Origin of the sequence: Novosphingobium tardum (assembly GCF_042652045.1) — a bacterium.
In the GTDB taxonomy this organism is placed as follows: Bacteria; Pseudomonadota; Alphaproteobacteria; order Sphingomonadales; family Sphingomonadaceae; genus Novosphingobium; species Novosphingobium tardum.
Map to the genome: position 1 here is coordinate 113,663 of NZ_JBHSDR010000008.1, position 56,569 is coordinate 170,231.

50 protein-coding genes (2 of these 50 cut by a window edge) are annotated in these 56,569 nt (G+C 63.5%); 23 read left to right on the forward strand and 27 right to left on the reverse strand.

The features are described 5' to 3' along the window. The 3 genes from ACFO0A_RS14550 to ACFO0A_RS14560 all read right to left on the reverse strand — a co-directional run. A protein-coding gene (locus tag ACFO0A_RS14550; RefSeq protein WP_379539811.1) for an aromatic ring-hydroxylating oxygenase subunit alpha crosses the window boundary here: on the reverse strand, positions 1-1,237 show its 5' portion. Its footprint begins 188 nt before the window's first position; only the first 1,237 of its 1,425 coding nucleotides appear in the window; the start codon lies at positions 1,235-1,237; its stop codon lies off the left edge, out of view. 82 nt (positions 1,238-1,319) lie between these two features. Continuing rightward, positions 1,320-1,634, reverse strand: coding sequence for a hypothetical protein (locus tag ACFO0A_RS14555; RefSeq protein WP_379539812.1), 315 nt, complete (start codon positions 1,632-1,634; stop codon positions 1,320-1,322). Continuing rightward, positions 1,631-2,653 carry an NADP-dependent oxidoreductase gene (locus ACFO0A_RS14560; protein ID WP_379539813.1) on the reverse strand — a complete coding sequence of 341 codons (1,023 nt, stop codon included), beginning with the start codon at positions 2,651-2,653 and terminating at the stop codon, positions 1,631-1,633. The genes ACFO0A_RS14555 and ACFO0A_RS14560 overlap by 4 nt, the downstream gene beginning before the upstream one ends. A gap of 96 nt (positions 2,654-2,749) precedes the next feature. Here ACFO0A_RS14560 and ACFO0A_RS14565 point away from each other — a divergent pair, with 96 nt between their 5' ends. Continuing rightward, entirely contained in the window at positions 2,750-3,541 is a 792-nt protein-coding gene (locus ACFO0A_RS14565) for a sugar phosphate isomerase/epimerase family protein (protein WP_379539814.1), read from the forward strand. Here ACFO0A_RS14565 and ACFO0A_RS14570 read toward each other — a convergent pair. The 5 genes from ACFO0A_RS14570 to ACFO0A_RS14590 all read right to left on the reverse strand — a co-directional run bounded on the left by ACFO0A_RS14570 (position 3,538) and on the right by ACFO0A_RS14590 (position 8,785). Beyond that, a complete protein-coding gene (locus ACFO0A_RS14570) occupies positions 3,538-4,956 on the reverse strand; it encodes an FAD-dependent oxidoreductase (RefSeq protein ID WP_379539815.1) in 1,419 nt (472 codons plus the stop codon). The two genes, ACFO0A_RS14565 and ACFO0A_RS14570, sit on opposite strands and share 4 nt — an antisense overlap. Before the next feature lie 79 nt (positions 4,957-5,035). After that, the gene (locus ACFO0A_RS14575) at positions 5,036-6,313 is read right to left on the reverse strand and encodes an aromatic ring-hydroxylating oxygenase subunit alpha (RefSeq protein ID WP_379539816.1); all 1,278 of its coding nucleotides are present in this window, start codon (positions 6,311-6,313) and stop codon (positions 5,036-5,038) included. 24 nt (positions 6,314-6,337) lie between these two features. Then, positions 6,338-7,549: an aromatic ring-hydroxylating oxygenase subunit alpha gene (locus ACFO0A_RS14580; RefSeq protein WP_379539818.1), complete on the reverse strand. Its 1,212-nt coding sequence runs from the start codon at positions 7,547-7,549 to the stop codon at positions 6,338-6,340. Positions 7,550-7,642: 93 nt separating this feature from the next. Continuing rightward, the gene (locus ACFO0A_RS14585; protein ID WP_379539819.1) at positions 7,643-8,395 is read right to left on the reverse strand and encodes an SDR family NAD(P)-dependent oxidoreductase; all 753 of its coding nucleotides are present in this window, start codon (positions 8,393-8,395) and stop codon (positions 7,643-7,645) included. A 12-nt stretch (positions 8,396-8,407) separates the two neighbouring features. After that, positions 8,408-8,785: a Rieske (2Fe-2S) protein gene (locus ACFO0A_RS14590; RefSeq protein ID WP_379539821.1), complete on the reverse strand. Its 378-nt coding sequence runs from the start codon at positions 8,783-8,785 to the stop codon at positions 8,408-8,410. A 64-nt stretch (positions 8,786-8,849) separates the two neighbouring features. On the opposite strand from ACFO0A_RS14590, the gene ACFO0A_RS14595 reads away from it, so the two are divergent. Then, entirely contained in the window at positions 8,850-9,683 is an 834-nt protein-coding gene (locus ACFO0A_RS14595) for an enoyl-CoA hydratase-related protein (protein ID WP_379539823.1), read from the forward strand. Here ACFO0A_RS14595 and ACFO0A_RS14600 read toward each other — a convergent pair whose 3' ends face one another. After that, positions 9,684-11,714: a TonB-dependent receptor gene (locus ACFO0A_RS14600; RefSeq protein WP_379539824.1), complete on the reverse strand. Its 2,031-nt coding sequence runs from the start codon at positions 11,712-11,714 to the stop codon at positions 9,684-9,686. It abuts the gene before it with no gap. A 274-nt stretch (positions 11,715-11,988) separates the two neighbouring features. Between ACFO0A_RS14600 and ACFO0A_RS14605 the strand changes: the two genes are divergently transcribed. From ACFO0A_RS14605 to ACFO0A_RS14615, 3 genes are all read left to right on the forward strand, one after another. Next, positions 11,989-13,479 carry an ATPase domain-containing protein gene (locus ACFO0A_RS14605; protein ID WP_379539825.1) on the forward strand — a complete coding sequence of 497 codons (1,491 nt, stop codon included), beginning with the start codon at positions 11,989-11,991 and terminating at the stop codon, positions 13,477-13,479. A gap of 68 nt (positions 13,480-13,547) precedes the next feature. Next, complete coding sequence (locus ACFO0A_RS14610; RefSeq protein ID WP_379539827.1) at positions 13,548-15,461, forward strand: ATP-binding protein; 1,914 nt, start codon at positions 13,548-13,550, stop codon at positions 15,459-15,461. Positions 15,462-15,574: 113 nt separating this feature from the next. Continuing rightward, positions 15,575-16,270, forward strand: coding sequence for an acyl-CoA dehydrogenase family protein (locus tag ACFO0A_RS14615; RefSeq protein ID WP_379539829.1), 696 nt, complete (start codon positions 15,575-15,577; stop codon positions 16,268-16,270). A gap of 6 nt (positions 16,271-16,276) precedes the next feature. Here the strand turns inward: ACFO0A_RS14615 and ACFO0A_RS14620 are convergent, their stop codons facing one another. Together ACFO0A_RS14620 and ACFO0A_RS14625 are read right to left on the reverse strand one after the other, a co-directional pair. Then, positions 16,277-17,407 carry an acyl-CoA dehydrogenase family protein gene (locus ACFO0A_RS14620; RefSeq protein ID WP_379539830.1) on the reverse strand — a complete coding sequence of 377 codons (1,131 nt, stop codon included), beginning with the start codon at positions 17,405-17,407 and terminating at the stop codon, positions 16,277-16,279. 60 nt (positions 17,408-17,467) lie between these two features. After that, positions 17,468-18,232, reverse strand: a complete 765-nt coding sequence (locus tag ACFO0A_RS14625; protein ID WP_379539832.1) for a helix-turn-helix transcriptional regulator — start codon at positions 18,230-18,232, stop codon at positions 17,468-17,470. A 202-nt stretch (positions 18,233-18,434) separates the two neighbouring features. Between ACFO0A_RS14625 and ACFO0A_RS14630 the strand changes: the two genes are divergently transcribed. After that, entirely contained in the window at positions 18,435-20,891 is a 2,457-nt protein-coding gene (locus tag ACFO0A_RS14630) for a TonB-dependent receptor (RefSeq protein WP_379539834.1), read from the forward strand. Positions 20,892-21,107: 216 nt separating this feature from the next. Next, the gene (locus ACFO0A_RS14635; protein ID WP_379539836.1) at positions 21,108-21,878 is read left to right on the forward strand and encodes a hypothetical protein; all 771 of its coding nucleotides are present in this window, start codon (positions 21,108-21,110) and stop codon (positions 21,876-21,878) included. Positions 21,879-21,885: 7 nt separating this feature from the next. Here ACFO0A_RS14635 and ACFO0A_RS14640 read toward each other — a convergent pair whose 3' ends face one another. Then, on the reverse strand, positions 21,886-22,764 hold the full coding sequence (locus ACFO0A_RS14640; protein WP_379539837.1) for a caspase family protein: 879 nt from the start codon (positions 22,762-22,764) through the stop codon (positions 21,886-21,888). A 122-nt stretch (positions 22,765-22,886) separates the two neighbouring features. Here ACFO0A_RS14640 and ACFO0A_RS14645 point away from each other — a divergent pair, with 122 nt between their 5' ends. Further along, a complete protein-coding gene (locus tag ACFO0A_RS14645) occupies positions 22,887-23,852 on the forward strand; it encodes a helix-turn-helix domain-containing protein (protein ID WP_379539839.1) in 966 nt (321 codons plus the stop codon). A 44-nt stretch (positions 23,853-23,896) separates the two neighbouring features. Here the strand turns inward: ACFO0A_RS14645 and ACFO0A_RS14650 are convergent, their stop codons facing one another. Continuing rightward, a complete protein-coding gene (locus tag ACFO0A_RS14650; protein ID WP_379539841.1) occupies positions 23,897-25,636 on the reverse strand; it encodes an N-acyl-D-amino-acid deacylase family protein in 1,740 nt (579 codons plus the stop codon). Between the two features lie 100 nt (positions 25,637-25,736). Here ACFO0A_RS14650 and ACFO0A_RS14655 point away from each other — a divergent pair, with 100 nt between their 5' ends. The 8 genes from ACFO0A_RS14655 to ACFO0A_RS14690 all read left to right on the forward strand — a co-directional run bounded on the left by ACFO0A_RS14655 (position 25,737) and on the right by ACFO0A_RS14690 (position 35,680). Then, positions 25,737-26,444 (forward strand): Crp/Fnr family transcriptional regulator, encoded by a 708-nt coding sequence (locus ACFO0A_RS14655; RefSeq protein ID WP_379539843.1) that lies wholly within the window; start codon positions 25,737-25,739, stop codon positions 26,442-26,444. A gap of 29 nt (positions 26,445-26,473) precedes the next feature. Then, positions 26,474-27,118 (forward strand): DUF1326 domain-containing protein, encoded by a 645-nt coding sequence (locus ACFO0A_RS14660; RefSeq protein ID WP_379539845.1) that lies wholly within the window; start codon positions 26,474-26,476, stop codon positions 27,116-27,118. Positions 27,119-27,233: 115 nt separating this feature from the next. Beyond that, the gene (locus ACFO0A_RS14665) at positions 27,234-27,887 is read left to right on the forward strand and encodes a DUF2182 domain-containing protein (RefSeq protein ID WP_379539847.1); all 654 of its coding nucleotides are present in this window, start codon (positions 27,234-27,236) and stop codon (positions 27,885-27,887) included. A 215-nt stretch (positions 27,888-28,102) separates the two neighbouring features. Continuing rightward, positions 28,103-30,502 (forward strand): TonB-dependent receptor, encoded by a 2,400-nt coding sequence (locus tag ACFO0A_RS14670; protein WP_379539848.1) that lies wholly within the window; start codon positions 28,103-28,105, stop codon positions 30,500-30,502. Positions 30,503-30,526: 24 nt separating this feature from the next. Further along, positions 30,527-31,444 carry an oxygenase MpaB family protein gene (locus ACFO0A_RS14675; protein WP_379539849.1) on the forward strand — a complete coding sequence of 306 codons (918 nt, stop codon included), beginning with the start codon at positions 30,527-30,529 and terminating at the stop codon, positions 31,442-31,444. Between the two features lie 120 nt (positions 31,445-31,564). Further along, positions 31,565-32,344 carry an SDR family NAD(P)-dependent oxidoreductase gene (locus ACFO0A_RS14680; RefSeq protein ID WP_379539850.1) on the forward strand — a complete coding sequence of 260 codons (780 nt, stop codon included), beginning with the start codon at positions 31,565-31,567 and terminating at the stop codon, positions 32,342-32,344. A 103-nt stretch (positions 32,345-32,447) separates the two neighbouring features. Continuing rightward, positions 32,448-34,262, forward strand: a complete 1,815-nt coding sequence (locus ACFO0A_RS14685; protein WP_379539851.1) for an acyclic terpene utilization AtuA family protein — start codon at positions 32,448-32,450, stop codon at positions 34,260-34,262. A gap of 182 nt (positions 34,263-34,444) precedes the next feature. Then, positions 34,445-35,680 carry an adenylate/guanylate cyclase domain-containing protein gene (locus ACFO0A_RS14690; protein ID WP_379539853.1) on the forward strand — a complete coding sequence of 412 codons (1,236 nt, stop codon included), beginning with the start codon at positions 34,445-34,447 and terminating at the stop codon, positions 35,678-35,680. A gap of 150 nt (positions 35,681-35,830) precedes the next feature. Here ACFO0A_RS14690 and ACFO0A_RS14695 read toward each other — a convergent pair whose 3' ends face one another. From ACFO0A_RS14695 to ACFO0A_RS14745, 11 genes are all read right to left on the reverse strand, one after another. Beyond that, a complete protein-coding gene (locus ACFO0A_RS14695) occupies positions 35,831-36,295 on the reverse strand; it encodes a hypothetical protein (protein ID WP_379539855.1) in 465 nt (154 codons plus the stop codon). A gap of 196 nt (positions 36,296-36,491) precedes the next feature. Further along, entirely contained in the window at positions 36,492-37,298 is an 807-nt protein-coding gene (locus ACFO0A_RS14700) for a quinoprotein dehydrogenase-associated putative ABC transporter substrate-binding protein (protein ID WP_379539857.1), read from the reverse strand. Beyond that, positions 37,271-38,248 carry a beta-propeller fold lactonase family protein gene (locus ACFO0A_RS14705; RefSeq protein ID WP_379539858.1) on the reverse strand — a complete coding sequence of 326 codons (978 nt, stop codon included), beginning with the start codon at positions 38,246-38,248 and terminating at the stop codon, positions 37,271-37,273. Before ACFO0A_RS14705 ends, ACFO0A_RS14700 begins: the two co-directional genes overlap by 28 nt. Further along, positions 38,245-38,802 carry a c-type cytochrome gene (locus ACFO0A_RS14710; protein ID WP_379539859.1) on the reverse strand — a complete coding sequence of 186 codons (558 nt, stop codon included), beginning with the start codon at positions 38,800-38,802 and terminating at the stop codon, positions 38,245-38,247. Before ACFO0A_RS14710 ends, ACFO0A_RS14705 begins: the two co-directional genes overlap by 4 nt. Next, a complete protein-coding gene (locus tag ACFO0A_RS14715) occupies positions 38,780-40,696 on the reverse strand; it encodes a PQQ-dependent dehydrogenase, methanol/ethanol family (protein WP_379539860.1) in 1,917 nt (638 codons plus the stop codon). The genes ACFO0A_RS14710 and ACFO0A_RS14715 overlap by 23 nt, the downstream gene beginning before the upstream one ends. Further along, positions 40,693-41,025 carry a c-type cytochrome gene (locus ACFO0A_RS14720; protein WP_379539861.1) on the reverse strand — a complete coding sequence of 111 codons (333 nt, stop codon included), beginning with the start codon at positions 41,023-41,025 and terminating at the stop codon, positions 40,693-40,695. The genes ACFO0A_RS14715 and ACFO0A_RS14720 overlap by 4 nt, the downstream gene beginning before the upstream one ends. Further along, the gene (locus ACFO0A_RS14725) at positions 41,022-41,453 is read right to left on the reverse strand and encodes a hypothetical protein (protein WP_379539862.1); all 432 of its coding nucleotides are present in this window, start codon (positions 41,451-41,453) and stop codon (positions 41,022-41,024) included. The genes ACFO0A_RS14720 and ACFO0A_RS14725 overlap by 4 nt, the downstream gene beginning before the upstream one ends. After that, positions 41,450-42,058 (reverse strand): cytochrome c oxidase subunit 3, encoded by a 609-nt coding sequence (locus ACFO0A_RS14730; protein WP_379539864.1) that lies wholly within the window; start codon positions 42,056-42,058, stop codon positions 41,450-41,452. Before ACFO0A_RS14730 ends, ACFO0A_RS14725 begins: the two co-directional genes overlap by 4 nt. Next, positions 42,058-44,019, reverse strand: coding sequence for a cytochrome c oxidase subunit I (locus ACFO0A_RS14735; protein ID WP_379539866.1), 1,962 nt, complete (start codon positions 44,017-44,019; stop codon positions 42,058-42,060). Before ACFO0A_RS14735 ends, ACFO0A_RS14730 begins: the two co-directional genes overlap by 1 nt. Further along, positions 44,016-44,975, reverse strand: a complete 960-nt coding sequence (gene coxB, locus ACFO0A_RS14740; protein WP_379539868.1) for a cytochrome c oxidase subunit II — start codon at positions 44,973-44,975, stop codon at positions 44,016-44,018. Before coxB ends, ACFO0A_RS14735 begins: the two co-directional genes overlap by 4 nt. Next, positions 44,972-45,697: a cytochrome c oxidase assembly protein gene (locus ACFO0A_RS14745; RefSeq protein WP_379539870.1), complete on the reverse strand. Its 726-nt coding sequence runs from the start codon at positions 45,695-45,697 to the stop codon at positions 44,972-44,974. Before ACFO0A_RS14745 ends, coxB begins: the two co-directional genes overlap by 4 nt. Before the next feature lie 247 nt (positions 45,698-45,944). Between ACFO0A_RS14745 and ACFO0A_RS14750 the strand changes: the two genes are divergently transcribed. Together ACFO0A_RS14750 and ACFO0A_RS14755 are read left to right on the forward strand one after the other, a co-directional pair. Then, a complete protein-coding gene (locus ACFO0A_RS14750; protein ID WP_379539871.1) occupies positions 45,945-46,397 on the forward strand; it encodes a hypothetical protein in 453 nt (150 codons plus the stop codon). Continuing rightward, complete coding sequence (locus tag ACFO0A_RS14755) at positions 46,397-46,879, forward strand: DUF421 domain-containing protein (RefSeq protein WP_379539872.1); 483 nt, start codon at positions 46,397-46,399, stop codon at positions 46,877-46,879. Before ACFO0A_RS14750 ends, ACFO0A_RS14755 begins: the two co-directional genes overlap by 1 nt. Positions 46,880-46,895: 16 nt before the next feature. On the opposite strand, the gene ACFO0A_RS14760 is transcribed toward ACFO0A_RS14755, so the two are convergent. Both ACFO0A_RS14760 and ACFO0A_RS14765 read right to left on the reverse strand, forming a co-directional pair. Beyond that, entirely contained in the window at positions 46,896-49,091 is a 2,196-nt protein-coding gene (locus tag ACFO0A_RS14760; protein WP_379539874.1) for a hypothetical protein, read from the reverse strand. Then, on the reverse strand, positions 49,088-49,627 hold the full coding sequence (locus tag ACFO0A_RS14765) for a CinA family protein (RefSeq protein WP_379539875.1): 540 nt from the start codon (positions 49,625-49,627) through the stop codon (positions 49,088-49,090). The genes ACFO0A_RS14760 and ACFO0A_RS14765 overlap by 4 nt, the downstream gene beginning before the upstream one ends. Before the next feature lie 242 nt (positions 49,628-49,869). On the opposite strand from ACFO0A_RS14765, the gene ACFO0A_RS14770 reads away from it, so the two are divergent. Then, complete coding sequence (locus ACFO0A_RS14770; RefSeq protein ID WP_379539876.1) at positions 49,870-50,388, forward strand: hypothetical protein; 519 nt, start codon at positions 49,870-49,872, stop codon at positions 50,386-50,388. Between the two features lie 96 nt (positions 50,389-50,484). Then, positions 50,485-51,318: an SDR family NAD(P)-dependent oxidoreductase gene (locus tag ACFO0A_RS14775; RefSeq protein ID WP_379539878.1), complete on the forward strand. Its 834-nt coding sequence runs from the start codon at positions 50,485-50,487 to the stop codon at positions 51,316-51,318. A 29-nt stretch (positions 51,319-51,347) separates the two neighbouring features. Here the strand turns inward: ACFO0A_RS14775 and ACFO0A_RS14780 are convergent, their stop codons facing one another. Further along, positions 51,348-52,217: an SMP-30/gluconolactonase/LRE family protein gene (locus ACFO0A_RS14780; RefSeq protein WP_379539879.1), complete on the reverse strand. Its 870-nt coding sequence runs from the start codon at positions 52,215-52,217 to the stop codon at positions 51,348-51,350. Between the two features lie 175 nt (positions 52,218-52,392). Here ACFO0A_RS14780 and ACFO0A_RS14785 point away from each other — a divergent pair, with 175 nt between their 5' ends. The 3 genes from ACFO0A_RS14785 to ACFO0A_RS14795 all read left to right on the forward strand — a co-directional run. Next, complete coding sequence (locus ACFO0A_RS14785; RefSeq protein ID WP_379539881.1) at positions 52,393-54,795, forward strand: TonB-dependent receptor; 2,403 nt, start codon at positions 52,393-52,395, stop codon at positions 54,793-54,795. Between the two features lie 45 nt (positions 54,796-54,840). Beyond that, positions 54,841-55,989, forward strand: a complete 1,149-nt coding sequence (locus ACFO0A_RS14790; protein WP_379539883.1) for an acyl-CoA dehydrogenase family protein — start codon at positions 54,841-54,843, stop codon at positions 55,987-55,989. Positions 55,990-56,138: 149 nt separating this feature from the next. Continuing rightward, positions 56,139-56,569 carry the 5' portion of a carboxymuconolactone decarboxylase family protein gene (locus ACFO0A_RS14795; protein ID WP_379539884.1) on the forward strand. 157 nt of this gene lie beyond the right edge of the window, so only the first 431 of its 588 coding nucleotides appear in the window; it begins with the start codon at positions 56,139-56,141; its stop codon lies beyond the right edge, outside the window.

Sequence of the window (56,569 nt, forward strand, 5' to 3'; positions counted from 1 at the left end):
TGCCCGCCTTGGGTCCGTACTCGACCATGCTTTCGTCCACCCCGATCTCGAACACCGGTGCGGGACGCGGGCGATCAGCGTCCTTGGGCGCCCGCTTCAGCAGGTAGATGTCCATGATCGAGGTTGTGTGATCATGGCCATTGGGCCGCCAGCGGTACGTCAACTTCGGCATGAATCCTGCCCAGAAGCTCATGTTCGGGAAGACGTTGTAGAGAAGCGCATCGACCATCTCGGCGTCCGACGCGGCGGAATAGTCGTGTCCGTCCTCGGCGCCCAGCGAGTTCCGGGTCATTTCGGCCATGAACTTGCGCGCGGTCGTGCCTTCCGGAACCGTGAAGTCCTTGGGCGCATTCTTGCCGCCGATCGCCGCACGCGAGCCCACGCCCATCAGGGCCTGGACGATCTCGTTGTCGGTGAAATCGCGGGTGTTGTAGGGGCTGGGCACCATCTGCGCGGAAAACTGGCGCGTAACGTAGTCCGACAAGACGTCGTACTGGCTGTTCACGTCCGCGAGGTAGGGCAGCAGCTGGGGGTGCGTCGTGATCGCGTGATGGCTTTCCATGAAAGCCTCGGCGGCCGCCTTCCAGTTGCACGGCACGATCTTCTGCACGTGGAAGTGGATGTAGCATTCTTCCAGCTCGTAGCGGGCGAAGTGCTCTTTGATCGGGCCAAGCACCTCGTCGAGCGGCTTGGCGCCGCGATCCATGTTGATGAACACGAATCCGGCCCAGGTCCCGGTCAGCGCCTCGGGCAGGGAGACGTCGCGCCCTTCCCATTGCGGGAAGTCCCACGAAATCGGGTTATCCTTGAAGCTGCCGTCGGTGTTCCAAGCGATGCCGTGGTAGGGGCAGCGGAACTCGTTCTTGCAGCCGCCGAGCGTGGCGAGCTTGCGTCCGCGATGCAGGCAGGAGTTGTGAAACGCCCGGATCGAGCCATCCTTCTGACGGGTGACGAGAAGCGAACGGCCCGCTACCTCGTAAACCAAGGTGTCGCCGGGATTGGGGATTTCTTCCTCGCGGCAGGCCATCTGCCAGATACGCGGCCAGAGGTACTTTTCTTCGAGGCGCGCGAATTCCGGCCTGACGTAACGATCGACGTCGACCGGGTCAGTGCCGATATCGGGAACCGGACCTTCGCGAAGGTGCTCGGGAATCGGCCGGCTGTCGCGCTCGAGAATTTCTTCGTAGGTGTCTGCCGGGTGGCGATCCTGACGGATGCTCTTGACCGGAATGTTCATGGCTCTCTCCAGCATTCGCGGGCCAGCCCGCGACGTTCCTCTCAATTAACGAAACTAACACATCCTGCAAACTTGCCAAGGTCTATCGCTGCGGCACCCACGGGGCTTCGACGCCCAGAACGATGGTTTCGCGCTCGATCGTCTCGGCCAGCACGCGCGCCATCTCCGGAAAGCGCTCGTGCCCACGCAAGGCACCGAGGCCGCGCTGGTACGATTCGAGATCGGGCATCGACCAAACGTCGATTGCGGTGTGGAGACGTCCGCTGATCTGCATGATCGCGGTCACGAGGTGCCAGCCGACCCCTTCGACGGTCGCGACGAGGTCCTTCATGACTTCCTCGAACTTGGCGGTATCGCCAGCGCGCAGTTCCAAAGTCGATTGCATGTAGATGGTCATCGTTTGCCTCCTTCGGCACTCATGCGAAGCATTTGCTTGCCCACGTTCGCGCCGGAAAAGAGGCGCATCAGGGTCCGCGGCGCATTCTCGAAGCCTTCCTGGATGTCCTCGCGTGCGATCAGTTTGCCTTGCGAGAGCCATTCGCTCATCCGCCGCCGTGCCTCGTCGAACATCGACTCGTAGTCGTTGAGGATGAAGCCCTGCATCGTCGCCCGTTTGAACACGAGGTTGAAGTAGTTTTCAGGGCCGACAGGCATTCCGCCGGTCTTCGAGCGCGAAATGGCGCCGCAGATCACCACCCGTGCACCGAGCGCGAGGTGGGCGAGCAGCGTATTGAGGATCGTTCCGCCGACATTGTCCCACAGCACGTCGATGCCGTTCGGCAGGTTCGCGGCTACGTCCTCGGCAAATGTGGCCGAACGGTAATCGATCGCGGCATCGACTCCAAAGTCGTCGATCAGCATGCGGCACTTGTCCGCACCGCCGGCCACGCCGATGACCCGGCACCCGGCGAGGCGCGCGATCTGGGCGACGGTTGAACCGACCGCGCCCGCCGCACCGGTGATGACTACGGTATCGCCCGGGAACGGACGTCCGACAACCTTGAGCCCGCAATAGGCAGTAAGCCCTACCGTCCCCAGCGCGCCGAGTTCGTCGGTCGGGCGGGAGGGATTGCTCACCTGCCGGATCGACGATGCGGCAACGGTCGAATATTCCTGCCAGCCGAGTTGCCCGGTGACGACGTCGCCTGCGGCAAATTCTGGCGATCTGCTTTCCACGACCGTGCCGACCGCAGAACCGCGCATCACGTCGCCGATCTCGGTCCGCGCCACATAGCCGCCGATATTCTCCATCCAGCCCTTCATGGCCGGCTCGAACGCCAGGACATCGACCCGGACGAGAACTTCGCCTTCTTCCGGCGGGGTGACGGTCCCTTCCCTCATCGCGAAGTCGTCTTCGCCCACGTCGCGCCCCACCGGGCGCCCTGCTATCGTCCACTGCCGGTTAGTCTGCTGCATTTTGGCTCTCTCCCGTCGCGGCGCTATCAGGCACATAATAGCACGCTATGCAAGAACTGTCTGGACGATAGTTTTGCGGCAGGGCACAGTGCGACGATGAAAGCGCCCACCCTCTCGCTTGCCGCAGGCGTTCTGCCCGACTTCTCGCCCCAGGAAACCGCGCGCGCCGCCGTCGATTCGGGCTTCGACGCGACGGGCGTGTGGGTCGATCTCTCGACCTGGACCGCGCAGACGACAACCGAACTCAAATCCATCCTTGGCGGCTCCGGCATGTCCGCCTTGGACGTCGAGGTCGTGTGGCTGCAGCCGGGTCCAGCCGATTCCGCGCATCTCAAGGTGGTCGATATCGGGTTGGAACTCGGCGCCGCCAACGTGCTGGTCGTCAGCTCGGACCCGGACGACGCGTCAACTGCCGCCAAACTTGCCGCCTTGTGCGAGCATGGCGGCAACGCGATCCGCATTGCCCTCGAGTTCGCGATGTTCACGGAGGTGCGCAGCCTCGCGCAAGCCAGCGCGATCGTCAGCGCGGTCGATCACCCCGCGGCCTCGCTGCTTATCGATCCACTCCACCTGTCGCGCTGCGGCGACACGCCGGCGGGAGTGTCGCAAATCCCGCGCCAGTGGCTCGCCTACGCGCAGTTCTGCGATGTCGGGCCGCTTACCTTCGATCCCGCGAACCGCGATGCGATCATCGTGGAAGCGATCGACGAGCGGTTGATGCCGGGCGATGGGACCTTGCCCCTGAAGGAGTTGCTGGATGCGTTTCCGGCGGGACTACCGCTCTCGCTCGAACTCAGGTCCAAATGGCTCCGCGAGACCTATCCTGCGGCAAACGATCGCGCCGCCGCGCTGCTGGCGGCGACGCGATCCTACTTTGACGCTCTCTAGGCGGCGGCTGCCTCTCGACCAGCGACACGGCCGAAGAACGACCCCGGCCCGAGGCTGAGGCCGCTCGCATATTCCTTGCCATCGCGCGGAATGTGGGCGGCGCAGGCACCTGCCGCATAGAGTCCTGAAATCGGCTTTCCTGCAGCATCCAGCACGCGGCTGTGGCTGTCCGTATCGATGCCGCCGAGCGTGATGTAGTTGTAGATCGACCGATCGAACGAAATGTCGAACGCGGCATAGGGAGCCTTGTCCAGAGGCTTGAGCCATGGCGGCTGCTTGTGGAACTGCGTATCCTCGCCGTTCTGCGCGTCGCGATTGTAGGTCTCCATCGTCCGCTCCAGCGTTCCCGCCGGCATGCCGAGGCCCTGGGCCATTTCGGTCACGGTTTCATAGCCGTCGATCAGCGTATGCTTGGCCGACTCTGCCTCGGGGTACGCGAAGATCTCGCTGTCGACGATCAGATAGGCCTTCTGGTCCGGCTGCTCCATGATGAAGCCAGCGAGCCGCCCGTGATAGCTGTCCTCGGCAACGAAGCGCTCGCCCTTCGAATTGACGACGATGCCCTTTACCAGTCCTTCGGGCGGATAGATCGAGGCGGTGGCGATCACGCCGCTCATCGCCGCAAGCTGGCCGTGGGCATCTTCGACCAGGCCAAGTCCCGCCCCGTCATTGGACGGCACTCCGAGCGGCGACGACGTATCGCTGAGCAGGGGAAGCCACTTGCGAACGAGGTCGGCGTTGTTGGTGAAGCTGCCCGTGGCGACGATCACCCCGCGCCGCGCCGCGATGCGCTGTTCGGCATTGTCGATCCGCGCCACCACGCCGACCACGCGCCCGGTCCCGTCGGTTTCCAGCTTGGTGACGGCCGCATTGTAGACGGTCTCGACGCCTTCGTCCTCGCACCGCGCCAGAAGCGCGCGCATCGCAGAAAGGCCGCCATTGACCTCGTCGCTGCGCGCCTGGTGGCCGCGCGGAACGGGCTTCGCCATGTCCTTGAAAGGCCAAATCTTCTCGTTGCCCGTGGTCAGCAGGCAATCGGCTGTCTGAAGGTACACGGCCTTGCCGGAGAATCCGGTGCGGGTGAAGGGAACGCCCTGCTTCTCGAGCCAGTCGAAATGCTCGCGCGCACCTTCGGCGAAGGTGCGGATCACCTCGTCGTCCGGGTGCGAGGTGCTGGCGCGCAGGAAATCGTACATGTTCTGCGGCGAATCTTCGTAGCCGCAGGCCTGCTGAACGTCGGTACCGCCGCCAAGGTAAAAGATCCCTTGGGAAAGCGCGCTTGCCCCGCCCCCGCCGCTCGCGCGTTCGAGCACCAGAACCTCCACGCCCGCCCGCTTGGCTTCAAGCGCAGCGCACGATCCTGCAATACCCTGGCCGACGACGATGACGTCGACCGTCCGGTCCCATTCGGACATTCATGTTCTCCCGGTTTGCGCCCCGCTTCGCGGAGGCGCTGATAGTGTGAAAGGCAGGGGGGGGCTTACTGCCCCCGGATCACTCGGCGGCTTCGCTCATCGCGATTTCATCGAGTCGCGGATCGTTGGGCATGATCCACTCTTCCCCCAGAACCGGAGCCACGCGCAGTTCGGGCGGAATGTTCTCCGGCCCGATGATCGCATCGGCGGACTGGTGCCAGTGATAGATGCGCGCTTCCTGATAGCTCAGCGGCATCCCTTCGAAGCCGTACGATTCCTGGCTTTTCTGGATCCACTTGCCGAACTCGGTATCCTCCAGCAGCACGCTGTCGAGATAGCGCATCGTCGTTTCCCAATATTCGGGAGGCGGACCTTCGCCCCAATCCGGGCCGAACCACCTGACTTCCATCTTGGAACGGGTCGGGCCGTTGGGCCAGAAGTTGAGCACGAAGTACCCGGTGGGTCCAAGCGGCGACACCCAGTTCGGAAACAGGTTGTAGGACTGGGTGCAGGTCCGGCCGATTTCGCTGATCCCGGGAATCTCGATCTTGCTGATGCCGTCGACATTGGCCGCGCGGTAGCTCGACCCCTCGCTGTTGTCCCAGCCCGGCGCGACCATGCGGCCGTGTCCGTGGCGGTAGAAACTGTTCACGTTGCGCCGGTGATCGAGGCCAACGGCAACCGTGGTCGGATGGATGTTCGGCACATGGTAGACCTCCATGTTGGCCTCCATCGCGATCTTCCAGTTGCAGTCGAGATCCCAGACGAACTGATCGATCAGGCGGATTTGGTCGAAGCGGAACTCGGCGAACTCGTCAGCGATCGGGCCCAGCCATTCGGCAAGGTCAGGGCCATCTGCAGAGAAATTCACGAAGATCAGTTTCCCGAACCGTTCGCAGCGCACCTTGCGGAGCGCACGGCAGGAAAAGTCGAGTCCTTCGAAATCTTCCGGGTCGCGGATCGACTTGAGCTGGCCCTCGTCGTCGTACGACCAGCCGTGATACTTGCAGGTCAGGCGCGCGCTGCGCCCCGACGGCTTGGTGACGACGGGCGCGCCGCGATGGCTGCAGGTGTTGTAGAACGCGTTGACCTCGCCCGAGCGGGCATGGACCAGCACGATGGGCTGCCCGGCCATCTCCCACAGCTTGAACGATCCCGCCCGCGGAATTTCGTCCATGTGCCCGGCCAGCAGCCAGCTCTTGCGCCAGAGATGCTCGTGCTCGAGCTGGTCGAAGCGGGGGTCGGTATAGCGACCGCCGGGAATGTCGGGCATGGCGGGAAACGAGGCCGGGGGCGCCTTGCGGCTTGCCTCGTATTCCATCAAAGCGCGCAAGGTTGCGACGTCCGCGGGCTGCATCCTGGTTCTCCTGAAGGCGCGGAGTTATTCTGCCGCGCGCTGTTTTTGCGGGGGAAAAAGCCCGAGCAAGGCCTCGTCATCAGCCTCGATGATCCGGTCGGTCCACTTGTGGAATGACTGAGCCCCGCCCTCATTGCGGCCGAACAGCACGTTTTCCAGCGTCCCATGATCGAGCGCGCGCTGCTGGCGCAAGCCGGTCGCGTAGTCCTCATCGCGAACGACGACCTCGAGGAACGCGAACTGTTCGTGAGCAGCGGCTTCCTGTTCGGCGCTCGGCTTCTTTTCCATCAGGTACATCTGCCGCGTGAACGATTCGCCCACGTTGTCGCCTGGCATCAGCTGCGAGATCATGACCCCGCGACCGCCGCCGTTGAAGCTGGCGATCGAGATGCTGGGGAAGATCGTCCAGACGCCGTTGAGCACCAGGTCGTCGGCCCACTGGTCTTCCGGCTTATCGCCCAGCTCGCGCGCTGCACGGTCGGGCGCGACAAGCCGCTGGTGCGGCCCCCACGCGTGATAATGCGCGCGATTGCCGAGAAGTCCCGTGGCGTTAAGCGTGTCCTTGTGCAGCACCGGAAGGTGATAGAAGTCGAGATAGCCGTCGTAGGCGATCTTCCAGTTCGGCCCGCGCAGCACGCGGCTGGAAAAGAAGTACCAGTCCTTGAAGTTGAACGCCTCGAGGAGCGCGTCATAGCCCGACAGGAAATCGTCAATATCGAGCTTCATCTTGGGATCGACGCTGCCGAAGATGAGGCCGGCCCGTTCCGCCACGGGCAATGCCTTGAGGCTGAGGCAGGACTTGTCGACCTGGCCGAAGTCCTGCGCCGCGGCCACGGCGATAAGCTCGCCCTTCTGGCCAAAAGTCCAACCGTGATAGGGGCAGGTGAAGCGCTTTGCGTTACCTGTCGGATCGACCGCGACATTGGTCCCGCGGTGAGTGCAGCTGTTGACGAACGAGCGGACGACTCCGTCCTGCCCGCGGGTGAGCAGGATCGGAATGCCGGCAACTTCCATCGTCTTGAAATCGCCCGGGTTGGGGATTTCGCATGACGGAGCCAGCATCAGCGGCAGACGCTTGAAGATGCGGTCGACCTCGAGCTTGAACCGCGCGGGATCGGTGTAGTTGCTCGCAGGAACCTCGAGAACGCTGTCGACAAGCTCGAAGGTATTGTCGCGGGCATGCTGCACACTGTGCCGCATGATCCGTGCGATCTCGGCGTTCTCCATCGCAGTCATCGGGTTCCTCCAGAAAGTAGCCCGCGTGATACCTTCTCGATGCCCCCCGCGTCAATTGTCATGATCAAGCGGCCTGCCGCTCTCCAAAGCGGGTCAGGCGGTCGCGCCCCCGTCGACGACCATTGTGCTGCCGGTGATGAATTTCGAGCGATCGGAGGCGAGGAAAAGTGCCATCTCGGCAATGTCTTCCGGCTCGCCGATGTGTCCGATCGGATGCGTCGCGACGAACCCTGCCATCAACTCCTCAGGGTTGGTCACCTGGCTCATCACCTTGTCGAGCATGGCAGTGCGGATGACGCCGGGATGGATCGAGTTGACGCGGATGCCCGTGCGCGATTCGGCACAGTGGAGCGCAATCGACTTGGACATCAGCGTGACCCCGGCCTTCGCCGCATTGTACGCGACAAGATTGGACGACGCTGAAAGTCCCGCGATCGACGAAATGTTGATGATCGATCCGCCACCGCTCTTGCGCATCAGCGGAAGGGCGATCTTGCAGCCCAGGAACGGCCCCACAAGGTCGATGTCCAGCGTACGCCTGAAGGCGGCCAGGCTAATCTCCTCGACCGAGCCCATCAGGGTGATGCCGGCATTGTTGACCAGGATATCGAGACCGCCGTGTTCCGCCTCGACCGCAGAAATCACCCGTTCCCAAGCATTTTCGTCGACCACGTCGTGATTATGATAGTTACCGCCGGGAAGCGATGCTGCAACGGCCTTTCCGGTTTCGTCCTCGATATCGGTCACCACCACCCGCGCACCGGCCAGCGCCAGTCTGCGGGCGATCGCCTCTCCCAGCCCCGCCGCGGCGCCTGTAACGAGCGCAGTCTTGCCTTGCAGTTCCATCCCACTACTCCTTCATGGCCTTGTTACAGGCTGCTCATCCGCACTCGGTGCATGATCCGGCAGGACCACTTCGATCCAGCCATCCTTCTCGCGGCACGGGAATGTGCGCAACGCCGGATAAGCGGCGCCGATGCAGGTTCCCCCGTCGACTGAAAAACGTGCGCCGTGGGCAGGGCACATCAGTGCTCCGCGCCGCATCCGGCCATCGGGTGCGAACGCCGATGCGGCATGGCTGCAGCGGTTCAGCAGGGCGAATGCGCGGCCTTCGCTGCGCGCGAGGACGATCGGCCAACCATCCACAACTGCCGGCAGGATTGCGCCGTCAGCAAGTTCGTTCGCCGCCAGCACCCGCATGTAGCCCTGCTTCAACCACCCCTCCGCACATTTCATTACGCATGCTACTATTGACGCTCTATCCCGCCCCTGCAACCATCGGATTAGGGGAGAGAACGCGATGACGGCAGACATAACCGACGACCTCATTCTGGTCGACGATCCGGAGCCGGGCGTCAGGAGGCTGACGCTCAACCGGCCGGCCAAGCGCAACGCGCTTTCCAATGCCTTGCGGGCGCGCCTGTTTGCCCTGCTGGAAGCGAACGACTGCGATCCGGACGTCTCGGTGACTATCATACGCGGCGCCGGAACCTGCTTTTCGGCAGGTTACGACCTCGCTGGCGGCACCGCGCCGCCATATCCATTTCACACCGCGCCCGGGCCCGGACACTGGCCACGCCACGTCGTCGAAGGCGCGTTCCGGATTTGGGACCTCGCAAAACCAGTCATCGCGCAGGTCCATGGCTGGTGTCTTGCCGGCGGATCCGAGCTCGCGACGGCGTGCGACGTTGTCTATGTCGCGGAAACGGCGATGATCGGGTATCCGCCGGTCCGTTCGATGTCTCCGCCCGACAACCAGTTCCACGCATGGCTGTGCGGGCTGCGCCCCGCAATGGAACTGATGCTGACCGGCGATGCGATGGATGGACGCGAGGCAGTGCGGGTCGGTTTCGCCAATCGCGCCTTTCCCGAAGCCGAGCTCGATGAAGAGGTAGTGCGGATCGCCGCGCGAATGGCGCGAATTCCCACTGAAATCCAGCAGATGAACAAACGGTCCGTTCACCGCGCAATGGAAATCATGGGCTTGCGCGCGGCGATCCGCGCCGGAACCGAGATCCAGGCCCTGGCGATGACGACCGCGACCAGCCGCGAATCCTTTGCCGCTGTGCGGGTGAGCGTGACCGAGGGTCTCGACGCCCGCGATGCGCCGTTCAAGGACTACCGCACCAAGTAGTCAGGGCAGGGAAATCCGCACGCCCGCCCAAACCGTGCGCGGCGTTCCCAGGTCGATCGACGCGCCCTGCTTGCGGGTAACGATCCGTTCGTTCGTCAAATTCTCGGCGCGCAGGATGACAGAGGCGCCCTGCCCCACGGGAAGGCGGGCAAAGGCGTCGAGCGTGGTAACGGCGGGGAGGAGATCGGTTTCGAGATCGTCTTCGAACTGATTACCGGTGTGGCGGACCGTAGCGGCAAGGCGCGCGCCCTCGCCGGACTCCCACGCCAAGGTCGTGGTGTAGGCCAGGCGGGGCGTTTGGGCAGGACGAAGGCCATCGAGGCCGATGGCAGCGCCGGAGGATTCGACGTTGCTGTCGGTCCAGGCAAGCGAACCGCTGAGCACCACCTTGCCCCACCGCGCGTCGGCATCGACCTCGATCCCCCGCGCCCGAATGGCATCGATATTCCGTCGCTGGCGAAGATTCGGGCCGATCGTCACGTTGGCGACCGCGTTCTTCAGACGGTTGTCGAAAGCGGTAAGCGAGACGTGGGCTGTTTCGCCCGGTGAAAAATCGATGCCAGCCTCAAAACCCCGCAACCTCTCGTTGCGCAACGCGGCATTGGGCTGCGTCGTTACGGGAAAGACCACGAACGGCCGGTACAACTCGTTGAGCGTGGGCAGGCGCAGGCCGGTATAGGCCGCGCCGCGTAGCCTGAACCCGACGCCCACATCGTACACGCCGCCAGCGCGAAGGCTGGTCTCCCAGCCAGAGCGGTCCGGAAAGTTGGAATTGCTGGTCAATGCCCCGGCTGCGCTGCGCTCGACGAAATAGCCGTCGCGGATGGTCCAGCGATCGGCGCGCATTCCGGCGGTCAGGATCAGGCGGCCGATCGTCCAATCGTCCTCGGCATAGAGGCCGAGGTCGGCATTGCGCCCGCCGGCCCGCCGCCGGGCGGTCACCAGTCCGGTCGCCGCGCTGCAGGCTTCTTCCTGCAAGCCGCCGTCGGCAACCCTAATATCAGCTCCCAGGCGCGCGACATGCGCCGTGCCCAACGGTGGGCGAACCTCCAGCTTGCCGCCAATTCCCGTCGAAGGCGTGCGCCGTTGGTCGAGCGTCTTGCGAAAACTTGTCGAGCTGATGACCACATTGGAAAAGTCGCGCGCCTGCACGTAGCCAAGCACATCGAACGCCCAGCGTCCTCGTCCGACCACGCGAATGCTCGCATCATGGCCGCTGCTCGTGCTGTCGGCACCAGCAAATCGCAAAGTCCGCCGGTCATCGTAGGCCATGCCGCGGGCTTGCAGTTCCACGTCTGGCGCCAACGGGGCGACGAACCGGATGCCGCCCGACCAAGCATCGTACTTCGCCCTTGCGCTGGCAGCGACACGCTGACTTTTCGGGGTCGTCCAGAATCCCTGACCACGGTCCCACCGCCCCGAAAGGACCGCAAAGCCATCGCCCAGCCTGGGCGCGAAGGAAGCACTGGCTTCGGTTTCCGCGCGATCGTTGACAAGCGCCTGGCCTTCGGCGGTCTGGAGTTGTTCCAGCCCGGCGCTTTCGAGTTCGATCGTGCCGGCAACAGCACCGGCGCCGAACGCCCCCCAGCCCCCGCCGCGCGTGACCCGCACCCGGCCGAGGCGGTCGGGCGAGATGGCGCTGAAGGGAATATACCCGAAAAAAGGGTCCGCCATCGGCACCCCGTCGAGCAGGACCAGCGCGCGGCTCGTCGCGTTCCCGCCAAGCGCACGCAGCGTCGCCCCTTGCGCCGACGGGTTGGAGGACCGGCTGTCCGAGCGGCGGAATTGCTGGAAGCCCGCCACGTTGCCCAGAACGTCCTCGATCCTGCCTGACGCGGCGGACAAGAGACGGGCGCGATCGATGACGACCTGATCATAGGCGGGTGCAGCCGGTGTCGTGTCGAGGCCGCGGCCAGTGACGATGATCGGGTTCGCAGGGGGGGTGTCGGCCGGTGCCTGCGCCCACGCGCCGGTCGGAACCGCGGTTGCCAGGGCAAGGACGAGGCCGGTACGCGATGATCGGGTCAACATTGGATGTGGATGTCACCGAGATAGGCTGTGGAACTTGCGGCGGATCGTGACGCCCTTGCTGGGGCCGCCCTAGCGCGATCGCCGGTCGGTTGCACCTTCCTTACGCCGACGCCCATGCCGCGAGCGCACCTCCGGCTCGGAACGAGTTCGCGCAGTTGTCGTTGAGCGAGGGGCTTTCTATACTTTCCGATAGCGTTCTTGCAGGTGGCGATCTGCAATCTCCAAGCAGATCGGGAAGCGCCAAAGGTAAGGCGAGCATTTCCGGAGGGCACAGTTGAGCGAAACCGACGAAATCAATGCATCCACCGGAATTACCGGCCTGGATGACATACTTATGGGTGGTCTGGCAAAGAGCCGAGTCTACCTGCTTGAAGGAAGCCCCGGGACCGGGAAGACCACGATCGCCCTCCAGTTCTTGCGCGAAGGCGCCGCAAGGAACGAACGCACCCTCTACATCGCCTTGTCCGAGACCGAGAACGAGCTTCGCGACAGCGCCCGATCGCACGGCTGGGACCTGGCCGGAATCGAGATTTACGAGCTCGTCCCGCCTGAAAATCTCCTTGATGAGGATCAGCAGCAAAGCTTGCTCTATTCCTCGGACCTCGAGCTTGGCGAAACCACCAAGCGCATCTTCGAAGCATTCGAGCGAGTAAAGCCGGATCGCGTCGTGCTCGACAGCCTTTCCGAGATTCGCTTGCTCGCCCAGAGCTCGCTGCGTTACCGCCGACAGATTCTTGCGCTCAAGCACTATTTCGCAAAGCAGAATGCCACGGTGCTGATGCTCGACGATCTCACGAGCGAGACCAACGATCGCACCGTCCACAGCGTCGCCCACGGCGTCATCATGCTGGAGGAACTGGCACGCAACTACGGCGCAGAGCGCCGCCGGTTGCGCATCATCAAATATCGCGGCCGGCGGTTCCGCGGCGGGTATCACGACTTCACAATCCAGACCGGCGGGGTCGAAGTTTACCCCCGCCTCGTTTCTTCGGAACACCACGCCAATTTCACCCGCGAGAAGATGCCGAGCAATAATGTGGAGCTTACGGCATTGCTCGGTGGAGGCGTTGAGCGGGGTTCCAGCGTTCTTATCCTGGGACCCGCCGGCACCGGCAAATCGCTCCTCGCGCTGAATTTCATTGTCGGCGCTGCCGCGCGGAATGAGCGTTCGGCAATGTTCGTGTTCGACGAGGAACTCGGCCTTCTGAAGGAACGCGCCCTGGGTCTGGGAGTGGATTTGCAGGGTCTCATCGACAGCGACAAGCTGATGCTGGAACAGATCGACGCTGCCGAACTCACGCCCGGCGAATTTTCTGAGCGCGTCCGCGAATGCGTCGAGGTCATGGGGGCGCGCACCGTGGTGATCGACAGCCTCAACGGCTTCCAGGCCGCGATGCCCGAGGAGAACGCGCTCATTCTCCATATGCATGAGCTGCTGCAGTTCCTGAACCGGCAGGGGGCGACTACATTCCTGACCGTTGCCCAGCATGGCCTCGTTGGCGACATGAAGGCACCGGTCGACGTGACCTATCTTGCCGATACCGTGATCCTGCTGCGCTATTTCGAAGCGCTCGGCCGGGTGCGTCGGGCGATCTCGGTGGTAAAGAAGCGCACGGGCATGCACGAAGACACGATCCGTGAGTTCAAGATCAGTTCTGCCGGATTCCGCCTGGGTGAACCGCTGACGCGGTTCCAGGGTGTCCTGCGCGGTGTGCCGGTGCTGCTGGAACACGGCAACGACCTGCTCCACGACGGCTCGGAGTGATCCCGGAGTTCTCAGAACGGGCCCTGATCCTCGCCCCTCGTGGGCGTGATGCCCACATTGCCGCAAACATGCTTCGCGAAACCGGCATCAATAGTGTGGTTTGCAGGGATATTTCCGCGCTCGTCGATGAACTGCGAGCGGGCGCCGGCTTCGCGCTGATCACTGAGGAAACGCTGCTCTCATCCGACTTGCGCGCGTTGAGCGAGTGGATCGTGAAGCAGCCCGAGTGGTCGGATTTTCCCTTTGTTCTTTTGACCCTTCGCGGCGGAGGGATCGAGCGCAACCCTGCGGCCGGACGTCACCTCGATACCCTCGGCAATGTCACGTTCCTCGAGCGGCCCTTTCACCCGACCACACTGATCAGCCTCGCGAAGGCCGCGATCCGGGGCCGCCGCCGCCAGTACGAGGCGCGCGCAAGGCTGATCGCACTGCGCGAAAGCGAGACGCGTTATCGCACGCTGTTCGACACCATGGATGAAGGCTTCTGCATCATCCGGTTCTTCGACGGCCCGCACGGCGAGTTGAGCGATTACATCCACGTCGAGGCTAACGCCTCTTACGAACGCCACGCCGGCATTCCCAACGTCGTCGGCCAGAAGGTCCGCGAGATGGTGCCCGACGAGGCGGAAGGCTGGGTGAAAATCTATCGCAATGTCCTTTTGACCGGGGAGCCGGTTCGCTTCGCGCGCGAACTGGAGGCGACCGGGCGATACCTCGAACTCGCCGCGCTTCGTATTGAACCGGCGAGCCGCAACGAGGTCGCCGTCATCTTCCAGGATGTGACCCAGCGCCGACGCGCCGAAATTGCGCTGCTCGACCTGAACGCGACACTGGAACGACGCGTCGAGGACGCGGTGGCCGCGCGCGAAGCTGCCACGTCCCAGCTTCGCGAGGCGCAGAAGCTGGAGACGCTGGGCCAGCTTACCGGTGGACTGGCCCACGACATGAATAACCTGCTGACGCCCATCCTGGGTACGCTCGATCTGCTCGAGCGGCGGTATGGCAGCGTCGACGGTGAAACCAGCCGCGCCCTCGACCGGGCATTGCAGTCAGCCGAGCGGGCCAAGACGCTGGTGAGCCGGATGCTGGGCTTTGCGCGTCGCCAGACACTGGAGACGCGCACGATCGACGTCGCTGCCCTCCTCCAGGGCATGCGTGAACTGATTGCCAGTTCGCTCGGATCACGGATCGAACTGGAACTTCGTGTGCCTTCGTTACTCCCGCCCATTCTGGCAGACGCCAATCAGCTCGAACTTGCCGTGCTCAACTTGTGCATCAACGCGAAGGACGCGATGCCGGAAGGCGGTCGCCTTGTCGTCTCGCTCGACCGCGCGGGCGACATCCCGGCGATCCTCCCGCCACGGGCGGAAGGCTATCTCGCCCTGACCGTCAGCGACACCGGTTCGGGCATGGATTCCGCCACCCTCGAGAGGGCGATCGAACCATTCTTTTCCACCAAGGAAGTCGGCAAGGGCACTGGGCTTGGCCTCAGCATGGTGCATGGTTTCGCCAACCAGTCGAATGGCGCCTTTACCCTCGCCAGCGAACCTGGCGTCGGAACCCAGGCGCAGCTTTGGCTCCCGGTCGCACTCGGCCAGGTAGAAACGGTCGAACCCGAGGAACGCAGGAGGGACGATCTCGACAGCCAGCGCACGGTATTGCTGGTCGATGACGAGGCGCTGGTTCGAATGGGCACAGCCTTCATGCTGGAAGAGTTGGGCCACACGGTAATCGAGGCCGCGAACGGCGCCGACGCGCTGAAGAAGCTCGCCGACCACCCGGACATCGATACGGTCGTGACCGACTTTACCATGCCCAAGATGACCGGGGCGGAATTGGCCAAGCGTATCACCGACGATCGCGGCGATCTGCCGATCCTGCTCATCACGGGCTACGCGGCAGGCGACCTCGAAATAGCTCTCCCACAGCTTACCAAGCCATTCCGGCGGGAGGAGCTGGCCGAAGCGCTCTCACGCCTTTGACCATCGCCATCAGGCCCTCCAAGCTGTCACACCTGCCAGTTTGCGCTGCTGATCCGCGTAGCTAGGCAGTGGCCGAATGATGCGCCGTGGAGGCGCGTGCACGGAGAGGGACGATGAACTTCGCGAAGACCGACGAGCAACGTGCTCTTCACAGCGGGCTCGAAGCCTTTCTCGCCACTGGATCGGTGGGCTGGGACGACGTCGCCACGGGATTCGGGCTCGAGGCGCTGGGACGCAGTGAAGACGAGGGCGGCCTCGGCACCGGAGCGCGGGAGGCGGCGGTCGTCGCCTCGCTGCTCGGTCCCTTCGGCCTCGGCGATGACTGGGCGGGCCACTGGGTCGCGATGCGAACCGGCGAGGGATCCAATGCGGGTGGCGCAGACTGGAAGGACGACGCCCTCACCTTGCTCCATTGCGCCGAGATCGTCGGCCTTTGCCGGGCGATGCTGGCGGATGCCGTCGCCTATTCGAAAGAACGCCACCAGTTCGGCAAGGCAATCGGCAGTTTCCAGGCCTTGCGACACCGCATGGTCGACATGCGCCTCTCGCTGGAACAGGCTGCGGCGATGACCGACTATGCGATCGACCTGATCGATGGCGATGCGCCCGCGCGCGCCAAAGCGGTCAGCGCGGCGCGGGTTCTTGCAGGGGATGCAGCGCGGGTCGTCGGCGGCGGCGCGGTGCAGGTCCACGGGGCGATGGGCTTGACGGAGGAACTGCGCGTCGGTCGCCTATTCCGCCGGGCAGCGTTGCTTGCGCTGGGCGACGGTACTGAGCGGACCCATCTGACGCGCTACGCCGCCGCTTGAGGCGCGTCAGGCGCCTGCGTCGACGATCGCGCGGGCCATGATATCGCGCTGGATCTCGTTGGAACCGCCGTAGATCGTGGATGCCCGGTTGTTGAGATAGCGCGGCATCGCGGCATCCATCGTCTCGTCCTCGCCCGGCGCAAAGTCCGTTGCGATCTCCAGCGCGAGCAAGTCGATCCTCTGCGATGCCTCAGTCCCCAGGACCTTGAGCATCGAGGGTCGGATCATGGCGCCCATGCCGCCGTCGTCGGCCAACCCCGCCAATTCGATCGCCCGCAGGCCGTCAGCCGAGATGGCTTCTCGCGCCAGGCGCTCGCGATTGCCGGGACGCGCCAGCCAGCCGCTCTTGGCTGCGGCTTCCTCGAGCATAGCGAGATGAGCGTGAAGGCCCGGGGATGCCCGGCCCGAGCGCTCAAACGTGAGGAGATGCTTGGCGACTGTCCAGCCGTCGTTCTCTTCGCCCAGCCGCTCGCCGACCGGCACGCGGACGTCGTCGAAGAAGACCTGGTTGAACTCGTGCTCACCGGCAAGCGTCGTGATCGGTGCGACAGTGATACCCTGATCGGTCATGTCGACGAGGAGGAACGTTATGCCGGTCTGGGGCCGGCCCTCGTTGCTCGTGCGGACAAGGCAGAACATGCGGTTAGCGAAATGGGCGTGCGTGGTCCATATCTTCGAACCATTCACAACGTAATGATCGCCGTCGCGCTCGGCACGCATGCGGAGCGAGGCGAGATCGGAGCCTGATCCCGGTTCTGAATAGCCCTGACACCAGTAATCGGCGCCCGACAGAATACGGGGGAGCAGCGTCGCCCGCTGCTCCTCGGTCCCGTAATGCATGATCACGGGGGCCACCATCTTCAGGCCCATCGGCGCCAGCGACGGAGCATTGGCGCGGGCACATTCGTCGGCAAAGATATAGCGCTGGATCTCGCTCCATCCGGTTCCGCCGTATTCGACCGGCCATTCCGGGGCGACCCAGCCCCGCCGCTCCAGGATTGCCTGCCAGGCCAGCGACACGTCGGGATGAACGAAGACGCTGGTCGAACGGCGGGTAGCTCGGCGCAATTCCGGCGTCAGTTCGGCATCAAGGAAAGCGCGAACTTCGTCGCGAAAGGCGCGGTCGCCGGCAGACATCAAATGATCCATGACCGAACCTTCCGGGGAAACGGCGCTTCTGGCTAGCTGACCGTTTAGTCAGGTCCGCGCGCCGAGAAACCCGTGCCCCGTCGCCAGCTGGATAGTGCGCGACCGGGTCGTTGCCCCCAGCTTTGCCCCCGCGTTGCGTAAGTGGAAGCGAACGGTCGAAACCGAGAGCGACAGGATGATGCCGATCTCGGTATTGGTTTTTCCCGCTGCGGCCCAGCGGACGCATTGGACCTCGCGGGATGTGAGTTGGCCAACGATGGAAGGCTTGCGCATCTTGCCGGCTGCTTCGGCATGCGCGGCGAGGAGCCGGATGGCCAGCGTGAACATGCGTTCCGCTTCGCGAGCAAAGACGTCGGCAATGTCGATCGCCTCTCGGGTTACCCAGACGACTGCCCCGACCCGGCCCGCCGGCAAATGGACCGGTGCAATGATCGCGGCGGTGAAGCCGAACTGCGCCTCCACCTTGGAGCAGTCGATCTGGTCAAGCACCGCGGTGGGCCGCCAGCTTCCCAATCTTCCGTCGGCGTACCAGATCGGCTCGGCGAAGATCCGCGCCGCGTGGAGAAACGTGGATTTCAATGCAAGCCGACGGTCTTCCCAATAAGGGCCGGGCTCGTCCGACCATTCGAACAGCTTCGCGGCATACGGCTGCCCTTCGCGATCCGACATCGGCTCAGGATCTCCGAGATCGCTTTGCGCCGCTACGAAGGGGAAACCGGCCTCGCGGCCGATGTCGCGAACAGCACATGCCAATGAGTCGATCAGGTCCCAGGAACCGCTGGCCAGGGCTTCCTCGTCTGGGGATCGCTTCATTTGAAAGGCGTGGCACGTCCCGTCCGATTCCTCAACGCTGCAAAGGTGGAAAGGAAAGCTGTCAGAGTTGTCAGGTGGTTGTGAATGGCTATGAGCCGCTACAGCGCGCCGACCGATTTGGGTGCTCGACTGGGCACAGGGCCGATCCGGCACGAAGCCGGAAAGCCACACGCGGGTCGCCGCGAATGGAGGGATTTACTACATGAAGAAGCTTCACACCGTTTCGACGGCCGTCCTTGCGCTGGCCATCGCACAGCCGGCCATGGCTCAGGATGCCGCCAGCGCGGGCAATGCCGACCAGCCGACGCAGGACCAGCCTGCGCCCGCAGCGCCCGGCACGGCGCCGAGCGATCCCGCCGCGGCAGCGTCTGACAGCGGCGACGTATCCGAAATCATCGTTACCGCGCAGAAGCGGGAACAGAGCCTGCAGGACGTTCCAGTCGTCGTTTCGGTCCTCAACCAAAAGCAGCTCGAGGCGGCGGGCGTCCGCGACATCAAGGACCTTCAGACGATCACCCCGGGCCTGAACGTCACGTCTTCCACCAGCCCGGCGCAGACCTCGGTCCGCATTCGCGGCGTCGGCACCGTCGGCGACAACCCCGGCCTCGAATCCTCGGTCGGCACTATTGTCGATGGCGTCTATCGGGCCCGCAGCGGCGTGGCTTTCGGCGATCTGGGCGAACTCGAGCGCGTCGAGGTTCTCAAGGGCCCGCAGTCGACCCTGTTCGGCAAGAACATGTCTGCAGGCGTGATCAACGTCATCACCGCAGCGCCCAGCTTCACGCCCTCTGCCGAAGTGGTGGGCAGCTACGGCAACTACAACGCCTGGACCCTCTCCGCGGCGGCAACAGGGCCGATTATCGACGATGTCCTGGCCGCGCGCCTCTTCGTACTGAAGCGCGAGCGTGACGGTTACTGGGACGTGAGCACCGGCAGCGGGCCGCGCACCAGCAAGCACTCCGACAACGAGAACAACTGGACCGTGCGCGGCCAGCTTCTCTTCCGCCCCACCGAATCGATCGACGTAAAGCTGATCGCTGACTGGTCCGAGCGTGACGAAGACTGCTGCGTCAATGCGCCGAGCATTGCCGGCCCGACCGCGGCATTCATCGACGCCTTGGCGAGCGATGCCGGGACGCTGCGCGGCGGCGATCCCTTCGACCGCTTCACTTATGCCAATCGTCCGACCCAGTTCCGCATCCGCGATCACGGCGTTTCCGCCCAAGTGGACTGGGAGCTGTCTGACAACCTCGACCTCACGTCGATCTCAGCCTACCGCTACTACAAGTCGAACAGCGGCATCGATATCGACTATTCCTCGGCCGACATCTGGTATCGCGACGCGGGCGGTAACTCAAACCAGTTCAAAGTCTTCTCGCAGGAAGTCCGACTGGCTTACAACAACGACTGGCTCCACTCGATCCTTGGCGGGTTCTATTCGGACGAACGCCTCGACAGTCGGCAGAACACGTTCTTCGGCACCGACTACGAACGCTACTTCGGCCTCCTCCTGTCGGGCGGAGCAAACCCCAACACGGTCTCGGCCCTTACCGGACTTCCCGTCGGCACGAACTTTGTTGCCGGCACGGGTCAGGTCGATCAGCACGATCACAAGGCGCGTTCGTTCGCGGTGTTCACCGACAACACGATCACTTTGGCCGAAGGCCTCGATCTGTCGCTGGGCCTTCGTTACACCGACGAATTAAAGCGCGTCACTTCGCACTACATGAACAGCGCGCCGGCGAACGCCTGCGCGGCTGCCCTTGCCCGGCCGATCCCGGCCGCCGCGAAGGCCGCAATCTGCGCTCCGAACGCCGACAGCGCATTCAATAACATCACCACCACCCAGCGCCGCCCCGAAAGCCGCTTCTCGGGTTCCGCGAAGCTGCAGTACCGCTTCTCGCCCGGGGTGATGGCCTACGCCTCGTATGCGAACGGATTCAAATCCGGCGGCTTCAACCTCGACCGTGCGCGCTTCGCCCCTGGGCAGATCAATCCCGACACCAGCTTCGCGACCGAAAAGGTCCAGAGCTACGAGCTGGGCGCCAAGACGACTCTGTTCGATCGGCGCGTGCTGGCGAACGTCGCGGCGTTCCACCAGACCTATAAGGGCTTCCAGCTCAACACCTACACCGGCGTCAGCTTCGTGGTGACATCAATCCCCAAGGTCGTGTCGAAGGGTGTCGATCTTGATCTGCTGTGGAACACCGGCATCCAGGGTCTGACCCTGAACGCCGGCGCGACCTATGCCGATACGAAGTTCGGCAATTTCCCGCCGCCGCTGTCCAACCTCACCCGCCTTTCGGGCAACACGCTGCCTTATGCCGCTAAGTGGAACGTCACCGGTGGGTTCACCTCGAAGCAGCCCCTGAACGACGACTTCAACTTCCTGTCGTCGGCGTCGATCAAGTGGTCCTCACGCTACAACACCGGCTCGAACCTCGATCCGAAGAAGTTCCAAGAGCCCTTCGCGATCGTCAACGCGCGCATCGGGATCGAGCCGGTCAACGAAGCATGGTCGCTGGAACTGTACGTGCAGAACCTGACGAACTCGGACTACTACCAGGTAGTCGTCGATCAGCCGCTCCAGTCGGGCACATACGGGGCGTTCGTCGGCTCTCCCCGCCGCTATGGCGTGACCGGCCGGGTCCGCTTCTAGGTACGTCGATAGCGCCGCGAGGGCCGTCCGCCGGACGGCCGTCGCGGCGCATCACCGCGACCCCGGGCGGGCCTTTCCCTGTTGCGACGCAGCAACACCAGCCCGACAACCCGAGATGATGTCGGTTCCATCCAATTTGCGACGACAATGACAAGGCTACCCGCAGGCAGCTTCGTTCCCGAAGCAACGCTTGAGGGGCTAAACATGTCACGAAAAATGATTTTTGCTGTCGTAGCCGGCATCACCGGCTCCGCGTTCGCTCAGCCCGCGCTGGCCCAGGACGGCGAGGCCGGGTGGTCTGTCACCGTCACGCCGCGCTACCAGCACCTGTTCTTCCTGCCCGACACCGAGGCCGACGGCCTTGAGACGATGCCCACTTTCGGCGGCACGGTCACGCTCCGCGACCCGACCAGCCGGTTCGGCTTCACCGCCACCTACATGCGCGGCAAGGCACACGGCGTTTACACATATGACGACGGCGGCTTTACCGGCGACTACGACTATCACGCCAAGCGCGAGGAGTACGCGGGACAGGTAGAGTACACGCCGCGCGAAACCGGCGTCACCCTGATCGCCGGCTATCACCACTTCGCCGCGCGCAACAACGAAGTGCTGCTGAACCCTGGCACGGGGAATTCAGAAGTCGGGCGTTACCGGGAATCGGTCGATGCCGCCGAAGTAGGTCTGCGCATCGCCAGTCGCCTGGGCGCGAACAGCCGCCACAGCGTGTCAGCTCAGTTCATGGGCGGCGTCGGCAAGGGCCGCTTCAAATCCAATGTCGTCGAGACTTTCGGCGGTGCGCCCATCACGACCGTGAAGGACAAGAAGGGCACCGGCTACCTCGCCGACATCGCGCTCGGCTATAACTATTTCCTGACCGACAATGTCTCAATCGGCACTCGTGCGCGCGGATATGTGTTTGGCGTCTCGAACGGCGACACGATCTTCGCCGCGGCACCGGAAGTGAACTTTTCGATCCGCTTCTAATCCCGACTCAACCCGGGACCTGAAACGGAGGCCGGGCCGGGTTCTTGTTCTCCGGGGGGCCAGCGAGGAAGATCGGTTCGCCGATCGACCCCTGGCTCCACGGAGACTGGTCCCCGGCGGTCGCCTTCACGACGTCGCCGGTGGCAAGCGCAACCACGTCGTCCAGGCTCTTGCGCTCGACCAGGCGCTTGGCGATGGCCAGCGCGAACGGGCTGTTGCGCTGGCTGTCGTCCGCCGCGTCGTAGGCCACGTTCTGAGGATCCGTCGCGAAGACTACCTTCACGCCCGTTCCCCGGATCTGGAACGCCTTGACCCCCTTGACCGGCGCCGGTGCCGCCAGCGTCGCGACCTTCAGGTCCAGCTTGTCCTGCCCACGGCCGCTCACCTTCCCGATCGCACGCGCGATGCGCATCCCCTGGGGCAATTCCTCGAACGGGCGATTTCGGCATGCGTCGAGCATCAGGATCATGAAGCTGGTCGCCTGCCGGACGCTGTCGATAATCGAGGTTATCGACAGGAAGGTCTTGCCGTCGCCCAGCAACAGGTAGTTCTCATCGTCGATCTGCACGCCGTGGCCGGCGATATAGACGAACGCGAGATCTCGCGTACCCAGCGATGACCTGAAACTCTCCAGGCGGGCCTTGAGTTCGGCCTCGCCAGCATCCTCGATCCGGTCCACCCCGGCGAACTGCAAAGCGCGCAGCCGTTCCTCGATCAGCAGGCCGTCCGATCTAGTGTTCGCAAGAAACAGTCCCTCGCCCGCGTTGCGATAGCTGTTGGCGATGATGATGGCACGGGCACGTTGCTTCTTCTCGGCACCTAGTGCCGGCAATGCAGATGCCGTCGCCGCAAGTCCCGCCGCAATGAGAAACGTTCGTCGATGCATATGTCCCGTCCGGCGATGGCAGTTACCAGACGCAAGGCTTTGACGCCAATGACTTGTTACAGGTGAAGCCGGCCCTACCTGTAGTTGGCATGAGGCCAAAAATTGGCCATTGGGCAACACGCATGGTTGAACGCACCCCCACGACACCAACTGCCAAGCGCGCCCAGGCGCTGAAGGCCGGGTCATCCGCCGGGGAGCGGCTTACCCGTGCTGCGTTATTGCGGATGGAGATATTTCCACCGGCCCCGCCAGTGGCACCCTACGTCACCACCTTCTTCCGCTTGCGCTGCGACGAGAAAGTGATCCGCGATGTCCACCCTTCGTCGCTTGGCCTCATCGCGGTGATGGCGCGTGGGACAGGACAGATCCGCTTCATCGACGGGCGGACCCAGCCCAGTCATCCCTTCACCGTGATCACCCCCACCAATGCGGCCGCCACGTTCGAGCTCGATGGCCCGTGGAGCGCCTTTGGCGCCATGCTGAGCCCCTTGGGATGGGCCAGCCTCACCGGCCTTTCGGCTGAGGCGCACGGCAACCAGCTGCTGGAAGGAAGCGCGGTCCTGTCACGCGAGCTGGTGGACGCAGGAAACAGCATTCTAGCCGGGATCGACCAGTTTTCGGAAGCCGAGATGATCGAGCTACTCTCGGTCGCGATACTTCAATCGTTGCGACCGCTGCCTGCCGGTCACGCCGAATTCGTGAAGCTGGTGGCAGACTGGCTCGCGGAATCGCTGTCGCCAAACATCGACGAGTTGAACGTGCGTTGCGGTTATTCGGGCCGCCACGTCCAGCGCCTGACCGAGCGCTATTTCGGCCTGCCGCCAAGCGCCCTTGCACGAAAGTACCGCGCCTTGCGCGCTGCCGTCCTTCTGTCACGGCCGTCCCTTTCGGCGGACGAAGTGGCGGCGGTGCAGGATCATTTCTACGATCAGTCGCACATGATCCGGGAAATGCGGCTGTTCGCCGGCCGCACCCCGGCGCGCATCGCCGATCCCGACACGCCATACCTCGCGGCGTTCATGGACTTGCGCGACTTCCGGAAATCGGGACCTCGCATGGCGCCTATCCCGGACGATCTGCGGGCCTGATCGCCGCTCCGTTTCGGCCCCTGAGAGACCTCTCGGTCCGTCGATCAAGCTGCCTGGGCGTGCCTCTGTGTGCCGCGTCGGACCAGCCTGCCGGGCAACGATCCGGTATGTTCGCCTTCGCGGTAGGTGACGACGCCTGAGACGACCGTGGCGACATAGCCGTCGGCAGCCTGGTGCAGCCGCTTGCCGCCCGCGGGAAGATCCCGCAGCACCACGGGAGCGCGCAAGTTGAGGCGGTCTAGGTCGATCACGTTGAGATCGGCCTTGGCGCCTTTCACGATCCGCCCCCGGTCATGCAGCCCGACTGTGTCGGCCGGAGCGCTAGTAAGTGCTGCGACCGCTTCCTCCAGCGGGATGCGCTGGTCCTCAGCGGCGTCGCGCGCCCAGCGGTACAGGTAGAAGGTGGGAAAGCTGCCGTCGCAGATCATGCCATAGTGCGCTCCGCCATCGGCCAGGCCAACCACGGTGTGCCGATGGCCCAGCATTTCGCGCACGGCATCAAGATTGCCGTCGCGGTAGTTTGCGCCCGGATTGTAGAGGATTGCGCGCCCGTCTTGCTCGAGCAGGAGGTCGTAGGCGAGTTCTTCCGGCGTCACGCCGAGTGCCGCGGCGCGACGATCGATCCGGTCTTCGAGCTTGGGCTCGTAGTCCGGCTTGTCGCCCATCGGATAGGAATACTTGAAGTTGCGCACCGTCTTGATCGAGACCGGATTGGTATCCTCGGGCTCCTCGCTGAGAAGCTGGCGGCGGAACTCCGGGTCGCGCATCGCGGCAACCTTTTCCGCCAGGGTCTTGTCCCGCAGCGGGCGGAAGCTGGGATGCAGCGAAAACGGATGGAAACTGAGGTCGAGGCCGAACAGCATCCCCACCGGCCGCGGCGCGACCTGCGCGCGCATGATGACGTCATCGGCGTTCGCGGCGTCGAGTTCATCCAGGGATTCCCGCCATTCCTCGGCCCTGCCGGAAGGCATCTGGAGCAGCGAATAGGACAGCGGGCGGCCCGATTCCTCGGCAATACGCCGCATCAACCTGAATTCGGATTTCGCCGGCGCAGTAATGCTGGGGATGAGCTGGAATACGCCGGCACCGGCATCGGAAAGCCCCTTGCCGAGTTCGACCAGCTCATCCTCCTCGGAATAGAGGCTCGGCGCAAGCTGGCCCGCGACGGTCCGGTGCATCATGTTGCGCGAGGTCGTTACCCCGAACGCCCCCGCGCGGACGGCTTCTGCGGTCAGCGCACGCATGCGCGCTAGATCCGCGCCGCTTGGCGGCTGATATGCGGCCGCGCGCTCGCCCATCACGTAAACCCTGATGGCCGAATGCGGGACCTGTGTCGCGACATCGATATCGAATTGGCGCTCGTCTAGCGCGTCCAGATACTCGGGAAACGTCTCCCAACTCCACGGCAGGCCCTCGGTCATCACGACCTCGGGAACGTCCTCGACCCCCTCCATGACCGCGACCAGCATTTCGCGCTGCTCGGGCTTGCAGGGCGCGAAGCCGACTCCGCAGTTGCCCGTCAGGACGGTCGTTACCCCGTGGTTGGACGACGGAGCCATCCGATTTTCCCAGGTCGCCTGACCATCATAATGGGTGTGAATGTCGACAAAGCCGGGGGTCACGATCAGCCCGCGGGCGTCGATTTCCTCCCTTGCCGTGCCGCGAATATCGCCGATCTCGGCGATCACGCCATCGCGGACCGCGACATCTACCACGCGCGGCGGGCTGCCGAGGCCGTCATGCAACGTTCCTCCGCGAATGATCAGATCAAAATTCGCCGACATCGCCATCTCCCGTGTCATTCTTCGCCCTACCTTACATCCGTGCCTTCCCGACAAATGTCGACTGATTGACATTTGAGGCGACTATTGTGATCGAGGAGGCATGGAGCCGGACGATTTGAAGGTCCTCGCCGCGGACCAATGGCTCGGCAGCATACCCGAAGCGCGGCGCTTGCGCCTCCTCGCGCATGGCAAGGTGCGCGCCTTCGCGGATGGCGCGCGGATTTATCGGCTGGATGATCCGCCGAACGGGCTGCACGCCGTGTTGTCGGGCGAGACGCGGCTCGTCAGCTATCCGGTGGCGGGCGTCGAACTTGTCGGCAAGATCATCCGCCCCGGCCAATGGTTCGGCGAACTGTCGGTGCTCGATGGCAAGGGCCGCCCGCACGATGCCGTGGCGATCGGCAGTTGCCGCGTCCTCACTGTCGGAATGGCTTCTATTGCGGCGGCAACCGCGCGCGATCCCGAATTGTGGCGAGATATCGCGGTCCTCAGCTGCATTCACCAACGCGCCGGCTTGCGCGACACCGGGCGCATTCGGACCGAACCGGCCGTGACCCGCCTCGCCGGGTTTCTCGCCGGAGCCGGCGCTGCCGCGGAAGGGCGGGACATCCGGATGACGCAGGACGAGATCGCCCAGGTAATCGGGATTTCGCGCCAGTATCTGAACCGACTGGTCCGCGAGATCGCGCAGACCGGCCTTATCGAAATCCGCTATGGCCGGATCCACGTCCCGCGCCCACATAGCCTTCGCGGCTTCGCGCCGCCGCCGGTCCATCGCGATGGAAGAGCCCCCAATCCTGTGATATGAAGGTGCCTTCTCCTTGCAGGAGGGTTCCAATGACCGAGACGACGTGGACCTTCAAGGCGCGTGAGTTCGTTCACTGCAACTGCGCCTATGGTTGCCCCTGCCAGTTCAACGCCCTGCCGACCCATGGCAATTGCCAGGCCGTTGCCGCGCTCGAGATCGAGGAAGGCCGGCACGGCGATACCGACATCGGCGGAACCCGGATCGCGATGATCATCGCCTGGCCCGGCGCGATTCACGAAGGCGGTGGGCACGTCGTTCCGATCGTGGACGAGAACGCCAGCGAAAGTCAGCGCGAGGCCTTGTTGCGGATCATGAGCGGGCTCGACACCGTGCCGGGTGCGACGTTCTTTCAGGTCTTCTCGACCACGTTCGAGAAGATGCACGATCCCGTGTTCGCGCCCATTTCACTCCAGATCGATATCGACGGCCGGATCGCCCGGCTGGTCGTCCCCGGTTGGATCGATGCGCGTGGCGAACCCATCAAGAACCCGGTTACAGGCGACGAGCATCGTGCGCGGATCAACCTGCCCGACGGCTTCGAATACGAAACGTGTGAAGTGGGCCGCGGCTGGGCCAAGACCAGCGGGCCGGTGAACGTGCAGCTTGAGGATTCGCATGCCCAGTTTGCGCACCTTCACATGACCGGAAGCGGTGTCGTCCACGCCGCTGGCTGAGCGGACGCCGCTGCGGCGACTGTTGTCGCGGCCCGCCCTGGTATCCGGAATTGCCATTAGCCTTGGCGTGGCGCTGGCCTGGGCCTGGCTATTTGCCAACGCCGGGATGGGCGAAATGAGCGGCGAGCCCGACATGGAGGGAATGTCGCCGGGGCCAGGCCCGCTCTCGTCGGGATACCTGCTCTCGACCTTCGCGATGTGGGCGCTGATGATGGTTGCCATGATGCTGCCGTCGGCCGCACCGATGATCCTCCTCCATGCCCGCATCGACCGCGGCAGCGACGCACAGCGCTCGCGCGACAGCTTGCTGTTCGTCCTTTGCTACCTTGTGGTCTGGAGCGCCTTTTCGGCGCTGGCCGCGCTCGCACAAGCAGCGCTGGTGGCGGCTGGCTTCCTGTCGTCGCGACTTGCGGCTGGCAGCCATGTCATGTCAGCCGCCCTGCTGTTCGCCGCATCTGCCTGGCAATTGACGGCGGCCAAGACCGCCTGCCTCGACCAGTGCCGCTCGCCCCTGCAATTCGTGATGCGATACTGGAAACCGGGCGTCGTAGGGGCCGTTCGACTGGGATTGCGGCACGGCCTTTATTGCCTCGGCTGCTGCTGGTCGCTGATGCTGCTGCTTTTCGTCGGCGGCGTCATGAACCTTGCCTGGATCGCGGCCCTGGCCACGATCGTGTTCATCGAGAAGATCGCCCCGCCCGAGTGGCGGGTGGACCGCTGGCTCGCGGCTGTCCTGGCCGGCGGCGGGGCCTATCTCCTTGTGAATTGAGCCGAATGTCCTCACGCCGACTCCTAACGTCCGTGAACCGTCCCTGACACACCTGTCAGCTTGTCGCGAGCCCCGGAACGGCGTCCTTTCGGAATATCAAACTGCTGGAACGCTCCGCGTGAAGACGGGCGTGCGGCGACACGATCGAGGGGATGAACATGAGCGGATTTCGGCGTTTCTTGATGGCTGGCGCATCGTGCGCCCTGGTTTCGGCTATGCCCGCGTTCGCCGCGGAGGTCGGGGCCGAAGAGCCGCAGGCCGGGGATACCGGCACGGGCGAAATCATCGTGACCGCCCAGCGGCGGGCAGAGTCGCTCAATGACGTCGGCATGGCGGTGCAGGCGGTGAACGGGGAGACGCTGAAGGACCTGCGCGTTACCGATCTGCGCGACCTGACCACTGTCGCGCCGAGCTTTACCGTTTCGCAGAGCTACCAGGGCGTTCCAACCTACACGCTGCGCGGGATCGGCTTCAACACGATCAACCTGTCAGCCACTTCGACCGTCGGCACCTACGTCGACGAGGTCGCCTATGCCTATCCGATCATGAACACCGGCCCGGTCATGGATCTCGAGCGGGTCGAGGTGCTCAAAGGCCCGCAGGGAACGCTGTATGGGCGCAATACGACCGCCGGACTGATCAACTTTATCACCGCCAAGCCGACGTCGACATTCGAAGGCTCGGTTTCCGCCGACGTCGGGAATTACGACACCTACAATCTGGGCGGCCATATCTCGGGCCCGCTGGGAGAAGGCATCGCCGCGCGCGTCGCCTTCCGCACCGAGAACAGCGACAAGGGCTGGCAGGTCAGCAACACGCGCGGCGAGCGGCTCGGCAAAGTAAAGAAATACGGCGTGCGCGGCTCGCTCGCCATCGATCCGGCGCCTGGCACTCATATCGATCTGTCTGCGTTCTGGTGGCGCAACAAGTCCGATACCGTCGCAGGCCAGGGGATCGGCTTCACCCCCGCCACGGATCCCGTCACCGGGACCAGCGCCTCGCGCTTCTTCAACGCGGCGGGACTTGCGACCTATATCGCCAACAATTTCCCGACCAAGGCGACCCAGGCCGACTGGGCGCCCTTGGCCACGCGGTCGGCCGACATCGGGACGGGCCTCGGCCTCGACGGTCCCTTGCGCGAGAATAACCGGTTCATCGCCATCAAGCTGCGCGCCGACCAGGAACTGGGCGATTCGATGAAACTGGTCTCGCTTACCAGCTATAACGATTTCCGTCGCAACGCGCTCTCGGACTGGAGCGGCGCGCCTTATGAAATCCTGCTTCAGAACACGGTGGGCAGGATCAAGAGCTTTGCGCAGGAACTGCACGTCGAAGGAGAGTCCGGTCCCGCGAACTGGCTCGTCGGCGGCTATTACGCAAACGACCGGATCATCGATTCCAATCGCACGCTGCTTGGCCAGAATGCCAATGTCGGGCTGATCCGGGCAGCGGGCGCCCCCCTCCTGGCGACGCCGTTCAACTCCGGCGGCTATACGCTTACGCAGCTTTCCCAAGCATTTCGCACTTACGAGGACTTCGGACGCATCCGCACCCGGACATGGAGCCTGTTCGCTAATGCCGACTGGGAACTGGCGCCGCAGATCAAGCTGACCACGGGTGTGCGCTATACCGAGGACCGGCAGCGCTACAACGGCTGCTCGCGGGATTTCAACGGCAACATGCTGCCCAACGTCAACGTCGTGAACCGGGCGCTCTACTTCCAGACATACGGGGTTTTCGCGCCGGAGATCACGCAAGGCCAGTGCAATACATTCGATCCGACGACCGGGACATTCGGCGAGGTTCGCTCCGTCCTTTCGGAAAACAACGTCGCCTGGCGGCTTGCGCTGGACTGGTCGCCGAATGATGACACGCTGGTCTATGCGTCGGTTTCGCGCGGATACAAATCCGGCACCACGCCGATAAACGCGGCCAACCTCGCGCGACAGAATTCCCCGGTCAAACAGGAAAGGCTGACTGCCTACGAAGTCGGCATCAAGGCCACGTTGGCCGACCGGCTTATCCAGGCGAACCTGTCGGCGTTCTACTACGCCTATCGCGACAAGCAGATCAGCACCTACTTCGCCGATCCGATCTACACCGCCCTCGCCCGGCTCGACAATGTGCCCGACTCGAAGGCCTATGGCGCGGAGGCCGAACTGATCGTTCGCCCCGCGACGGGCATCACGATATCGACGAACGCGCTCTGGCTGAAGACGCGCATCAAGGACTATCTCGGCACCAATGCCGCGGGCCAGCCGCAGAACTTCGATGGCGCCGAGTTCATCTACAGCCCGCACTTCCAGGGCAGCGTCACCCTCGCCTACGACACCCCGGTCACGCCCAACCTCGACCTCGTCGGTGCGCTGAGCGCGCGCTACCAGTCGAAGTCGAACACGATCTTCGAAGACCTGCCGCTCTACAAGATCGACGCCTACGGCGTGGTCAATGCGAGCCTTGGCGTGAAGAGCGCCCGGGGATGGTCGGCATCCATCTGGGCGAAGAACCTGTTCGACAAGTACTACTGGTCGGCGGTTGCCAGCAATGCCAACGTGGTCGTGCGCTTTCCCAATCCGCCGCGTACGTACGGGTTGAGCTTGGGCTTCGATTTCTGACGGCAGAAGGCGAGGAGGCAGCAGATGCAGGATACCTACATGGGCCTGGCAGTGGACTTCACTGCGCCGACAGGGGAGCCGGCCCTTCTGCCGCCTGATTCAGTCCAGTGGCGTGTCTACAAGAACCCGATCGCCCTGGCGATCGGAGGCATCGCGGCCGTCCTTCTCGAGTTCGCCGAACCGCGCATTCGCAGCGGGGTCTGGGATCACTCCACCTATAAGGCCGACCCGATCGGGCGTTCGAAACGGACGGGGCTGGTTGCGATGCTCGCCTGCTACGGCCCGGCGAGTACGGCAAGAAGTGTGATCGGGGCGGTCAACCGCCTGCACGGCAGCGTGAAAGGCGAAACGCCTGCTGGCGAGAAGTACCGCGCGCTAGATCCGGTGCTGCTCGATTGGGTCGCGGCAACCGCATCTTTCGGGTTCCTAACCGCCTATGATTGCTTCGTGCATCCCCTGAGCGGCGCAGACAAGGACCGGTTCATGCGCGATTCCGAGGTGATCGGCCGCGAATTCGGCGCCCGGCACACCCCGGGGTCGATCGATGACTTCATGACGATGATGTCGGCTCTCGAGCCGCGGTTCGAGCCTCACCCGATCATCCACGAATTTCTCGGCATCATCCAGTCGGGCAAGGCTGCGCCCAGCGTGCCACGGTTCCTCCACCGCGCGATCGCCCGCGCTTCGGTTTCGCTTCTTCCTGCTCGACTGCGCCGCCGCCTCGAGCTTGGAGCCGAATATTCGCTGACCGGCCTTGACCGCTCGGCGCTGCGGATCGCCGGGCGTCTCGCCGACTTGAGGGTAGACCGCAATTCGCCGCCCTGCCAGGCAAGCGTTCGAATGGGCCTGCCCGCCAACTTCCTTTACCTGTCCGGTACGCGCCAACGTGCGCTGCTCGAACGCAGCAAGGCGCGAGGTCTTTCGGCACAGCCCGCCATCTGATCCCGAACGGCCGGCCATGCAGGCATTTTTCCGGAAAATGATAGTCGCCTGACCCGCCGGATTGTTGTCGAGAAACGACGCGAAGGCTTGCGCCTGTTCGCGGACGAAAGGGAGTTGGTCATGGATCTGGGACTGGCCGGAAGGTCGATCTTGGTGTCGGGCGGCAGTCGCGGCATCGGGCTGGGCATTGTCAGGGCCTGCCTTGCCGAAGGGGCACGCGTGACCTTCACCGCTCGGAACGCCGAGTCGATGAACGCACAGCGTGATTCCCTGGCGCGGGAGTACGGCGATGAGAATGTCGCCGCTCTCTCCGGAGACATGACCAGGCCCGAGGAGGTCGAGCGAGCGCTGGAGCATGCAGAGGCCGCCATGGGACCCCTGTGGGGCGCCGTGGCCAATGTCGGGCTCAGCCCCTGCCCGCCGGGCTTCGAGGTGGACGATCGAACCTGGCAGGGCGGTTTCGCCCAGAACCTCGATTCCGCGTTCTTCCTCGCCCGGGCGGCGCTTCGCGGGATGACTGCGCGGCGTTCCGGCTCGATCCTCATGATCAGTTCGATCGCCGGGATGGCGGCGAAGAGCACGCCGCTGACATATGGCACCGCCAAGGCCGCGATGAACCATCTCGCCAAGGAGCTGGCGGTGATCGCGGGACCCAGCAACGTCCGCGTTAATGCGCTGGCACCGGGCAATATCAAGTTTCCCGGAGGCGAATGGGAGCAGCGGACAAGCGAAGGCGCACCCCGCGCCGACGCGTGGCTCCGATGGATCAAGCGCGAGGTTCCCTTGCAGCGGTTCGGCGCGGTCGAGGAAATCGGCAGCGTGGCCGCCTTCCTCCTCAGCGAGCGGGCGAGCTTCCTTACCGGCGCCATTGTGCCGGTGGATGGCGGACAGAACCGCTGATGGTTCCGCGCCGCGATTGACCACAGGCTGCGGCCGGCTCACGGGGTCCGGCGACAAGGTGCCGCGATCTGCCGTGCGGCCGGCGTGCCAGAAAGGTGACAGGATGAAGCGGACGGTTCGGATCGGCGGCGCCGGCGGGTTTCTCGGCGACAGTTCAGTCGCTCCGGCGCAACTGCTCGCCGGCGGCAATCTCGACTACATGATCCTCGATTACCTGGCCGAGGCGACGATGGCTCCGCTTGGCGCGTTGAAGCGCGCTCGTCCGTCCGAAGGTTACGCTCGCGACTTCACCGACTGGGTGTGGCGCGACAACATGCGCGAATTCAAGGCGCAAGGCGTCCGCATCATAACCAATGCCGGCGGTGTCAATCCCGAAGCTTGCCGTGAACGGATGGAGCAACTGGCACGCGAGGCCGGCCTCACGTTTCGCATCGCGATCGTCGAAGGCGACGACGTGTCGGACCGGATCGAGGAATTTTCCGCGGCCGGGACAATCGAGATGTTCAGCGGAGATGTCTTCCCGGACGCCGACAAGATTATCACCGCAAACGCGTATCTTGGTGCCGCGCCGATCGTTGCCGCGCTGAAGGCAGGGGCCGATGTGGTGATCACCGGCCGGGTCGTCGACAGCGCTCTCACGCTTGGCCCGTTGATGCACGAGTTCGGGTGGAAGGAAACCGACCACGACCTGCTGGCCGCGGGATCGCTGGCTGGTCATGTCATCGAGTGCGGCGCGCAAGCAACCGGCGGGCTGTTCACCGATTGGGAGCTCGTGCCCGACTGGGCGCATATCGGCTATCCCGTCATCGAATGCCTTGCCGACGGTACCTTCACGGTCACGAAGCCGGCTGGCACCGGCGGCCTGATCGCCGCCCCTGCGGTCGCCGAGCAAATCCTCTACGAAGTCGGCGATCCGCAAGCCTACGCCCTTCCCGACGTCGTCTGCGATTTCGCCTCGGTCCGGGTCGAGCAGGTCGATGCCGATCATGTGCGCGTCAGCGGCGCGCGCGGCTATCCGCCGAGCGGGCGGCTCAAGACGTGCATCACCTTCGAGAAAGGGCATCGCTTCATCGGGATCATGCCGGTCGTCGGACGCGATGCCGCACGCAAGGCGCAGGCGCAGGCGCAGGCCGTCGTGTCGCGCGTCAACGAGATGCTTCGTGACCGCAACCTACCGCCGCTGCGCGAGGTACGCATCGAACTGTTGGGGACGGAGGCGTCTTACGGCGCCCAGGCCAATGGAGCGTTGATGGCCGGACGCGAGGTGATCGCCCGCGTCGGCGCCGAACACGACGACACCGACGCGTTGCGGGTGATGATGCGCGAATTCGATTCGCCGACCACTTCGATGAGCGTGGGCTCGACCGGCTGGTTCGGCGCTCGCCCCACGGTCACCCCGGTAGCGCAGGTGTTTTCGTTCCTTCTGCCCGGCGGCGAGGTGAAGGCCAGGGTCGATCTTGGCGGGAATGTCGAGACAGTCGCGGCACCGCACCCGGGAACACCCTTCGATCCCGCAATGATCGAGCGCCCCGCACCTCCGCACGCGCCTGCTAATGAGGACGAGCTGGTCGAAGTGTCGCTGATCGACATTGCCTGGGCGCGATCGGGCGACAAGGGCAACGCCTTCAACGTCGGGGTGATCGCGCGCCGGCCCGAATTCCTGCCGTGGATACGCGAAGCGCTGAACGAAAGGGCCATGCTCGCGTTCTTTGCTCATGAGTTCGAGGGCGCGCGCGACCCGCAGGTTCACCGCTACGATCTTCCCGGCCTGGAGGCCGTGAACATCCACTGCATCCAGTCACTGGGAGGCGGACAGTTCGCCAGCCTGCGGCTTGATCCACTGGCCAAGGGCAAGGCCCAGCAACTGCTCGACATGCGACTTTCCGTTCCGGCCCGACTGACCCGCTCCAACAGCTAAGGCATAGCTGGCGCGGTTACTTCTGACCGTAGGGATAAGGTTTTCGGCAGCCAGCCGTTTACGCGGCGCGCAAGACCGCTTCCACTTGACCGCTTGCCGCCTTGGAGCGACCTTGCTCCGCGCAGGAGACAGGCTGAGCATCGGGGATAGGCGTGCGACGCGGAGAAGGCCGATTCCTCCGATTGATCTTCCAGCGCTTCGCGGACGCTAGAATCGAGCAGCGCTATCGTCTCGAACAGCGGCGGCGCCAAGCGAAGTTCACCCGCGGAATGGCGATCATCGCGGCAGGGATGTTCCTTTCCTATTCGCTGTTCAATCCGTTGTTCATTTCCTGGCATGACACGACTCAGGTCGCGATCGGGCACTGGTCAATCGTACCGTTGCTCGTGCTCTATAGCTGGTACGCCGGACAGCCCGGATATCCGACTAGCCGCTATGCCGACCTGATGCTCTTCGTCGGAGCGCAGCCGGGGATGGTCTACGCCGCGCGCGCATTCGCGGAGACTGGAGCCAGCGACTGGAGCTTTGGTCCGCTGCTCTGCTACAACGTGATGATCGGACTCGCGTTTGCGTGCCTGTCCTTTTCGGCTTCGGTCCAGAAGTTCTTCGTACTGGCGGTCAGTTCGATCGGTTTCCTGCTGACGATGCTCTTCCTGGACAACGAAAGTTCGGCCCAGATATTCTACACGGGCATGTTCTACGGCGCCTTCGCCCTTCTCGCCTTCTACCTGAACTGGGCCATCGACGACAAAGGGCGGGCCCTGTTCGCTGCCGGCGTAAGGCTCGACGTGGAAAAGAGCAGGTCGGAGGCCTTGCTCCACAACGTTCTTCCCCAAAGTGTCGCCCACCGGCTTCGCTCCGGCGAAACGGTTGCCGACGCGTTCCCCGAGGTCACGATCGTGTTCATCGATATCGTGGGTTTCACCAGGATGAGCAACGAGATGGACCCGAGCCAGGTCGTCGCGCTGCTCAATACCTACTTCGGCAAGGCGGACGCAGGCTGTGATCTGTTCGGGATCGAAAAGGTAAAGACCATCGGCGATGCGTACATGGCGGTGGCGGGCGCCATCGTTTCGACCCCGCGTCCGGCCAAGGCCGCGGTCGATTTCGCGCTCTATCTGATCAGGTCGACGAGCGAGATCAGCCGCGCGTTCGATATCGATTTCAAGTTGCACATCGGCATCAACTCCGGGCCCGTCATGGGCGGCGTGATCGAGGGCAAGAAGATGCTTTACGACTACTGGGGCAACGCCATCAACGTCGCTTCCCGCCTCGAGGGCGTGGCACGTGCGAACGGTGTGACCGTTTCCCAGCGGACTTGGGAACAGACCCGCGAGATTTTCACCTTTCGCGAGCCGCGACCGGCGAGGCTCAAAGGCATCGGCGAAGTTCTGGTCTACGATCTCGAGATTCCGTGAGGGACTGCCGGCCGATTCCTGAGACATCGTGCGAGCAGCGGCGGTTGGGCTAGTGAGTCCTCAGTCATCCACCGCCCGCCATAAACCTGCATATTCGAGCCACCATGGGACGGCTTGTCGCTAATGCATCCGTAGCCTGCTCCGCCCGGGCTAGAAAAGCCCGTGCACCCCGCCAACGCCGCCAACGATCACAATCAAACCGATCACGAACAGCACGCGATGCATCCGCTCGAGCCGATTGAAATCAGCTTCCGGGCGCGTGGAAGCTTTCATCCGACGGTGAATAACCAGAGGCTCGAGGATGAACAGCATGGTCGCGAAGATGAGCCATAGCCCCAGCATCGCCTGTAGCCACCAGTTGTGCGGGGCGAGAAACCACGTCCAAAGGTTGGCACGATAGACCATCCAGAAACCGGTCAGTCCGGCAACAAGTACCCATACGCGCGCTTGGGGAGCAAAATTCCGCTCGATCGCCTCGAATGCAGAAAGTTGATCGTGAGCTTCGTTGCTGCGTCGAACCGCGGGAAAAATCACGGTGGTGACAAACGCGACCCCGCCGATCCACATCACAACCGCAAGGACATGCAGCGAACGCGCGATTTCGAAATCGTCCATCGGTCCTCCAACGGCATGGGGTCTCGCAGCTTACACCCTTAGGGCCAATTCACCGCAGTGAACCCAAAAGGTTCGTGACAGTCAAACTCCCAAGACTGCGCACTGGCCGAAGTGCGCGGGTGCGTATGCAATGAAGTAAGCGCTCCCGCCTTCAGAAACTTGCGCACAGGTGCACTTCTTGGTGTGCGCACACCCGTTAATTGGTCGTTTCGACCCCATACGAAGTCAACAAATCCCCAATTTCGCGCTTGTGCATGACGAGCGCCTTCTGAACTGCGCGCAGCAAGGAGGGATCGTCTTTACGCACCCCAACGGAAATATCGTAGGCCATCGGCCACTGGTTGTCGTCGAGCCAGGGAGTGACCGATTCGAGGCGCAGCGGAACTGCCGATCGCCTGGCGAAGTAGCCTGCCAGAGGCCCCCAGACCAGGCCCACGTCAATTCTGCCATCTTCTACCGCGCGCACGATCTGAGCCGGGGGATTGGCTTTGCGGTAATCCCCATAGAGCATGAACCCGGTGACGTTCGTGATTATACCGCGGCGGGTCAACGCATGGGCAGGTGGCGTATTGCCGCCATCGTCGCCGACAAGCTGGACGCCGAGCCGCAACCGGCGAAGCCGCTCGTCATCGAGCGTAAGCCCGGCAAGCCCGTCCCTCCGACGAGTCACGAACATGTAACTGGAGCGATAGTAGGGACGCGTCGTGGCGAGACTCTCGAGCCCAGATGCGACGCCGGGCCAGAGATCGCATGCTTGCGCGCCGACCGTGTTGCGGACGAAACCTCGCCGTTGTGCCCACCATGTATAGCGCAAGTCACGCTTGAGGTCGGCTGCGAGGATCCGCGCGAGCGCGTTCTCGAATCCCTGTCCGGCGCGATTGGAAAATGGCAGGTTGTTGGGATCGGCGCAAACCGTGAGCGGCTTGGGCGCGCAGCCGGCGATCAGCGCGATGCAGCAGACGGCGACGACGCGGCTCACCTTCGCACCGAGATCACGGTCCAAGGCTTTCCGCCGGTCTTGACCGTTCGTAAAACACGGTTGTGCGGGAGGTCGATGATTGTGACCGATCCCGATAGACCGGCGGCGGCATAAAGTCGGCTGCTGTCGGGAGACAGGTCGATCCCCCAGGTCCGGTGCCCGGTGGGAAAGCGCCGGACGACCGACCGGCTGACAGGATCGATCTCGGCAACGCCGTCGCCCCGGCCCATTGCGACAAAGGCCCGTCGCCCGTCCGGCGAAATCTCCATCTCGACCGCTTGCGGGTTCTCCAGATCCGGAAAAGCGGCAACAAGATCGATGGTGGCGATCACCCGTTCCTGCTTCACGTCGAAGACGGTGATGGTGCCGCGCTGCTCGGATGAGACCCATGCCTCTTGCCCCGCGCGCAGGAACAGCACATCGCGCGGACGCGAGCCGACGGGCAACGAAGCGCGGACGATACCCTCGATCCGGTCGATGAAGTGGGCGGTGCTGGCAACTTCGGAGGTCGCGATGATGGTGCTGCCGTCAGGGCTCACCCCAATGCCCTCGGGTTCCGGACCGACGCGAACCTCGCGCGTGACCTTGCCGCTGGCGACGTCGATGTACGAAACCGCACTGTGATCTTCGTTCGCGGCGAAGATGGACTTGCCGTCAGGGCTGACCGCGAGCCGTTCGGGATCGCTGCCCGACGCCAGGTTGCCTTCATGACGCAGGGTCCGGGTGTTCCAGGCCTCAATCCGGCCGGAATTGCTGGCGGCGACGTAGAGCGTAGCGCCGTCCGGGGAGAGCGCCATTCCACGCGGGCGCCGTCCGGTGTTTAGCACCCCCTCCTCACGCCCCGTCGTTCCGTCCATGACGTCGACCTGATCGCTCGCCTCGTTGGAAACGAATATCCGGTCCGGGCCGGGCGCTTCGTGACAGGATGCCAAAGCCGCACAGGCAAGGGCAAACCCCACCACGTTTCGCTTCATCGTGCCTTGCCGCCGTCGGAAGGTGTAAGCCTCCAGCCATCATGGCTGTCAGCGTCTTCCGGCACGGGCGCCGGATGTTGCGACGGCGTGCCGTCGCCATTGGCGGCCAGCGTTTCGGGTAGCGACATCGAACGGACGTACGCCGCGATCTGCCAGATCTGCTCGTCGGTCAGCTTGCCTGCCCAGGCCGGCATGCCGTTGGCGCGACCGAAGTAGATGGTGTCGTAGATCTGGTCGAGACGGCCGCCGTAGATCCACTTGTCGTCCATCAACGGAGGCCCGATACCGCCACCGCCGTTGAAGTGGCAGCCCACGCAATTCATCGCGTTATAGAGCTTCATCCCGGTCACGACGGCCGCAGCATTATCGTAATAGGGCCGGGCGCGGGGATTGGGCTCGGTCCGAAGCTCCCCGCCCCCCGGCGTCAGCGCCACCGCGGCGGCGAATGGCGCTCCCTCGCCGGCGGGCGGCTGCCGATACGCTCCAGCATGGCGATCGCAGCCGCTTATCAGCAACGCCAGAAGCGCGAGTTCAATGCGCAAGCGCAAAGACATGCAACGTCCCCCCGGCTGTAGTGCGGTTGGGCAGATCGGTCATCGCCTGAACAAAGCCGAGCGCAGATGAGCCGTCGCGCGGATCGAGCGGCCCGGAAACGATCCCCCCTGCCCAACCGCCGACGCCGCTCAGGATGGCGATATACTGGTGACCGTCGGGCCCGCGGTAGCTGATCGGCTGGCCGATGATGCCGCTGGGCAGTTTCGTTTTCCAAGCCAGCGCCCCGGTGCGTGCATCCACGGCCTTGAACCAGCCGTCCATGGTTCCGTAAAAGACGAGGTCGCCGCCCGTCACGACCGTTCCAGACCACACGGGCAGGTCCTCGGGAAGCTCCCACGCCGGGCGCCGCCTGACGGGGTCCCACGCGGTAAGCGCGCCGCGATTGCCGCCCGGTCCCGGCTTCATCTTCACTTCCGCGCCGACATAGGGCGTGCCCGAGATGTAGTTCACCTCGAGGTTCATCCAGTCCATGCACAGGTTCTCGTGCGGGATGTAGACGAGGCCCGTGCGCGGACTGAAGCTGGAGGGGTTCCAGTCCTTCGCGCCGCTGGCGGTCGGACAGATATCGCGAACGACCTGGCCCAGTTTCGTTTCCTTGGCCGGGTTCACCATCAATCGTCCGGTTCGCAGATCGACGCCGCTCGAGGAATTTACCGGGCCGAACGGATCGGCGGACAGGACCTGTCCGGTTCTGCGGTCAAGCACGTAGAAGTAGCCGTTCCGCTCAGGACGGACGATGACCGGGCGCATCTTTCCGGCAAACGGCATGTCGAGCAGGATTTGCTCGTTGATGCCGTCGTAATCGTGCTCGTCGTGAGGGGTGAACTGATAGAACCACCGTGCCTGCCCGGTGTTCACATCACGCGCGAACATGCCAGACGTCCATTTGTTGTCTCCTGGCCTGGCCTGCGCATTCCACGGGCCCGGGTTGCCGGTGCCGTAGAAGATCGTCTGCGTGCCCGGATCGTACGCGATCCATCCCCACATCGTGCCGCCCCCGATCCTCCAGGCATCGGACGGCCATGTCTTCACCCCCAGGTTTTGCCCCCTGTCGCCGGCATAGAACGGGTGGAACTGCGGGCCGATGAGCGCCTGATCGTCCGGCCCGGTGTGATAGGCTCGCCAGGCGATCTTGCCGGTCCCGAGGTCAAGCGCCGTCAGCCAGCCGTGCACACCGAATTCGCCGCCAGAATCGCCGACGAGTACCTTTCCCCCGGCAATGAGCGGCGCCATCGTGATGCTTTCGCCCTTCATGATGTCGCCGAGCTGCGTGCGCCAGACCTCCTTGCCCGTCGCAAGGTCGAGCGCGATCGTGGCTCCATCGAGAGTGTTGAACACGACCTTGCCGTCGGCATAGGCCGCGCCGCGATTGACGACGTCGCAGCACGCGACGCCCGCTGCGGCGGGGACGGGCTTGGGATCGTACTGCCATTTGAGCGGCGCGCCCTCGCGCGCCAGATCCAGCGCGAAGACGTGATTGGGAAATGCGCTGACGACGACCATCGTAGAGCCGATCACCAGCGGCGCGGCTTCCTGGCCCTTGTCGACGCCGAGCGAAAAGCTGAAGACTTCGCGCAGATTGCGCGCGTTTGCAGGGGTGATCTCGTTCATCGCGCTGTAGCGGGTGGCGGCGTAGTTCTTCGCCGGCATCAGCCACTGGCCGTCGTCTGCCGGCGCGGCGGCGAGCGGGGCTACCGTTCGCCCGGCGGCGGGCGTTGGCGGGGCAAGCGCATGCCCGATCTGCTCCCGACTGAATATGGCGTCGGCCGGCACGGCCTCGGGCACCGGCGGCTTGGCGGTCTCGCGATCGGGAAACAGGCCCGCACCTGCTGCGATGGCGGGAACCGCGGCAACCACTGCCAATCCGAGCAAGAGCCTGGATTTCTTCATCATCGTGCATCCAGTGAGTAGAGATAATCGGCAACCGCGGCGGCCTGTCGGCGGCTCAGCGGGATGTCGGGCATGACCCCGCCGGGCTCGATCGACTGTGCATGGGCCACCCACCGCATGAGGTTTCGGCGGCTGTTTGGGAGCCTGCCCGCGATCACCTGCTGCGAACCGATGCGCGACAGCGACGGACCGACCCGTCCCACTGCCTGCGAGACGCCCCTCACTTCGTGGCAACCGCTGCAATTGCGCGCGATCACTGCCTTCGCCAATGCGCGGTCGGGCGCGGGGGCGCTGCAACATCCCAGTGAGCCCAGGAGTAGAAGGGCGATCATCGCGCGCACGGTTGCAAACCGACTTGCAGGACCAGGTTCAGCGCGATGATACCGGCAAAGACGATTCCGAGATCGAGGCCCCAAAGCGCCATGAAACGGGTGCGACCTCGACCCGTCTCCAGCAAATGCTGGTGATCCCCCGCCGTTTCGTTTCGGGTCCGTGTCAGAAGCCGCCAGGAAAGAAGGACGGATGCGATCGCGATCAGCAGACAGGCGATCCCAACGGCAAGCGGCAGGCCGATACCCCGCGCATGGGCCACGATGGATTCGCCCGCCCGGAAGCAGGGCTGGCTCGACGCAGCAAAGCCCGCACAAACCTGGACGAACCATGCCAGCGGCCCGCCGGCGACTGCAAACAACGCCTCGTGCCTCGTGACCCTGTCGCGCATTGGCGCGGGGTGGCTGGCTTCGTCGTGCGGCCGGGTCATCGCCCGAAACCCAGATAGGGACTGATGTAGTAGGTCGCGAAGACGAACAGCCACACGGCGTCGACGAAGTGCCAGTACACGATGCCGTTCGATACCGGGATCATCCGCAGCGACGAGAACATCCCGCTCGCGACCCAGCCGAAAAGCGCCAGCAAGATCATCAGACCGACAATGACGTGCGTCATGTGGAAGCCGGTTGTGACGAAATAGAGCGCGCCGTAGCTCGACGTTCCGATGCCGAAGGTTTTCGCCTTCCATTCTGCGACCTGGATCGCCGCGAAAATCGTGCCGAGCACAAAGGCGGTGCCCAGACCGACCAGCGCGTTTGTCCGGCGGTCTTCCTTCACCCCCTTTTCGCCCCACCACGCGCAGCCGCTCGAGGCGAGAAGGATGATGGTGTTGAAAGTTGCCGGACCGAGCTTGGGATGCGGTTCGAGCAGCCACCCCGGCGGATTCACAGCGCCCAGATAATAGTAGGAAAACAGGAGATACGCGAACAGCGCAGCCTCGGCAGCAACCAGGCAGACCATGCCGTTCCAGCCGATCCCCCTTCCCTCGACCGGGCCAAGCTGAAGGGACGGGGGCCGAGAGACAATGCGCTCCATCACGCGCCCTCCCCGGCCGGTGCGTCGGCGCGTTCGAGGAGCCGCCGGCGCGGCCACGTCCAGGCAAGCAACGCTCCGATCACCCCAAATGCCGCAAGCGTCACGAACCACCACCACTGCATCAGCAGCCCGACGAAAAGGAACGTCGTGGCCAGCGCCAGCAGGAATGGGGCAAGGGTGTCCTCGGGCATCTTCAGGATCACCCTGGGCTCTCCGTCCAGGATCGAGACGCCCAGCGCCTCCTTTCCGTTTTCGAGCGTCATTCCCTCGTCAAGGCTCGAGCAGAAGGCACCTTCGCGCAGCTGGTCCTCCCACAGCGGGTCGCGCGTCGCGACCGTGGGGATCACCGCGAAATTGTAGGACGGCGGCGGCGATGGGACCGACCATTCCAGCGTGGGCCCGCCCCAAGGATCGGCACCCGCCGTCTCCCCGTGTCGCCAGCTCTTCGACACGTTCCAGAAAAACATTCCGACGCCGGCCGCAAAGACATAGCTGCCGATCGAAGTGATAAGGTTGAGCGTCGTGAACCCCATGTCGGCATTGTAGGTATAGACCCGCCGCGGCATGCCCATCAGCCCGGTAAGGTGCATCGGCAGGAACGCCACGTTGAACCCGACGAACATCGTCCAGAAGTTCCACCGGCCCAACCGCTCGTCCATCAGCTTCCCGGTCATCTTGGGGAACCAAGCGTAAGTCGCGCCGCAAACCGGGAAGACGTTTATCCCGATCAAGACGTAGTGGAGATGGGCGACGACGAAATACGTATCGGTAAGCTGCCAGTCGACCGGGACGCTTGCCGTCATGAAGCCGGAAACACCGCCAATCACGAACAGCAGGATCATCGCGGCGAAGAACAGGAACGCTGTCTTGAGGACCGGCCGGCCCAGCCAGATCGTCGCGAGCCACGCGAACACCGCGATGGCGGATGGGATGGCGATCAGTATCGAGGCCCCGGAAAAGAAGGCCAGGCCGACATCCGGCAGGCCGGTCGCAAACATGTGGTGTACCCACACGCCGAACCCGAGGAGCATCGTGGCGACGGTCGACAAGGCGACCAGGGTGTAGCCCACGATGGGAGTCCGGCAGAACATGGGCAGTCCTTCGGAAACGAGACCCATCGCCGGCAACACGACGGCATAGACCCATGGATGGCCGAACAGCCAGAACAGGTGCTGCCACAGCAGCGGGTGCCCCCCGCCGCTGGACATGAAGAAGCTCGTCCCGAAATTGCGGTCCAGCCAGAGCATGAAGAAGGCAAGGCTGACGCTGGGGATCACGATGAGATTCGCGGCGCTGGCGGTTAGCGTTCCCCACACCGCGATCGGCAAGCGGTTGATCGACATGCCCGGCGCGCGGCAGCGCCCGACCGTGACGAAGAAGTTGGCCGCGCCCACACTCGTGGAAATGCCGAGGAACACCATCCCCAAGGCGTAGATGTCTTGGTTGAGGCCGGGACTGAATGAGCGCTCGGCATAAGGCGGGTAATTGAACCAGCCGTCGTCGGGCGCTGCCCCCATCAGCGGCCCAGCATACAGGAACAGCGCGGCGGCAAGGTAGATCCAGTATGAAAGCGCGTTCATCCGCGGGAACGCCATGTCGCGAGCGCCCAGCCACAGCGGAAACAGGTAATTGGAAAACCCCGACAGGACCGGCCCCGCGTACAGGAAGATCATCGTCATCCCGTGGGTGGAGAACAGCTGGTTGTACTGGTCCGGCGTCAGCAGCGTGCGGTTGGGTCCGGCCAGCTGCAGGCGCATGATCGCCGCTTCGATGCCTCCCAATGCCAGCATCACGAACGCCGTGACGATATAGCGCTTGCCGATTTCCTTGTGATCGACCGTTGCGAACCAGCCGTAGATGCCGGGCTTGGTGTCCCAGATTTCAGCGAGCCGTCGCCGAAGCTGGGGAGTGTCTCGTCCGACAGCCGGACGGAGCGTGACGGCAGGCGCCGGCGCGGTCACCGCAACGTCTCCAAATAACTCGTGAGATCGTTCAGTTCGCGGCCCGACAGGTGCTGGGGCGGCATCTGTGCGCCCGGTTTGATGCCCTGCGGATCCTCGATCCATGCGGAGAGCGACGGAAGCGCATTGGGGAGCGTGTTTGCCGCCAGCATACGGCGACTTTGGAGATGGGTGAGGTCCGGTCCGAAATGGGACCCGGCAGACGTGCCGCGGATGGCGTGGCACATGCCGCAACGGTATTCAGCCAGCGCGAAGCCCCTTGCTTGCGCCGGAGACGCTGGTGGCGGCGCGGTCTGCAATTGGGCTCGCCGCCAGCTTTCGAACTGCTTCGGCGTCTCTGCCACCACCTCGAGCCCCATGTGGGCATGTTCCAGCCCGCAGTATTCGCTGCATTGCCCGGTAAAGCGGCCCGGCCGGTCGGCCTTCAGCCAAGCCAGGTTGACTTGTCCAGGGATCATGTCGGTCTTGCCGCCAAGCTGCGGCACCCAGAAGCTGTGAATCACGTCGCTCCCGCGCAGGCGAACAAGGACGTTGGCCCCCACGGGAATGTGGAGTTCGTTGGCGGTAGCGAAGCGCTGATACGGCGCGGCCCCGTTGTAGTCCGCCTGCCACCACCATTGATGCGCCGTAAGGTCGATCTCGACGTCCGGGCGGCGTGGGGCATGCGAGATCTGGCCGAGCGCCACCATCGTCCAGCCGAGCGTCGGCAACAACAGCGCCATGCTGATCCCAAGGCCGATCGCAATGAGGCGCGTGCCGCCCTTCGTTCTCGACACGGCGACCGAATCCGGAGCCGTTTCTGAAGCGAACGGTCGCCTTCTCACGGCAAGGCTGAGGATGCCGGCAATGATCACGACGACAGCGACCGACACGGCCAGAACGAACAAGGTCAGGGGCAGGATCACCCCGGCCTCGGTGCCGCTGCTCGACAGGAAATTGAGAGGGGGCCAGTTCATGCCGCAGACAGCGGGCGCTCAGCCCGCAGGATGCCCGCGAACGCAGTCACGGCGACCACGACGAAAAGAATGCTGCCCGGGACCCACATGATCAGGCCGCCCAGGTGCTGGTCAGTCAGTGGATCAAGGCCCCAGGACCAGGTGGTGTTCAAGTGCCACAAGTAGAGGGGATGGTTGCCCAACGCGATCACCGCGCCAAGAAGCCCCATGGCCATCGAGGCCGCGGTACCTGCCGCCAGGGCCGTCCCGGCGTTCGTCGCGTTGCGCAACGCAGCCCACAGCATGATCGCCGAGCCAAGCAGCGTTGCATGCATCGCCCAGTAGATCGGGGTGGAGTGAAGCGAAGCGTCGTATGGCGCCGGCATATGCCAGAACCATAGCGCCAGACAGAACGACACGGTCGCGGCAAGCAATACCCCGAACCCTCGGGGACCCGCCAGCCCCGTCGCAATCAGCGGGGCAGCGATCAACACGAGCACCATGTGCTGCCCGACGCGGGCTGAGAACAGGGCGACCGACAGGGCACATAGCGGGGAAACAAAGGCAAGCGCCGCAATCAGCCAGCCAACGACCACGCGGTTGGTCGCCTTGGAATTCGCCCGGGAAACCTGGAAAATGCAGAGCGCAAGAATTCCAGCGATGACGATCGGATCCAGATTCCAGCGCAGCCAGATTTCCGGCGGTAACGGTGCGGCGCCGCAATACGGCTGACCCTGGAGCATTCGCCTCAGTCTCCCACGGCCCCTCTTTTCGAGGGTGCCGACTAAATTCTTCCCGCTCGACTACGGCAACGCCAATCCTGGACTAAGGTTCCTTCGTCGGCCCGACCGCGGATTGGGAACGCTTCCTTTAGATACAGATTTCAGGGGCATGAGCGTGGAGGCGAGCCCGAGCGCCGGTAAGGACTCATTTCCTGAAGGGATCGGGAGGAAGCACGTTGCGCCCTCCCCCTGGCGAACATGGGCCAGGATGGCGCTTGTCGCCGTTATCATTCTGGTCCCGCTTCTTGCAGCCGTAATGGGTTATGTGGGCGGCGGTCCTGCCGCAATCCTCCAGGCCCGACCGCCGGCTGCCGACTTGACTGTCATTACGCCGCCAACGCTTCGCAGCGGTAATCTGTTCGAGACGAAGGTCATCGCGACTCCGCGCAATCAGGTAGGTGACCTGACTGTCGCGATCGAAGAGCCGTTGTTGCGAAGGGTGAGCATCGACACCGTAACCCCCGAGGCAGAGTCCGCGGGTTTCGAGGACGGCTCTTTCGAGTTCAGCTTCGGTCCCGCTCAACCAGGCAAGCCGGTCGAGGTAAAGTTCGACGGCCAGATACAACCGTGGGGTTGGCGCACATTGCACGGCGAGATCATGCTGCTTGACGGGAAAACGAAGCTCGCAGCCGTTCCGGTCACCGTACGGGTCTTGCCTTGATGGAGATCGTCGGCCGCGCCTCGGTGATGTTCATCGTCATCTATGGCCTCCTGCGCCTGCTGGGCAAACGGGAGATCGGGCAGATGACGCCGTTCGAACTGGTCACCCTGATCGTCATGGGCGACCTCATCCAGCAAAGCGTGACCCATCAGGATTTCTCGATGACAGCCGCGGTCCTGGCCATCGTCACCTTTGCCGCTTGGACGCTGTTCTTCAACGGGCTGAGCCATTTCTTTCCAAAGCTGCGGCCGCTGCTCGAGGGCGAGCCGGTCGTGCTGGTTCGCGATGGAAAGCTCCTGCGAACCAACATGTCGCGCGAGCGCATCGACCGCGACGAGCTTGCTTCCGAGATGCGTCTCGCCGGAATCTCGCGGATCGACCAGGTCGCGTGGGCAATTTTGGAGACCGAAGGAAAGATCAGCTTCATCCGCGCGGATTCACAGGAAATCGATCCGCGCCACGGAGAAGACGGCGCCACCTGAACGGCGGCATGCGCGGTTATTCCCAGGACAGGGAAACTGCACTAAGCGCCGGCACTTCGAACTCGATCAGCTTGGGTGACGTCGACGCGGGCTTAACCTCCTCGCCCTCGGCAAGGTGCAGCATGACCTTGGGCAGCCTGCCTTTGTTGCGGACGATGCGGATATGCGCGTTGGCGCCGGGCGCACCGTCCAGCGAAAAGCTGATAATCGTGTCGGTGATGCGCTGTGGTGCCCTGATGAAGTGATCGCAGTGGATCAGGAACGGCATGTCCGGGAAGGCATGGAAAGCCCGCGTCGCAAAGACCATCGCCGCGCCCGACCCGTAAATCTCCTGCCCCACCTGCCCTGCAGGCTGCCCATCGGGATATAGATCCTCGACCGGGAAGGAGAGCGCCCGGTCGATGTGGCCGTTGCGGCATTCGGTCGCAAGCGCTTCTGGCGGAAGCGTGTCGGGATAATAATTCCATGCCCGCGACAGCGCGAAACGGCAATAGTCGCCAACCAGCAGCTTGGCTGACGGAATAAGGTCCGGACCGCCAAGGTCGAGATAGCGTTCAAACGCGGCGAAGCTGTCGAAGCACTCGTAGATGGCCATGTAGGGCGCATCCTGAAGGCAAGTCGCTCCCAGGAAATTCGAGTAGAGCGACGCGTTGCCGATGTCGCTCTCCCAGATCTGGCAGTTGTGGAAGAAGCTCGCCAGATAGACGTAACTCTGCGTCAGGTACGTCATGTCGTTGGTGATGCGCCAAAGGCGAATGCAGGCTGCCGCTCCCCAGGCGGTGAGGTTCGCCTGGTAATTGAGGTGGAACCTCATGCCGCGCGCCGCAGCAATGGCGGCCTTCGCCTCATCGATGAATCGCTGTTCGCCGGTCAGTTCGTAACCCTGCAGCATGACCCACGCGTAGACTCCGCCGACGTCGGTCTGTCCGCGATCGTCCGCGGCAACGGCGGTGATCACCTCGAACGTGTCGATCTTGTACTGGATCGGCCATTTGTACTTGAAATGCTGCGCCGATCGGATTCCGTAATCGACCGACTTCAGGAACAGTTCGCGCGCTTTTTCGTCCCCGCCAAGCGCAAGGTTCGCAAGGTTGAGGAGCGGGTGGTAAAGATACCAGCTATCGACCGCATCGGCGTCCTTGTCGTCCCCAACACTGGGCAGGTAACGCCGCAGGGCGCCCAGGCCGCGATCGTAAAAGCGGGCCAGTCCCCGCACGACCTGGGCTTCGAGCCGATGCTTGCGACCAGACCACATGCCCCAATCGTGAATTGCGGAAAGCAGCGAAAGCTGAACCATGATGTCCGGGTATTCAGCGTCGGTGTAGGGGTGGAAATAGAGGTTTCCATAATGCCGAAGCCGGGCCTTTGGAGACTTGGAAAGATCGGCAAGCGTGCGTTGGGCGCGTCCCACCCAGTCGCGAAATGGCGCTTCGGGTTTGTCGAGCCACCGGTAAATCGAACCCAGCATGTCCAGGAACTGCCAGGCGGACTCGCTCTCACCATCCTTGCGGTGAGCGCGGATCGACAGGATCGTGTCGTACGAGACGATCCTGTCGCCCGCGGGAAGCGCCTTGGCCGGGTCTTCGGGGTGCGTCGGAGGCAGGAAGCCGAGTTCCGGCCAAACCCCGCCCACCGCGTTCTCAGGTATCGTTTCTGTGGCAAGGAAGTATCCATTCAGCGCCGTCAGGTTCTGGACGTAAAGCACCTTGCCCAGCGCCGGCTTGTCGCACGAGAAATAGAGCAAGCCCGTATTGAGGCGGCGCTGTTTGGCTTCCACGTTTCCACTGGTCCTGTCCGGTCGGCCCTGATGGTCGAACGGCACGACATCTCGCGGCATGTAAGGAACGTGAAGCGGCCGATCGGGCGCGAACGAGACGGTGAGGCGGAACATTTCCTCCGGCCCGGGATCGCAAACCAGCACTATCTCGTGCTTTCCCAGAGAACTTTGGCATTCGATCCGCGCCGCTTCGCCATCACGTGCATCGACCGACCTAACCTGCACCTCGCATGACAGGAGCGGCGTCCGCAATGCCAGCCCGCCATCATCCGAACGGCGGAAGCTCGTCCACAGGCCGTCGCCGCAAACCGCGATCTCAATCGAAAGGCTTCCATGCGCGATCTTCAGCAGCGGTCGCGCGCGCTTGGGCCCAAGCGCTTCAACTGCGAAGTCTGCGTTCTCGATCGATATGGAATTGAGGCTGGCGACGTTCATGGCCGATTTCCTCGCCCGTCGAGCGCTTCCTCCAGCATCTCGAGCGCAGCCTCTGCGGCGAGCGCGCGCGTCCGATCGCGTCCCACGTCGCCGAAACGGCATGTCCTGGAAATGCTTGCGCCGGTTGCAGCGCAAACGTTGAGATGCACGAGGCCGGTTTCGTCGCCCGGCCCCGCTGGCCCGGCGAACCCGGTTATTCCAACGGCGAGCCCAGCGTCCGATCGGGCGAGCGCCTGTTCCGCCATGCGACCGGCAATTTCGGGACTGACGACGCCATGGCGCACGATCTCGACCGGATCGATACCCAGCATCTCGGTCTTTGCTTTCTCGGTATAGACCACGAAGCCGCGGTCGAACCACTTCCCCAAACCCCTCTGGTCAGTCAGCAGGGAAGCCAGCAGCCCGCCAGTGCAGCTTTCTGCGGTAACAATGGAAACCTTCCCCGTCGCAGCGCGCTTGAGCACGGCAATCGCGCGTCCAGCCAGGTCTGCGGCTTCGGGCGGTAGATTCTCGCCATGTTCGACCGGGCTGCTCAAAAGATCACTCCCTCGCGCATTGTCGCCCAATTTAACATTCCCCGTCAGATCGGGTTCCGGTGTCGCAACGCCGGGCGATCGGTCCGCGGTCTGACGGGAGTGTTTGGGTGCGCCGAAGCAGGGCGAGCAAAGATTTGCACAAGTGTTGGCGCCGATGTGCGACGGAAGTAATTCGAAACATTGCGCGTGAAGGCCGAGCCGACCTGACGCCATGGCCAAGTCTGCGTCATAGGGACATGTATATGCCTTTGCTTGCCCTCGCTCTCCGAGCCGCGATCGCGACGGTCGTTCCCAGAACGCTGGAATCCGAGACCAAGGAGGGCTACGAGCTTGCATGCACCATCGCCGATGACACCTGGAACCGGCACCGATTAGACCTACTGCAATCGGGAGGCCGGGCATTCGTCGCGCCTGATGGCGTCGGTAAGCCTGCGATCTACCGCACCCGCATCGAATTGCGCGTTACTAAGGACGGCACGGGCAAACTTGCCGGGATGAGCGCATCAGAGAAACTCATCGAGAACCCCGGTTACGGATACGGGACAAGCTTCGTGGAGATTGGCGGCAACAAGGGACGCGCGATCATCAAGGTCTCCGAAGTGAGCGCCAAGCAGTTTGCCATTTCGATCGTTTACGCGAGCGGCTTGGAAAGCACCCCGTTTGCGGGATTTTGCGACGTCAAGGTGATCCCGCAGTCTCCGCTTACGGAGGTCGAAACGGCGGAATACCTTCGCAATCCTTATGGACTGCCTAACCGTTAGATTCGTCAAGTCTCCGAAGTTACCTTGCAATATGGCAGCGCTGGTTATCTCCTGCCTGGCTTGGTTCGGACTCAGATCGATTGACGCGTGCAACCAATGAGCAGTTTTGGCACAACAACGACCGGCTTCGATCACGGTTTTCACGGGGATGATGCGATGAAAATTTTGGAACGGTTCCGCCTCGATGGCCAGATTGGCGTCGTGACCGGCGGGGGCAAGGGAATCGGACGAGGCATCGCGATTGGGTTGGCCCAGGCTGGCGCGGATGTTGCTGTCGCCGCGCGCACGCGTGAAGATATTGAGTCTGTTGCGGAAGAAATTCGCGCGTTGGGCCGCAAAGCCATCGCAGTCGTGACAGATGCCACCAAACGCGAGGACCTGGAAAATCTCGCCAGCACCACTGCGCGGGAATTGGGGACCGTGACCATTTGGGTCAACAACGCCGGGGGAATCCCCGACGCGACGCCCCGCTATCTGGTCAAAACGCCCGAAGAAAGTTGGGACGCCCAGATCGACCTGAACCTCAAAGCAGTGTGGCTGGGCGCTACCGTTGCAGCACGCCAGATGTCTGAGAAAGGTGGTGCGATCGTGAATATCTCCTCGCGCGCAGCTTATGGGCCCCATGCCAAGAATGGTCCGTACGCCGCCGCCAAGGCCGCGGTTAACAGCCTCACCGGTTCCTTGGCCAATGAATTAGCGCCCAAGATCCGGGTCAATGCCGTCGCGCCTGGGCCAATTCCCACACAGAATTTCATCGAATGCAGCGGCATCGAGAGTGACCAACAACGGCAGAAGACGCTGGAACTGTTCAACATTCCCCTGAAGCGCTATGGCAGCGAGGAGGACGTTGCCGCAGCCGTTGTCTACATGGCATCACCGGCGTCGGCATGGGTCACTGGACAATGCCTGTATGTCACCGGCGGCAGATAGGCGAGTACTCTCGCAGCTGCCTCTTCCAGTCACGAATGGAAAGCCAAGCGGAGCCCGGGCTCGGCCCAGCGGGTCTTTATCAAGCGGCCTGTGGCGGAGCATGTTATGAACGCATCGCGCATGTCGGCGCCGCCGAACGCGATGTTCGTGACATAGGGGTCGTCGAACGCAAACGGCTTGCTTACCTCCCCGGCAAGCGAGACCTGCGAGATCCCGCCTTCCTGTAGCGTTCCGATGCAGATGTTGCCGGCAGCGGTAATCGCCAGGCTGTCGAGCCCGACATATCCCGGCACCGTAGCAACGAGCCGCGGGCTCTGCCGCGCGACTCGGGCGTCGAAAGCGTAGACTCGCGCCTGGAAGGTATCCGCGACGACGACCGTCTTGCCGTCCGGCAGGACGCCAACCCCATTGTAGCCGACCGCACCATGATGGATGCAGGCAATCGATGATCCGTCAGCGCTTGCGTTGAACAGCCCGCTCGCCTCGGCGATGCGCCCGTACCGCTTGCCGAGATCGGTGAACCAGAAGCGGCCGTCAGGCGCGAACATGAGGTCATTGGGGGCGCTGAGCGGCTCGCCGTCGCAAGCGTCGTAGATCCGCTCGACTTTCCCGGTGCCCAGGTCGATCCGCTCGATCCGGCCTTCCGCGCCGGCACCTGTCGCGTTGCACATCCGGGCAAAATCGACCCCGCCGCTGTTGCACACGTAAAGCGCCCCGTCGGCGCCTATCGCGGCCCCATTGGGACCTCCGCCGGGCTCGGCCACCGTTTCGCTCCGCCCGTTCCAGCAGCGGGTTATCTTCCCGGCGCCAAGCTCGACCACGATAACCGAACCGTCCTCCATGACCGTCGGGCCTTCGGGAAATGCAAGATTCTCGGCAACCAGTTCCCATGCAGACAATGCATCGCTCCTCTCGTTCAGCGCATCCTGTCCAAGTTCCTGATTATCCACAGGAGCCTCGCGAAAAGTGATGCACAGTCATTTTCTCTTCCACCCACCAATTGACCGCGATAAGCAAAGATGGTCAACCTGGTTGCACAAAAGCGAGCAAGAGCGCTGAGTTGGGAGAGGAACGATGATGAGAACGGCCCTGTTCGCAGGAAGCGCGCTTGCGCTGATCATTCCAGCCCAAGCCTTCGCCCAGCAGGTGCCCGCGACCACCACGGAAGCCGGCGATGCCGATGCAATCATCGTCACGGCGCGGCGGACCGAGGAAAACCTTCAGGACGTGCCGGTGGCGATCACCGCATTCTCGCAGAAGTCGCTCGACGAACGTGCGATCAAGACTTCGTTCGACCTGGCCAAATCGGTTCCCGGACTTGTCGTGAACGCCGGATCGGGCAATGCCGCGCTGCCTGACTTCTCCATTCGCGGCCGGGGCCAGTTCTTCGGCGCCGCATCGGGCAGCGTCGAGACCTATTTCGCCGACGTTCCGCTGAGCCCGCCGTTCCAGATTCCGACACTGCCGCCACAGTACTTCGACCTTGCCTCGGTGCAGGTGCTGAAGGGGCCGCAAGGCACGCTGTTCGGCCGCAATACCACTGGCGGCGCCGTCCTCTTCGTTCCGCAGGGCCCCACCAAGGATTTCGGCGGCTACGTCCGCGCGCAGGGCGGGAACTACGCCAATCGCCAGCTCGAGGCAGCGCTCAACCTGCCGCTGGGCGAAAATGCCGGACTGCGGCTGGCCGGGTTCGTCTGGCACCGCAAGGGCTATACCCGCACGGTCGGCGGAGAGCTCGACTTCACGACGTTCACCCCGCTCCCGGTGCAGCATTTCAACAACCAAAACGTGATCGAGTTGCGCGGCACCCTGAAGGTGGACTTGGGCGATCGGTTGACAAACAGCACGATTGTCACCTGGCATGGAGACAAGAACCGCTCGTCGTCGCAGGCCTACAAGCCCCGACCCGGCACGCCGCTTGGCGCCGCCGTTGCGCCGTCGATCTTTGCCGACCGGCAACTGACCTCGCTCGACACGAACCTTTCGCGCGAGCGGTCATCGACCTACGGCATAATCAACACCACGGTGTTCGAGTTGACCGACGACGTGCGGCTCAAGAACATAGCGAGCTACATCTCGGCGCGCGGCTATGGCAACAACCCGTCCGACGTCGATGGCGCAGCCATTCCGGGCATCGACCTGGTCAGCCCGCTGCGCCAGCTGCACAACCGTCAGTTTGTGGACGAACTGCAGCTGCAGGGGTCGTCTCTCGACAAGCGGCTCGACTGGATCATCGGCGCCCTGCACGACCAGACGCGCCAGCCGGGCGCCGACGAAAAGATCAACATTACTACCAACACCTTCGGTTTTTCGGCTGCGGGACCGGACTATGACGTGCAGTTCCGCCAGTCGCGGTTCACTTCGCACAGCGTGTTCGGCTCGGCGACGTTCCACGCGACCGATCAACTCTCGTTGACAGCGGCGGCGCGCCACAGCTGGGACAACATCGCCGAACGTTCGGTGCAGGTGAACAACAGCATGGTGCCGCTCGCCAGCATCCCCAACCCAGCGACGCTGCCCGCCGGGGTGCTCTACCTGGACCTGGGCGGCAAACGTAAGTTCCAGGGCTGGTCCTACAACTTCGGCGCCGACTACAAGGTGAGCGACGACGTGCTGGCCTATGGCGGGTACAAGCGCGGCTACAAGCGCGGCGGCTTTAACGGACGCGGCGGAAACCTGGCCGATTTCGGGCCGGAAACGGTCGACAACTTCTATGCCGGCTTGAAGTCGACCTTCCCGTTCGGCGCGGGGCGCGGCCGGTTCAACGTAGAAGGCTTCTGGGATACGTATCACAACGCCCAGCGCAGCTATCTCGACCTCGCTGGCGGCGCGCTCGTCACCACGATCGAGAACGTGCCCAAGTCGCGCTATCGCGGTTTCGACATGGACTTCTCAATCGAGCCTTCGAATTGGCTCGAGCTCAACGGGAACTACACATTCGTTGATGCCGACTACATCCGGTATCCCGACCGGACCGTGGCGACGGCCGTTTCACTGTTGCCTGCTGCATTCCAGCCGATCTTCCTGCAGTCCCATCCGCTCGACAACAATTCGCTGGCGGTAAACCCTCCGGGCTACGTGAACCGCCACAAGGTAAACCTGCAGGCGCGCTTCCATGCCGAGCTACCTTCAGGCGTCGAACTCGCCTTCATTCCGTCGGTCTCCTACCAGAGCAAGTTCTACTTCAATGACACCAGCGTACGGCTGCAGGCCATTCAGGAAGTGCTCTTCAACGGCGGCGCGCCGCTCAATGCCAAGGCAGATGGCGCCAACCAGTCGCCTGGATACACGCTGGTCGACCTGCGCGCAGAGGCGAACCACCTGTTCGGCCGCGAGGTAAGCCTCGCCGCCGGCGTGACCAACCTGACCAACAAGGATTACATCCTTGGCGGCGGCGGCATCTACGCATTCGGCGTCGATGCGGTCTCGTTCGGCCCGCCGCGGATGATTTACGGGGAGATCAGCTTCCGTTTCTAGGATATTCCATCCGCGAACGCGGCTCTCATAAGAGGAATTTCCGACTTGATCCGGGATGAGACCAAGCTTGGCGCGCTTCTCGACGACGTGCGGGATTTCGTGCGCACCATCGCGATTCCGAACGAGGATCGGGTTGAGCGGGACGACCAGATCCCCGAAGAAATCGTCGATGAGATGCGACGTCGCGGCTACTTCGGCTGGTCGATCCCCGAAGAGTTCGGCGGGTCGGGCCTCACGACCGAGGAGCTCGCGCTAGCCAACATCGAGATATCGCGCTGCTCGGTTGCATATCGGGCGCGCGTCGGGATCAATACCGGGATCGGGTCGGAGTCTCTGGTTCAGGACGGATCGGATGATCTCAAGCGCAAATATCTGCCGGGTCTCGCTTCGGGCGAGCTCACTGGCTGTCTGGCGCTGACCGAACCGAACGCAGGCTCGGACGCCTCGGCGCTGGAGACGACAGGCGAAGCGCTCGGCGACGGCAAGTTCAGGTTGAACGGCCACAAGCGGTACATAACGCTCGCTCCGATTGCCGACGTCTTCACGGTTTTCGCGCGAACCGAACCGGACGCACCACGCGCCGTCGATGCGATCACGGCCTTCCTTGTCGAGCGGGATACGCCGGGGCTCTCGACCTCCGGTTCGACACCCAAGATGGGTCAGGAAGGCGCGCCGATCGGCGAAGTCTTTCTGAAGGACGTGATCGTCGATTCATCGCAGATAGTCGGCCGGCAGGGCAGCGGCTTTCGCACGATGATGAAGACCCTGAACAAGCAGCGGATAAACCTCGCGGCGCTCGCCACCGGTCCCGCGATACGTCTGCTGGACGAAGGCGTGCGCTATGCCAAGTCCCGTCATCAATCAGGTCGCGCGATTGGCGAGAATCAGCTCATCCAGGCCATGCTCGCCGACTGCAAGGTCGAGATCGAGCTCGCTCGTGCCATGATCCTGCAGACGGCGCGAAAGCGCGATGCGGGCGAAGATGTCACAATGGACGTCTCGATCTGCAAGTACTTCGCGACCGAGATGGCTGGCCGCGTGGCCGACCGCGTTGTCCAGATATTTGGTGGGCAAGGATATGTGAAAGAGGGTGGAATAGAGCGCTTCTTTCGCGATCTGCGCGCCCTTCGCATCTACGAAGGAACGAGCCAGATCCATCAGCTCAATATCGCGCGGCACTTGCTGAGAAACTGAGTGGAGTGATGGCAATTTCTTGAGAAGAGTCACGTCGTCGAGGGGATGTTTGTTTCGCGCCGACCGCTTTTTTGCAGGGGAAGTCGAAAGCAGGTCCGCCAACCTCGCTGTAGCTAAATTGGCAGGTTTTCGCGCGCGCGCACTTCTCCATGCTGAGAGCTGAGGAGATCGTCATGGCCGACACGCTGCTGAACCGCGTTCCTGAAGACAAGATGGCGCCGCCGCTCCGCGCCAGCCGTGAAGCCGCCTTGCGCCTCTCGGGTGACGCCACGATCATCGAGGTGTTTGCAAACTCGAAGGCGGCGTCGACGCTGCTGTTCGAAGACTTCTATCAAAAGGTATTTTTCGGCGGCGAGGTCGACCGCCGCTACAAGGAACTGCTTCGGCTGCGCCTGTCGAAGCTTCATGGCTGCTTCTTCTGCAACCGCAACAACGAAGCCGGTGCGCTCGAGGTCGGCTTCACCCCCGCACAAGTCGACGCGATCGGTGGCGATGCCGTTGCCGAATTTACGCCGGCCGAAAATGCGGTGCTGGCGCTCGCCAACGAGCTGGCCCTTACGAACATGGGCGGGACCCTCGA

What these genes read in the sequence shown, in the direction of transcription:
- ACFO0A_RS14555 (WP_379539812.1), bottom strand. Translation starts at nt 1,634, where the DNA reads ATGACCATCTACATGCAATCGACTTTGGAACTGCGCGCTGGCGATACC.
- ACFO0A_RS14560 (WP_379539813.1), bottom strand. Translation starts at nt 2,653, where the DNA reads ATGCAGCAGACTAACCGGCAGTGGACGATAGCAGGGCGCCCGGTGGGG.
- ACFO0A_RS14565 (WP_379539814.1), top strand. Translation starts at nt 2,750, where the DNA reads ATGAAAGCGCCCACCCTCTCGCTTGCCGCAGGCGTTCTGCCCGACTTC.
- ACFO0A_RS14570 (WP_379539815.1), bottom strand. Translation starts at nt 4,956, where the DNA reads ATGTCCGAATGGGACCGGACGGTCGACGTCATCGTCGTCGGCCAGGGT.
- ACFO0A_RS14575 (WP_379539816.1), bottom strand. Translation starts at nt 6,313, where the DNA reads ATGCAGCCCGCGGACGTCGCAACCTTGCGCGCTTTGATGGAATACGAG.
- ACFO0A_RS14580 (WP_379539818.1), bottom strand. Translation starts at nt 7,549, where the DNA reads ATGACTGCGATGGAGAACGCCGAGATCGCACGGATCATGCGGCACAGT.
- ACFO0A_RS14585 (WP_379539819.1), bottom strand. Translation starts at nt 8,395, where the DNA reads ATGGAACTGCAAGGCAAGACTGCGCTCGTTACAGGCGCCGCGGCGGGG.
- ACFO0A_RS14590 (WP_379539821.1), bottom strand. Translation starts at nt 8,785, where the DNA reads ATGAAATGTGCGGAGGGGTGGTTGAAGCAGGGCTACATGCGGGTGCTG.
- ACFO0A_RS14595 (WP_379539823.1), top strand. Translation starts at nt 8,850, where the DNA reads ATGACGGCAGACATAACCGACGACCTCATTCTGGTCGACGATCCGGAG.
- ACFO0A_RS14600 (WP_379539824.1), bottom strand. Translation starts at nt 11,714, where the DNA reads ATGTTGACCCGATCATCGCGTACCGGCCTCGTCCTTGCCCTGGCAACC.
- ACFO0A_RS14610 (WP_379539827.1), top strand. Translation starts at nt 13,548, where the DNA reads ATGCTTCGCGAAACCGGCATCAATAGTGTGGTTTGCAGGGATATTTCC.
- ACFO0A_RS14615 (WP_379539829.1), top strand. Translation starts at nt 15,575, where the DNA reads ATGAACTTCGCGAAGACCGACGAGCAACGTGCTCTTCACAGCGGGCTC.
- ACFO0A_RS14620 (WP_379539830.1), bottom strand. Translation starts at nt 17,407, where the DNA reads ATGTCTGCCGGCGACCGCGCCTTTCGCGACGAAGTTCGCGCTTTCCTT.
- ACFO0A_RS14625 (WP_379539832.1), bottom strand. Translation starts at nt 18,232, where the DNA reads ATGAAGCGATCCCCAGACGAGGAAGCCCTGGCCAGCGGTTCCTGGGAC.
- ACFO0A_RS14630 (WP_379539834.1), top strand. Translation starts at nt 18,435, where the DNA reads ATGAAGAAGCTTCACACCGTTTCGACGGCCGTCCTTGCGCTGGCCATC.
- ACFO0A_RS14635 (WP_379539836.1), top strand. Translation starts at nt 21,108, where the DNA reads ATGATTTTTGCTGTCGTAGCCGGCATCACCGGCTCCGCGTTCGCTCAG.
- ACFO0A_RS14640 (WP_379539837.1), bottom strand. Translation starts at nt 22,764, where the DNA reads ATGCATCGACGAACGTTTCTCATTGCGGCGGGACTTGCGGCGACGGCA.
- ACFO0A_RS14645 (WP_379539839.1), top strand. Translation starts at nt 22,887, where the DNA reads ATGGTTGAACGCACCCCCACGACACCAACTGCCAAGCGCGCCCAGGCG.
- ACFO0A_RS14650 (WP_379539841.1), bottom strand. Translation starts at nt 25,636, where the DNA reads ATGTCGGCGAATTTTGATCTGATCATTCGCGGAGGAACGTTGCATGAC.
- ACFO0A_RS14655 (WP_379539843.1), top strand. Translation starts at nt 25,737, where the DNA reads ATGGAGCCGGACGATTTGAAGGTCCTCGCCGCGGACCAATGGCTCGGC.
- ACFO0A_RS14660 (WP_379539845.1), top strand. Translation starts at nt 26,474, where the DNA reads ATGACCGAGACGACGTGGACCTTCAAGGCGCGTGAGTTCGTTCACTGC.
- ACFO0A_RS14665 (WP_379539847.1), top strand. Translation starts at nt 27,234, where the DNA reads ATGAGCGGCGAGCCCGACATGGAGGGAATGTCGCCGGGGCCAGGCCCG.
- ACFO0A_RS14670 (WP_379539848.1), top strand. Translation starts at nt 28,103, where the DNA reads ATGCCCGCGTTCGCCGCGGAGGTCGGGGCCGAAGAGCCGCAGGCCGGG.
- ACFO0A_RS14675 (WP_379539849.1), top strand. Translation starts at nt 30,527, where the DNA reads ATGCAGGATACCTACATGGGCCTGGCAGTGGACTTCACTGCGCCGACA.
- ACFO0A_RS14680 (WP_379539850.1), top strand. Translation starts at nt 31,565, where the DNA reads ATGGATCTGGGACTGGCCGGAAGGTCGATCTTGGTGTCGGGCGGCAGT.
- ACFO0A_RS14685 (WP_379539851.1), top strand. Translation starts at nt 32,448, where the DNA reads ATGAAGCGGACGGTTCGGATCGGCGGCGCCGGCGGGTTTCTCGGCGAC.
- ACFO0A_RS14695 (WP_379539855.1), bottom strand. Translation starts at nt 36,295, where the DNA reads ATGGACGATTTCGAAATCGCGCGTTCGCTGCATGTCCTTGCGGTTGTG.
- ACFO0A_RS14705 (WP_379539858.1), bottom strand. Translation starts at nt 38,248, where the DNA reads ATGAAGCGAAACGTGGTGGGGTTTGCCCTTGCCTGTGCGGCTTTGGCA.
- ACFO0A_RS14710 (WP_379539859.1), bottom strand. Translation starts at nt 38,802, where the DNA reads ATGTCTTTGCGCTTGCGCATTGAACTCGCGCTTCTGGCGTTGCTGATA.
- ACFO0A_RS14715 (WP_379539860.1), bottom strand. Translation starts at nt 40,696, where the DNA reads ATGATGAAGAAATCCAGGCTCTTGCTCGGATTGGCAGTGGTTGCCGCG.
- ACFO0A_RS14720 (WP_379539861.1), bottom strand. Translation starts at nt 41,025, where the DNA reads ATGATCGCCCTTCTACTCCTGGGCTCACTGGGATGTTGCAGCGCCCCC.
- ACFO0A_RS14725 (WP_379539862.1), bottom strand. Translation starts at nt 41,453, where the DNA reads ATGACCCGGCCGCACGACGAAGCCAGCCACCCCGCGCCAATGCGCGAC.
- ACFO0A_RS14730 (WP_379539864.1), bottom strand. Translation starts at nt 42,058, where the DNA reads ATGGAGCGCATTGTCTCTCGGCCCCCGTCCCTTCAGCTTGGCCCGGTC.
- coxB (WP_379539868.1), bottom strand. Translation starts at nt 44,975, where the DNA reads ATGAACTGGCCCCCTCTCAATTTCCTGTCGAGCAGCGGCACCGAGGCC.
- ACFO0A_RS14745 (WP_379539870.1), bottom strand. Translation starts at nt 45,697, where the DNA reads ATGCTCCAGGGTCAGCCGTATTGCGGCGCCGCACCGTTACCGCCGGAA.
- ACFO0A_RS14750 (WP_379539871.1), top strand. Translation starts at nt 45,945, where the DNA reads ATGGCGCTTGTCGCCGTTATCATTCTGGTCCCGCTTCTTGCAGCCGTA.
- ACFO0A_RS14755 (WP_379539872.1), top strand. Translation starts at nt 46,397, where the DNA reads ATGGAGATCGTCGGCCGCGCCTCGGTGATGTTCATCGTCATCTATGGC.
- ACFO0A_RS14760 (WP_379539874.1), bottom strand. Translation starts at nt 49,091, where the DNA reads ATGAACGTCGCCAGCCTCAATTCCATATCGATCGAGAACGCAGACTTC.
- ACFO0A_RS14770 (WP_379539876.1), top strand. Translation starts at nt 49,870, where the DNA reads ATGCCTTTGCTTGCCCTCGCTCTCCGAGCCGCGATCGCGACGGTCGTT.
- ACFO0A_RS14775 (WP_379539878.1), top strand. Translation starts at nt 50,485, where the DNA reads ATGAGCAGTTTTGGCACAACAACGACCGGCTTCGATCACGGTTTTCAC.
- ACFO0A_RS14785 (WP_379539881.1), top strand. Translation starts at nt 52,393, where the DNA reads ATGATGAGAACGGCCCTGTTCGCAGGAAGCGCGCTTGCGCTGATCATT.